General features: G+C 66.2%; 40 protein-coding genes and 3 tRNA genes. 15 read left to right on the forward strand and 28 right to left on the reverse strand.

Annotated elements, in window-relative coordinates:
- A partial coding sequence (locus tag FVW27_RS13750; RefSeq protein ID WP_341806142.1) for a sensor histidine kinase occupies nt 1–267 on the forward strand: 267 nt, incomplete at its 5' end.
- Entirely contained in the window at nt 255–965 is a 711-nt protein-coding gene (locus FVW27_RS13755) for a response regulator transcription factor (protein ID WP_167126066.1), read from the forward strand. The genes FVW27_RS13750 and FVW27_RS13755, both read left to right, overlap by 13 nt.
- A gap of 146 nt (nt 966–1111) precedes the next feature.
- On the opposite strand, the gene FVW27_RS13760 is transcribed toward FVW27_RS13755, so the two are convergent.
- From FVW27_RS13760 to FVW27_RS13830, 15 genes are all read right to left on the reverse strand, one after another.
- Nucleotides 1112–2287 carry a hypothetical protein gene (locus tag FVW27_RS13760; RefSeq protein WP_167126069.1) on the reverse strand — a complete coding sequence of 392 codons (1176 nt, stop codon included), beginning with the start codon at nt 2285–2287 and terminating at the stop codon, nt 1112–1114.
- Between the two features lie 219 nt (nt 2288–2506).
- The gene (locus FVW27_RS13765) at nt 2507–3934 is read right to left on the reverse strand and encodes a proton-conducting transporter transmembrane domain-containing protein (protein ID WP_167126072.1); all 1428 of its coding nucleotides are present in this window, start codon (nt 3932–3934) and stop codon (nt 2507–2509) included.
- Nucleotides 3931–5490 carry a complex I subunit 4 family protein gene (locus FVW27_RS13770; RefSeq protein ID WP_167126075.1) on the reverse strand — a complete coding sequence of 520 codons (1560 nt, stop codon included), beginning with the start codon at nt 5488–5490 and terminating at the stop codon, nt 3931–3933. Before FVW27_RS13770 ends, FVW27_RS13765 begins: the two co-directional genes overlap by 4 nt.
- Nucleotides 5491–5523: 33 nt before the next feature.
- Complete coding sequence (locus FVW27_RS13775; protein WP_167126078.1) at nt 5524–7308, reverse strand: Na(+)/H(+) antiporter subunit D; 1785 nt, start codon at nt 7306–7308, stop codon at nt 5524–5526.
- Complete coding sequence (locus FVW27_RS13780) at nt 7295–7552, reverse strand: hypothetical protein (RefSeq protein WP_167126081.1); 258 nt, start codon at nt 7550–7552, stop codon at nt 7295–7297. The genes FVW27_RS13775 and FVW27_RS13780 overlap by 14 nt, the downstream gene beginning before the upstream one ends.
- A gap of 9 nt (nt 7553–7561) precedes the next feature.
- Entirely contained in the window at nt 7562–9061 is a 1500-nt protein-coding gene (locus tag FVW27_RS13785; RefSeq protein WP_167126084.1) for a monovalent cation/H+ antiporter subunit D family protein, read from the reverse strand.
- Nucleotides 9061–9375, reverse strand: a complete 315-nt coding sequence (nuoK, locus tag FVW27_RS13790) for an NADH-quinone oxidoreductase subunit NuoK (RefSeq protein WP_167126089.1) — start codon at nt 9373–9375, stop codon at nt 9061–9063. Before nuoK ends, FVW27_RS13785 begins: the two co-directional genes overlap by 1 nt.
- Nucleotides 9372–9878 (reverse strand): NADH-quinone oxidoreductase subunit J family protein, encoded by a 507-nt coding sequence (locus FVW27_RS13795; protein WP_167126092.1) that lies wholly within the window; start codon nt 9876–9878, stop codon nt 9372–9374. The genes nuoK and FVW27_RS13795 overlap by 4 nt, the downstream gene beginning before the upstream one ends.
- Before the next feature lies 1 nt (nt 9879).
- Complete coding sequence (locus FVW27_RS13800) at nt 9880–10488, reverse strand: 4Fe-4S binding protein (RefSeq protein WP_167126095.1); 609 nt, start codon at nt 10486–10488, stop codon at nt 9880–9882.
- A gap of 18 nt (nt 10489–10506) precedes the next feature.
- A complete protein-coding gene (gene nuoH / locus FVW27_RS13805) occupies nt 10507–11481 on the reverse strand; it encodes an NADH-quinone oxidoreductase subunit NuoH (RefSeq protein WP_167126098.1) in 975 nt (324 codons plus the stop codon).
- A 6-nt stretch (nt 11482–11487) separates the two neighbouring features.
- Entirely contained in the window at nt 11488–12708 is a 1221-nt protein-coding gene (locus tag FVW27_RS13810) for an NADH-quinone oxidoreductase subunit D (RefSeq protein ID WP_167126101.1), read from the reverse strand.
- A complete protein-coding gene (locus tag FVW27_RS13815; protein ID WP_167126104.1) occupies nt 12701–13306 on the reverse strand; it encodes an NADH-quinone oxidoreductase subunit C in 606 nt (201 codons plus the stop codon). Before FVW27_RS13815 ends, FVW27_RS13810 begins: the two co-directional genes overlap by 8 nt.
- Nucleotides 13303–13866 (reverse strand): NADH-quinone oxidoreductase subunit B, encoded by a 564-nt coding sequence (locus tag FVW27_RS13820; RefSeq protein WP_167126107.1) that lies wholly within the window; start codon nt 13864–13866, stop codon nt 13303–13305. The genes FVW27_RS13815 and FVW27_RS13820 overlap by 4 nt, the downstream gene beginning before the upstream one ends.
- Nucleotides 13842–14222 carry an NADH-quinone oxidoreductase subunit A gene (locus FVW27_RS13825; protein WP_167126110.1) on the reverse strand — a complete coding sequence of 127 codons (381 nt, stop codon included), beginning with the start codon at nt 14220–14222 and terminating at the stop codon, nt 13842–13844. Before FVW27_RS13825 ends, FVW27_RS13820 begins: the two co-directional genes overlap by 25 nt.
- Nucleotides 14223–15234: 1012 nt before the next feature.
- Nucleotides 15235–16125 carry a sialate O-acetylesterase gene (locus FVW27_RS13830; protein WP_167126113.1) on the reverse strand — a complete coding sequence of 297 codons (891 nt, stop codon included), beginning with the start codon at nt 16123–16125 and terminating at the stop codon, nt 15235–15237.
- A 456-nt stretch (nt 16126–16581) separates the two neighbouring features.
- Between FVW27_RS13830 and FVW27_RS13835 the strand changes: the two genes are divergently transcribed.
- Nucleotides 16582–16923 carry a hypothetical protein gene (locus tag FVW27_RS13835; protein WP_167126116.1) on the forward strand — a complete coding sequence of 114 codons (342 nt, stop codon included), beginning with the start codon at nt 16582–16584 and terminating at the stop codon, nt 16921–16923.
- Between the two features lie 84 nt (nt 16924–17007).
- Here FVW27_RS13835 and FVW27_RS13840 read toward each other — a convergent pair whose 3' ends face one another.
- The 10 genes from FVW27_RS13840 to FVW27_RS13885 form a co-directional block, all read right to left on the reverse strand.
- Nucleotides 17008–17382: a hypothetical protein gene (locus tag FVW27_RS13840; protein ID WP_167126119.1), complete on the reverse strand. Its 375-nt coding sequence runs from the start codon at nt 17380–17382 to the stop codon at nt 17008–17010.
- Between the two features lie 242 nt (nt 17383–17624).
- Nucleotides 17625–19805 carry a glutamine synthetase III family protein gene (locus FVW27_RS13845; protein ID WP_167126122.1) on the reverse strand — a complete coding sequence of 727 codons (2181 nt, stop codon included), beginning with the start codon at nt 19803–19805 and terminating at the stop codon, nt 17625–17627.
- A gap of 548 nt (nt 19806–20353) precedes the next feature.
- Complete coding sequence (locus tag FVW27_RS13850) at nt 20354–21007, reverse strand: CBS and ACT domain-containing protein (RefSeq protein WP_167126125.1); 654 nt, start codon at nt 21005–21007, stop codon at nt 20354–20356.
- Between the two features lie 39 nt (nt 21008–21046).
- Entirely contained in the window at nt 21047–21751 is a 705-nt protein-coding gene (locus tag FVW27_RS13855) for an ATP-binding cassette domain-containing protein (protein WP_167126128.1), read from the reverse strand.
- On the reverse strand, nt 21744–22466 hold the full coding sequence (locus FVW27_RS13860) for an ABC transporter ATP-binding protein (protein ID WP_167126131.1): 723 nt from the start codon (nt 22464–22466) through the stop codon (nt 21744–21746). Before FVW27_RS13860 ends, FVW27_RS13855 begins: the two co-directional genes overlap by 8 nt.
- The gene (locus FVW27_RS13865; RefSeq protein ID WP_167126134.1) at nt 22463–23404 is read right to left on the reverse strand and encodes a branched-chain amino acid ABC transporter permease; all 942 of its coding nucleotides are present in this window, start codon (nt 23402–23404) and stop codon (nt 22463–22465) included. The genes FVW27_RS13860 and FVW27_RS13865 overlap by 4 nt, the downstream gene beginning before the upstream one ends.
- Nucleotides 23401–24327, reverse strand: a complete 927-nt coding sequence (locus FVW27_RS13870) for a branched-chain amino acid ABC transporter permease (RefSeq protein ID WP_012612707.1) — start codon at nt 24325–24327, stop codon at nt 23401–23403. The genes FVW27_RS13865 and FVW27_RS13870 overlap by 4 nt, the downstream gene beginning before the upstream one ends.
- A 322-nt stretch (nt 24328–24649) precedes the next feature.
- Nucleotides 24650–25834, reverse strand: coding sequence for an ABC transporter substrate-binding protein (locus tag FVW27_RS13875; protein WP_167126137.1), 1185 nt, complete (start codon nt 25832–25834; stop codon nt 24650–24652).
- A 561-nt stretch (nt 25835–26395) separates the two neighbouring features.
- Nucleotides 26396–27184, reverse strand: coding sequence for a polysaccharide deacetylase family protein (locus FVW27_RS13880; RefSeq protein WP_167126140.1), 789 nt, complete (start codon nt 27182–27184; stop codon nt 26396–26398).
- 37 nt (nt 27185–27221) lie between these two features.
- On the reverse strand, nt 27222–27422 hold the full coding sequence (locus tag FVW27_RS13885) for a hypothetical protein (RefSeq protein WP_167126142.1): 201 nt from the start codon (nt 27420–27422) through the stop codon (nt 27222–27224).
- Nucleotides 27423–27871: 449 nt separating this feature from the next.
- On the opposite strand from FVW27_RS13885, the gene FVW27_RS13890 reads away from it, so the two are divergent.
- The 3 genes from FVW27_RS13890 to FVW27_RS13900 all read left to right on the forward strand — a co-directional run bounded on the left by FVW27_RS13890 (nt 27872) and on the right by FVW27_RS13900 (nt 28206).
- Nucleotides 27872–27947: transfer RNA gene (locus FVW27_RS13890), tRNA-Val, on the forward strand.
- 6 nt (nt 27948–27953) lie between these two features.
- Nucleotides 27954–28030: transfer RNA gene (locus FVW27_RS13895), tRNA-Asp, on the forward strand.
- Nucleotides 28031–28129: 99 nt separating this feature from the next.
- Nucleotides 28130–28206: transfer RNA gene (locus tag FVW27_RS13900), tRNA-Asp, on the forward strand.
- A gap of 106 nt (nt 28207–28312) precedes the next feature.
- Here FVW27_RS13900 and FVW27_RS13905 read toward each other — a convergent pair.
- Nucleotides 28313–28777 (reverse strand): winged helix-turn-helix transcriptional regulator, encoded by a 465-nt coding sequence (locus tag FVW27_RS13905; protein ID WP_167126144.1) that lies wholly within the window; start codon nt 28775–28777, stop codon nt 28313–28315.
- 84 nt (nt 28778–28861) lie between these two features.
- Between FVW27_RS13905 and FVW27_RS13910 the strand changes: the two genes are divergently transcribed.
- The 5 genes from FVW27_RS13910 (at nt 28862) to FVW27_RS13930 (ending at nt 35487) form a co-directional block, all read left to right on the forward strand.
- Nucleotides 28862–29719 carry an SDR family oxidoreductase gene (locus FVW27_RS13910; protein WP_167126147.1) on the forward strand — a complete coding sequence of 286 codons (858 nt, stop codon included), beginning with the start codon at nt 28862–28864 and terminating at the stop codon, nt 29717–29719.
- 225 nt (nt 29720–29944) lie between these two features.
- Nucleotides 29945–30181 (forward strand): hypothetical protein, encoded by a 237-nt coding sequence (locus FVW27_RS13915; protein WP_167126150.1) that lies wholly within the window; start codon nt 29945–29947, stop codon nt 30179–30181.
- A 158-nt stretch (nt 30182–30339) separates the two neighbouring features.
- Nucleotides 30340–31692, forward strand: coding sequence for an AraC family transcriptional regulator (locus FVW27_RS13920; protein ID WP_167126153.1), 1353 nt, complete (start codon nt 30340–30342; stop codon nt 31690–31692).
- Nucleotides 31693–32454: 762 nt separating this feature from the next.
- The gene (locus FVW27_RS13925; protein WP_208294794.1) at nt 32455–34167 is read left to right on the forward strand and encodes a SulP family inorganic anion transporter; all 1713 of its coding nucleotides are present in this window, start codon (nt 32455–32457) and stop codon (nt 34165–34167) included.
- A 198-nt stretch (nt 34168–34365) separates the two neighbouring features.
- Entirely contained in the window at nt 34366–35487 is a 1122-nt protein-coding gene (locus FVW27_RS13930; RefSeq protein WP_167126156.1) for a glycosyltransferase, read from the forward strand.
- 148 nt (nt 35488–35635) lie between these two features.
- Here FVW27_RS13930 and wbaP read toward each other — a convergent pair whose 3' ends face one another.
- Nucleotides 35636–37048, reverse strand: coding sequence for an undecaprenyl-phosphate galactose phosphotransferase WbaP (wbaP, locus tag FVW27_RS13935; RefSeq protein ID WP_167126159.1), 1413 nt, complete (start codon nt 37046–37048; stop codon nt 35636–35638).
- Nucleotides 37049–37195: 147 nt separating this feature from the next.
- Complete coding sequence (locus FVW27_RS13940; protein ID WP_012612698.1) at nt 37196–37768, reverse strand: flavin reductase family protein; 573 nt, start codon at nt 37766–37768, stop codon at nt 37196–37198.
- A gap of 316 nt (nt 37769–38084) precedes the next feature.
- Between FVW27_RS13940 and FVW27_RS13945 the strand changes: the two genes are divergently transcribed.
- From FVW27_RS13945 to FVW27_RS13960, 4 genes are all read left to right on the forward strand, one after another.
- Complete coding sequence (locus FVW27_RS13945) at nt 38085–38834, forward strand: ABC transporter substrate-binding protein (RefSeq protein WP_167126162.1); 750 nt, start codon at nt 38085–38087, stop codon at nt 38832–38834.
- 207 nt (nt 38835–39041) lie between these two features.
- Nucleotides 39042–39722 (forward strand): amino acid ABC transporter permease, encoded by a 681-nt coding sequence (locus FVW27_RS13950; RefSeq protein ID WP_167126165.1) that lies wholly within the window; start codon nt 39042–39044, stop codon nt 39720–39722.
- Nucleotides 39723–39732: 10 nt separating this feature from the next.
- Nucleotides 39733–40518 (forward strand): amino acid ABC transporter ATP-binding protein, encoded by a 786-nt coding sequence (locus tag FVW27_RS13955; protein ID WP_167126168.1) that lies wholly within the window; start codon nt 39733–39735, stop codon nt 40516–40518.
- Nucleotides 40518–41192 carry an ABC transporter permease subunit gene (locus tag FVW27_RS13960; RefSeq protein ID WP_167126171.1) on the forward strand — a complete coding sequence of 225 codons (675 nt, stop codon included), beginning with the start codon at nt 40518–40520 and terminating at the stop codon, nt 41190–41192. The genes FVW27_RS13955 and FVW27_RS13960 overlap by 1 nt, the downstream gene beginning before the upstream one ends.
- The last annotated feature ends 176 nt before the right edge of the window (nt 41193–41368 follow it).

The following is a 41368-nucleotide window of genomic DNA, read 5'->3' on the forward strand; positions in this document are numbered from 1 at the left end:
CACGCCGGGGCGCGGCACATCCGGGTGGTGCTGCGGCGCGAGGGCGGCTGCCTGCGCCTGGTGGTGGCCGACGACGGGCACGGCTTCGACGTGCATGGCGAACGCCCCGGCGGCACGGGGTATCTGGGCATCGTCAACATGCGGGAACGGGTGGCCGCCTTCGGCGGGGAATTCCATATCGACAGCGGCGCTGGCGGCACCACGGTGCGGGTAAGCGTGCCGCTGGAACAGCCGGACGCGCAAGGGGGCGGGACATGCGGTTCCTGATCGTGGACGACCACGCAGTGGTCCGCAAGGGCATCATCGAGATCGTGCATGACTTCGTGCCGGACATCGCGCCGGACCTGACCTTCGACGAGGCGACCACGGCGGCGGAGGCCCTGCGCCTTGCCGCGCGCCAGCGGCACGACCTGATCCTGCTGGACATCTCGCTGCCCGATGACAGCGGGCTGGCCACCCTGGCCCGGCTGAAGGAAGAGGACCCGGAACGCCCGGTGCTGATCCTGAGCGTGCACCGCGAGGACGAGTATGTGGTCCACGCCTTCCGCAACGGGGCCGACGGCTATATCACCAAAAGCTCCGCGCCGGAGGAACTGCGCGAGGCGGTGACCCGCATTCTGGAGGGCGACGTGTACATCAGCCCCACGGTGGCGGCGGCGCTGGCCACTGCAGCCACGGGACGGATGCGCGGGGCTACCGGGCATGGGGCACAGGATGGCGGTGTGCCGCCGTACGGGGGTGGGGTGCCGAATGGCCTTGGCGGGCTGGCCGCACTGCTTTCGGCGCGGGAATACGAGGTCATCGCCCGGCTGGCGCAGGGCGCCACGGTGGCCGAGATCGCCCGGGTCATGAACCTGAGCGGCAAGACCGTGAGCACCTACAAGACCCGGGCCATGCGCAAGCTGAACATCACCAACCAGGCGGAACTGCTGCGCTTCGCCATGCGGCACGGACTGTCCATGTAGCCTGCCCGGAGGGGCGACAGGCCTGCCGTCCGTCCGGTTTCGTCCATGTAGCCTGCCGGTCGCCAGCCTTGTTCGCGGATGGCCGGGGGCGGGCGGCGCATTGCCTGCGGCACCTTTCCGCCCTCATCCTGCACGGCCAGCCGCCGTTACTCCTTCCTTTCCCGCCGCTCCAACTGTTCCAGCCGTTCCTCCAATGCACCGATGCGCACATGCTGGCGCTGGACGCACTGCATGAGCATGGTGGCCACCTCCTGCATGGTCAGTTCGCGGTCGGGCCACCATGGGGCATCCGGGTCGGGTACTTCGCGGAACAGCACGCCGTCACCCCGGTCGTGGGCGTCGGGCATGCGCAGGGCCAGCCGCCGGTTGTGCGGGGCGTAGTGGGCCAGCACCGTGGCGCGCATGCCGGGCGACAGCAGCCCCACATGGGCGAAGGGGGCAGCGGCGGCGCGGGGCAGCGCGTCGTGCAGCATTGCGTAGGGGCCGTTGTCGAACACCCCGTCGAACATTGCGCGCACCGTGCGCAGCAGCTTGATGGCCTCCGGCGTGAAGCCGTGGTTGGTGTTGAGGTTGGTGGCGGGCGGCGGGGGCAGGTGGGCGATGGAGCCCACCCCCAGCAGGCCCAGCAGGTCGGCCACCACGTCGCCGCATTGCAGGGCGAAGCGCTCGTAGGGGCGCACCACCACGTCGGCGGGGTCCATGAAGCCCCACACCTCTTCCAGCCAGGTATGCTCCAGCACGGAGACGGCGGCGCGAAAGAACACGTCGTCCAGCGCCCTGTCCATGAGGGCGCGGGCAAAGTCGTCCGGCGTGGGGTACTGGTCGTACTTCAGCCCCCACTGCTTCCAGGCATCCTCCATCCAGGTGTCCTGCCGCCGCACGTAGCACACGGCCACGGCGCGCAGGCCCGTGCGCTCCGTGTGGCGGCGCACCATGTCCGCATAGGCGGGCAGGCTGGGGGCTTCCAGGCTCAGCAGCAGGATGGGGGTATTGGTGGCGCGACAGGCGTCCACCGCGCGGTCCAGATAGTCGTCCTGCGCGTCGGGTTCCATGCCCATGATGACGGCCCCGTGGTGTGGCAGTTCGAGGTTCGGGTCGCCGGGGCTGTCGGGGGGCGTCCCGTCGGGCACGCGGTCCGGGTTCAGGGTGGGGTAGAGGATGCCGTGCTGGCGGAACAGGGCGGTGCGGTTGTGGTCGCAGAAGGCCTGGATGGCGCTGCTGCCGGTCTTGGGTCCGCCAAGGTGGGCGACGAGCAGCGGCCCCTTCGCGGGGGCTGGCGTGATGGCCGTGCCGAGCGGGGCGGATGGGGCGTGTTCGGGCATGGCGGCGTCTCCGGCTGGGTATGGCGCGGGGGAATGGAGAGGACGAAGGGGCTGCGCCCCGCGCGGATGTGACCATGCTAGGGGAAGGTTGCGGGGCCTGTCGAGCGCGCCGCGCCTTTGCACGTGAAAAACCCCCGGTCCCGTTGAGCGGGGCCGGGGGATTCGTGTGGTTTGGGTAGCGCCGGAGCCGGGGAACGGCCCCTGCGTTTTCAGGCGGGATCAGCCGAACAGGGCCATGCCCGCCTGCACCGCCTTTTCGAACAGCGGCGAGGGCACGATGCCCAGCACCAGCGTGGCGGCGGCCAGCGCCACCGCGCCGCCCAGGCTGAACGCGCTCTGGTCGGGCGCGGGCAGCGAGGTGTTTTCGTCAGGCTCGGTGTAGGCGTGGCGCACCAGCGACAGATAGTAGTAGATGGCAATGGCGCTGTTCAGGGCCAGGGCGATGACCAGCCAGTTGTAGCCGTGGTTCCACGCCGCCGTGATCAGGAACAGCTTGCCCATGAAGCCCGCCGTGGGCGGCAGGCCCACCAGCGCGAAGGCCCCCACCCCAAGGGCAAAGGCCAGCACCGGCGATCTGCGGTGCAGCCCGTTGAGGTCGGACAGGACCAGGTTGCGCCCGTCCACGGCCACGCGGGCCACCACCCAGAAGCACAGCAGGTTCATGACCACGTACACCAGCGCATAGAACGCGGCGGCGGCAAGGCCTTCCGCCGTGCCGGACACGAGGCCCACGGTCACGTAGCCCGCGTGCGCCACGGACGAGAAGCCCAGCATGCGCTTCACGTCCTTTTGCACCAGGGCGCACAGGTTGCCGAAGGTCATGGAAAGAACACCCAGCCAGGCGATGGCCGTGGTTATTTCCAGGCCGGGGTGCAGCACGGCGGCCAGGCGCACCAGAACCACCACCGCGCCCAGCTTGGGCAGGGTGGCCACGTAGGCCGCCGTCTCGTTGCTGGAGCCCTGGTACACGTCGGGGCACCAGAAGTGGAACGGGAACAGGGCCAGCTTGTAGAACATGCCGCACAGGAACAGCGACAGGCCCACAACCGCCGTGGGGCTTGCCGCCCACGACCAGTCACGCGCGGCCAGCGCCGCGATGTACGTGGTCTGGTGCGCGGCCATGATGTACGACAGCCCGTACAGCGAGATGGCCGTGGCCGCCGCGCCGAACAGGATGTACTTGACGCCCGCCTCGGCCCCCTCGCGGGTGCGCCCGCGCAGGGGAATGAGCACATACAGGCTGTAGGACGACAGTTCCAGCGCAAGGTACAGGGTCACCAGTTCTGCGGAGGATGCCAGCAGCATCAGGCCCCACGCCGATACCCCCAGGAACAGGAAGTAGTCGGCGCGCTTGCCTTCCTCCAGCGTGGGCTGGCGGGTGGCGTTGAGCACGGCGATGCAGAAGCCGCCCGCCACGCACAGCTTGAAGAACTGCGACAGGCCGTCCACCTTGTAGGCGTCCCACAGCAGCATGCCTTCGGCAGGAAGCGCCACCACGGCTGCCGCCGTCACCGCCAGCGCGCCCAGGGGCAGCCAGCGGTGCGCCGCAACCGAGGCCGGCCCGGCGGACAGCGCCTGCACGAACAGCACGGCCACCAGCAGCAGCATGGCGCATTCGGGAACAAGCAGGGCAAGGTCGAGGTTCACTGGCGCACCTCCTTGGCGATGGCGGCGGATGCGAGGATGGCGGGCGGTTCATGCCGCACCGCGTCCGCATGATTGAGGGCCAGCGGCGCTTCCTTCACCGGGGCGCGGCCACGCAGGTCGGCCAGCAGCCGGTCGATGGAAGGGTCGATCAGCCGCAGGAAGGGCGCGGGGGCAAGGCCTATCCACAGCACCAGCACGGCGGGCAGCAGCAGGTAGGCCCATTCGCGGCGGTTCAGGTCGTTCCAGGTCTTGGCCGTGGACGGGCTGCCCCAGGCCATGCGCAGGCTGACCCGGAACATGTATGCCGCCGCCAGCAGCGCGCCGGGCACGATGAGCGCGCCCACGGTCAGGCTTTGCTGGAAGGCGGCCACGAACACCAGCACTTCGCCCACGAAGCCGTTGGTACCCGGAAAGCCGAACGAGGCCAGGGCATACAGCCCCCAGAAGAACATGAATGCGGGCAGGTACTTGCCCATGCCCATGTTGTCCGCCACCTCGCGGCTGTGGCTGCGTTCGTACATGGCGCCGATCATCATGAACAGCGCGCCGGTGACGATGCCGTGGTTCAGCATCTGCAGCAGCGCGCCCTGCACGCCGCTTTTCTGGAACAGGAAGATGCCCAGCGTCACGAAGCCCATGTGGGCCACCGACGAATAGGCGACCAGCTTCTTGATGTCGGTCTGCCCCAGCGCCACCGCGCCCCCGTACAGGATGGACACCACCGAGACGCCGATCATCAGCGGGGCGAAGTGCACGCTGGCCTCGGGCGTCAGCGGCAGGCAGAAGCGCAGGAACCCGTAGGTGCCCATCTTCAGCAGCACGGCGGCAAGGATCACGCTGCCCGCCGACGGCGCCTGCACGTGGGCTGCGGGCAGCCAGGTGTGGAACGGGAACATGGGCACCTTGATGGCGAAGGCCAGGGCCATGGCCAGAAAGGCCCAGTACTGGAAGCGGAACCCGAAGGTCTGTTGCATCAGGTCGGGGATGGAGAAGGTGCCCCCGGCGATGCGGAAGGCCACGATGGCCACCAGCAGCAGGGTGGACCCGGCAAGTGTGTACAGGAAGAACTTGATGGACGCGTAGCGCCGCTCGGCCCCGCCCCATACCGCGATGAGCAGGTACATGGGGATGAGCATGGCTTCCCAGAACACGTAGAACAGCACGAGGTCCATGGAGGTGAACACGCCGATGCAGGCGGATGTCATCAGCAGCAGGCAGATGTGGAATTCCTTCACCCGCTTGCCGATGTACGTCCACGAGCACAGCACGCACAGCGGCAGGGTGAACAGGGTCAGCCACACCATCAGGATGCTGATGCCGTCCACGGCCAGGTGGTATTCAAGGCCCCAGCGGGCCACCCAGGTCATGCGTTCGACGAACTGGAAGCCGGCGTCGGGGTTGAAGGCGATGAGCGGCCACCCCGCCGCAAGCCCGATGAGCGACGCCGCCAGCGACACGCGGCGCACGGTCTCGTCGTCGCGCAGGGGCAGCAGCAGCGCCGCCGCCACCAGCGGCAGGAAGATCAGGATGCTGAGGACCGGTATGTCAGGATACACAGGCAGCTCCGTTTTTTGTGGGTCCCGTTGCGGCTAACCAAGGTACCAGACCAGGCCGAACACGCACAGCGCGAAGAAGGCGGCCAGTCCCAGATAATCCTGGAGACTGCCGTTCTGCGTGCGCGCGCCCAGCCCGCCGATGCCCCGCACCGTGCGTGCGCTGCCGTCCACCACGCCGTCGATGGCCTGCCGGTCGAACCACACGGAGCCGAGGGCAATGCCCATCAGCCCGCGCAGGCCGCCCGTGCGGTAGGCCTCGGTCCAGCGGTCATCCAGGAAGGCCAGCGGGCGGCACACGAAGCGCAGCGCCCCGGTACCCACCGCGCGGTAGGCGATGTCCACGTCCAGGTTCAGCCCCTCGTGCGGGGTGATCACCTTGCGCAGCAGGTAGAAGGCCAGACCCGAGAAGCCCAGCAGCAGCAGCGACTGCAACACGTGCCATACGGACCACGGCACGTAGGGGTGTTCCACCTCGAAGGGCAGGTAGGCGTACAGGATGGACGGGGCCACGCCCTGCAGGATGCACAGCACGGCCAGCACGGACATGCCCGCGTACATGTTCCACGGGATGGGGGCCAGCACACGGTCGTTGTCCGTGGGCTTGCCGCCCCAGAAGGCGAAGTAGGGCAGCTTGATGCCCACCGAGATGAACGTCCCCACCGCAGCGATTTCAAGGCCCAGCGCCACCAGCGTCCGGTGCGCTTCCGCCGCGCCGGTGATGGTCATGGTCTTGGAGATGAACCCGTTGAACACCGGCATGCCCGAGATGGACAGGGCCGCCACCATGTACAGCACCATGACCCACGGCAGCCGCGCGGCCAGGCCGCCCAGCTTGTCCAGCTTGGCCGTGCCCGCCGCGTACAGCAGGCAGCCGGTGCCCATGAACAGGAGGCCCTTGTACAGGATGTGCGCGTAGGCATGGGCCACCGCGCCGTTCAGGGTCATGGCCGTGCCCACGCCGATGCCCGCCACCATGTACCCCACCTGCGAGACGATGTGATACGACAGGATGCGCCGGGCGTTGTTCTCTATGCACGCGTACAGCACGCCGTACACCGCCATCACCGTGCCCGCCGCCGCCAGTATCTCCCACCCGGCAAAGCCGCGCGCCAGCACGTACACCGCCGTCTTGGTGGTGTAGGCGCACATGAACACGGAGCCGGTCACCGTCCCGCGCGGGTAGGCGTCGGGCAGCCATGCGTGCAGCGGCACCACGGCGGCGTTGACGCAGAACCCGGCCAGGATCAGCCATTCGTACAGCGGGGCGTTTGCCGACGGGGCCATGGCCGTGAATTCCCACGTGCCAAGGGCCTTGTAGCGCAGCAGCAACCCGGCCAGCAGCAGCAGGCCACCGGCGGTGTGGTAGAGAAAGTAGCGAAAGCCCGCCAGCACCGATTCACGCGTGCGGTTCAGCAGCACGAGGAAGGTGGAGCCGATGGACATCAGTTCCCAGAACACGAACAGGGTCAGGTAGTCGCCCGCGAACACGCAGCCGAACCCGCCCGACACGTACAGGGCGGCGGCAATGTGCTGCCCCCGGTCCTTTACGTGCATGGCGTACAGCATGCCCGCCACCGACATGACGGCGAACACCTGGGCGAAGACCAGCGACAGCTTGTCCACGCGGCCCAGCAGCAGGGTCTGCCCCAGCCAGTGCAGGGTCAGGTGGTCGCCGGGCGTCATGGTGAACACGGCAAACACGGCCAGCACGGCGGGCGCGGGCAACAGCCAGTTCCACCATTGGCCCCGCAGGAAGGGCAGCACCGCCGCCAGGGCCAGGAACCCTATGGCGGGGTGGATGAAGCTAGACGTCTCCATAGTGGTCCTCCCTGCGCACGATGACGGGCTGCACCATGCGCTTCATGATCACCACCATCAGCACGCCCACCACAAGGCCGAACAGCGCCCAGAAGCCGGGGTAGGCATCGAGGCCGAAGTGCGGCTCGTGCGGGCCGACGAACAGGTTCAGCAGCACGAGGGCGGCCAGCACCCCGTACAGCGCCTTCAGCCATGCGCCGCGCAGTTCGCGCTGGCGTTCAAGGAATGCTCCGAGTCCGTTCATGGTGCGCTCCTAGAAGTGGCCGAACGCCTGGATGAAGTTCAGGAACACCTGCGGATACAGGCCCAGCAGCAGCGATATGGCCCCGGTCAGGCACAGCGGTATGACCATGGTGGCGGGGGCTTCGCTGTACTGCTCTATGTTCGCGTCCGGGGCGGGCGGCAGCATGAACGCCCGGTAGAAGATGGGCACGAAGTAGCCCGCGTTGAGCAGGGTGGACAGCAGGAGCGCCACCAGCAGGGCGGTCTGCCCGGCCTGGAGCGACCCGTTGACGATGTACCACTTGGAGACGAAGCCGCACACCGGCGGCATGCCGATCATGGACAGGGACGCCAGGGCAAACGCCCCGAAGGTCCACGGCATGCGGCGGCCAAGGCCGTTCATCTGGCTGATCTTCTTGATGTGCGTGGCCACGTAGATGGCCCCGGCGCCGAAGAACAGGGTGATCTTGGAGAAGGCGTGGTGGGGGATGTGCATCAACCCGCCCTGCACGGCGGACGGCGTCAGCAGGGCCACCCCGATGATCACGTACGAAAGCTGGCTGACCGTGGAGTAGGCCAGCCGGGCCTTGATGTCGTCCTTGGTCAGGGCGATGAGCGAGGCCCCGATGATGGTGAAGGCCGCCAGCCACGCCGTGGGAATGCCAAGGCCCAGCGTGTCCATGGTCTGCACCCCGAAGCCGGAAAGGATGATCCGGCTCACGGAGAACACCCCCGCCTTGACCACGGCCACCGCGTGCAGCAGGGCCGAGACCGGCGTTGGGGCCACCATGGCCGAGGGCAGCCAGTTGTGGAACGGGGCCAGGGCCGCCTTGGCCAGACCCGCGATGTACAGCACGTAGGTAACCCGCACCAGGTTGGGGTGCGCGGCGATGACGTCGGGCGGGAACATGCCGTTCAGCACGTCGCCAAGGCGCATGTCCAGCGTGCCGGTAAGCACGTAGGTCAGGATCATGGCGGGCAGCAGGAACAGCTTGGAGGTGCCCATGAGGTACACGAGGTACTTGCGCGCCCCGGCAAAGCCCTCCGCGTCCTGATGGTGCGCGACCAGCGGGTAGGTGAAGACGGTGATCACTTCATAGAACAGGTACAGGGTGAAGACCGTGGCCGAAAAGGCCACGCCCACCGCGCCGAAGATGGCCACCGCGAAACAGGTGTAGTAGCGCGTCTGGGCGTGTTCGTTCAGCCCGCGCATGTACCCGATGTTGTAACTGGTGGCGAAGCCCCACAGGAAGGTGGCGATGAGCGCGAAGATCATGCCCAGCCCGTCGGCGCACAGGGTAAGGCTGATGCCGGGCAGGATGGTGGTGACGGTGTAGGTGTAGATGACCCCGGAAAGCACCCCCGGCGCAAGTTGCAGCACCGAGACGAAGGTGAGCGCGGCGGCGATGAACGACACGGCCTCGCGCCGGTTGGCGTTGCCGCGCGCCAGCATGATGGCGAAGGGCGCAACCAGGGTTATCAGCAGCGGAATGAGCAGGCTTGCGGATTCTACGGTGTTGGGCACGATCATCACTGCTGCTCCCTCAGGGTGGTCAGGGCGTCGGTGCGGGTGTGGCCGAAGCGGCGGAACACCACGACGATGGCGGCCAGCGCCACGGTGGCTTCAGCGGCGGCAAGGCCCATGACCAGCAGCGTGGCCAGTTGTCCGAGGGTGGCGTCGGCCCCGGTAAGCTGGGTGGCGGCCACGATGGACAGCCCCGCGCCGTTGAGCATCAGCTCCACGGCAATGAGCATGCCCACCAGCGTGCGCCGCTTGACCAGCCCCGCCAGGCCCGCGCCCAGCAGCACGAGGGAGGCCAGTTGGTAGAGCACGAGCGGTTTCACTTGTCCCTCCTTTCCCAGACGAGCAGCACGGCCCCGGCCATGGAGATGAGCAGGACCACCGAGATCAGTTCGAAGGGCAGCACGTAGTCCTCCATCAGCCTGCGGCCAAGTTCCGCCAGCGGAACCTCTGCCGGAATCAGCTTGGAGGCCGTGGGGTGCAGCATCAGGATGGGGGCCAGCAGCGCGCCGGGCAGCATGGCCGCCAGTATGCCCTTGAAGGTGCGCGGGGCCGGGGCGGGGTCCGCCTCGTCGCCATCCGCGTCGGCCCGGGCCAGCATCAGCGCGAAGAAGATCAGCACGCAGATGGCGCCCACGTAGATGAGAATCTGCATGAAGGCCATGAACGGCGCGTTGAGCAGCAGGTACATGCCCGCCACGCCCAGCAGCGTGGCGACCAGCCCCACCAGGGCGCGCACCAGGCTGGCGCAGCCCACGGCCATGAAGCAGCCGACCACGATGACCAGGAAGTAGAAGCCGAAGGCGAGGATTGCCGGTGTTTCCATGTCACGCCTCGCTTGCGGGGGTTGCGGCGGTTTCGGGCGCGGGGGCCGGGGCGGAAGCAGCCTCCGGTGCGGCCTTTTTCGGTTCCGCCTTGCGGGCGGCGGCCTTGCGGGCCAGGCGCGCCAACTGGTCGAACACGAAGTCCTCGCGCCTCGTCCCCACCATGTAGATGTCGTGCGAGAAGCCGATGGAATCCACCGGGCAGACCTCCACGCAGCTGCCGCACAGGCTGCACAGCGAGAAGTCGTAGGTCCAGGTGCCGGGCGCCTTGGGCGGCGCGGGCTTCTTGGGCTTTTCGCCGCGCGCTTCCGCCTCTGCCATGGCCTTCAGTTCCTCTGGCGTGGGCTTGGGGGTGGGAGCGCGGGTGACGGCTATGCAGTTGCTGGGGCAGGCTGACACGCAGAGCATGCAGGCGATGCACTTGGGCTTCGCCGGGTCCTTGTCCAGCCCGATGAGTTCTATGGGCCCCCGGAACGAGGCCGCCGCTTCCGGCGTTACCTCTGCCCGCGGGTAGTGCACGGTGACGCCGGGCTTGCAGAATTCCTTGCCGGTGATGCCAAGGCCCACCACAAGGCTCCACAGGTCGGCGAGGGTGCGGAAGATCGATGCCATTGCGCGATTCCCCCTTTCCTACAGCTTCATGACGAACGCGGTCGCCAGCAGGTTCAGCACGCCGAGGGGCAGCAGCCACCGCCAGTTCAGGTTCAGCAACTGGTCGAAGCGCACGCGCGGGTACGTCCAGCGGAACCACATCATGGTCAGCAGCAGTCCGTACACCTTGGCCAGGAACCACCATGCCCCGTCCAGGAACGGGCCTTTCCACCCGCCCAGGAACAGCACGGTGCACACGCTGCACGCCACGATCATGTTGGCGTACTCGGCCAGGAAGAACATGCCGAAGCCCATTCCCGAATACTCGGTGTGGAAGCCTGCGGTCAGTTCCGATTCGGCCTCGGGCAGGTCGAAGGGGGCGCGGTTGGTTTCGCCCAGCGCGCTGACGAAGAAGATCAGGAACGCCAGCGGCTGCACGGCGATGTTCCACTGCCACGGCATGCCGCCCTGCCCGCCCACGATGGCGGAAAGGCTCAGCGTGCCTTCCTGGAAGGCGATGGCCAGCACGGCCAGCAGCAGGGGAATTTCATAGGCCACGGACTGGGCCACGGCGCGGGCCGCGCCGAGCAGGCCGTACTTGTTGTTGGAACCCCACCCCGCGAGCAGCAGGGCCAGCACGTTGAACCCGGCAAAGGCAAGGATGAGCAGCAGGCCGAGGTTCACGTCCCACCCGGTGAGCAGCGGGCTGAAGGGAATGGGCAGGAACAGCAGCAGCACGGGAAAGAAGGCCAGCACCGGGGCCATCCAGAACAGCAGCGGGTCTGCCCTGTCGGGGCGCACCAGTTGCTTGCCGATCAGCTTCAGGGCGTCGGCCACGGCCTGCAATATGCCTTGCGGCCCCACTTCGTAGGGGCCGGGGCGGCGCTGGATGAAGCCCGCCACCTTGCGTTCGGCGTAGACGAGCAGAAGCCCGTTCAGCCCCACGAAGACGGCCACGCCCACCAGCGCGAGCACCACGTGCAGCACGGAATCGAAGGAGATGGTTGCATTCATGGCGGCCTACCTGTCGATTTCGGGGATGACCATGTCGAGGCTGCCAAGGATGGCAACGGCGTCGGCCAGCAGGGTGCCCCGCGCGCATTCGGCGAACAGGGCCAGGTTGGAGAAGCCCGGCGCGCGCAGCTTGACGCGGTAGGGCGTCTTGCCGCCGTCGCTGGCGATCCACACGCCGATCTTGCCGCGCGCCCCTTCCACCGCGAAGTACGATTCGCCGGCGGGCAGCTTGAAGCTGGGCTTTGGGGCCTTGGGGTGCATGTGCTCGCCCTCGGGCAGGCTTTCGATGGCCTGCTCGATGATGCGCAGGCTCTGCTCGATCTCGGCCATGCGCACCATGTACCGGGCCATGGAGCATTCCTCGTGGCGCACGGGAATCTCGTAGTCGAAGCGGTCGTACACGGAATACGGTTCCGCCCGGCGCACGTCGTAGGCAATGCCGCTGCCGCGCGCCACCGGGCCGCTGGCCCCGTAGCGGGTGACCATGTCCTGCGGGATGACGCCCACCTCTTCGATGCGGCGGCGCAGGATGATGTTTTCCGTCACCAGTGCGGTGTACATGGGCAGGCGCGAGCGCAGGTGCGGGATGAACTGGCGCACCCCCTGCACGAAGGCGGGCCCGGCGTCGGTGTACACCCCGCCGAAGCGGAACGAGCTGTACGTCAGGCGCGAGCCGGTCATGAGCTGCAACAGGTCCAGCAGCATTTCGCGGTCGTCGAAGGCGTACATGATGGGGGTGAAGGCCCCCAGGTCCAGCAGGTAGGCGCCCCACCACAAGAGGTGCGACGAGATGCGGTTCAGCTCGCAGGTGATCACCCGCAGGTATTCGGCCCGTTCGGGAATCTCTATCCCCGCCAGCTTTTCCACCGCGCCCACGTAGGCCCAGTTCCAGGCCAGGGCGTGCAGGTAGTCCACCCGGCCCATGTTGGGCATGAACTGGGCGGGGGTTTTCACCTCGGCCATCTTTTCGTGCATGCGGTGCAGGTAGCCCAGCACCGGTTCCGCCCGGACGATGTATTCGCCGTCCAGTTCCAGAAGCACGCGCAGCACGCCGTGGGTGGACGGGTGCTGCGGCCCCATGTTCAGGATGAGCGATTCCGGGCGGGCACCCTGTTCGAAGCGGCAGGTGTAGCCGTCGCCCGCGATCTGATCGTCGGTGCAGCCTCCGTCCGCCGAGGTGGCGGGACAGGCGGTGCCGTGCGACCGAAGGGTCTCGGTGCTATGCATTGTCGGCGCCCTCCTCGGTTGCGGCGGCCTTGGCCTTGGCCGGTTTGGCGGGCTTGGCGTCCTCCGCCGGATCCAGCAGGGTGAACCCCTCGGCCTTGCGCAGCACGGTGTCCTCGCGGCCTGGCACGGCCAGCAGGGCGGCCAGCGGCGCGCGGGCGGCGTCGTCCTTCAGCAGGGGGTGGCCCTGCATGCCTTCGGGCAGCAGCAGCGGCGCGGGGTTGGGATTGCCGGTGAAGACGATGCCGTAGAAGTCGGCGGTTTCGCGCTCGTGCCATTCCGCGCCCTGGTGGATGTCGGCGATGGAGGGCAGCACCGGGGCGGCGCGGTCCATCAGCACCCGGATGGCCAGGCGGCCCGGGGATGTCATGCGGTCGAAGTGGTACACCGCCGCCAGTCCTTCGCGCACGTCCAGGCCGCAGATGTCCTCCAGGTGCCAGCCTGCTTCCAGCAGCAGGGCGGCGGCGCGGGGCAGCACGTCGGCAGACAGGAAGGCGGACCAGCGCAGGCCGGTGCGGGCCGGGTTTTCCTCGGCCAGGTAGGCGGGGTCCAGCGGGGCCAGCAGCACGTCGGGGGTCACGGAAGCCGTTTCGGGCGTCATGCGCCACCCCCAAGCGAGCCGGAGATTTCGGCGGGCACCGGCCACCAGCGGCGGCCGGTGATCTTGTGCTGAATCTGGAACAGCCCTTCCAGCAGCGCTTCCGGCCGGGGCGGGCAGCCGGGCACGTACACGTCCACGGGCACCAGGTTGTCCACGCCTTCGACGATGGCGTACTGCCCCTCGAAGTTGAACGGCCCGCCCGAGATGGCGCAGTTGCCCAGCGCCATGACGTAACGCGGCGCGGGCATTTGTTCATAGAGGCGCACCAGCGCCGGAGCCATCTTGCGGGTGACGGTGCCCGCCACGATCATCAGGTCCGACTGGCGCGGCGAGGGCCGGAACACTTCCGCCCCGAAGCGCGAGATGTCGAACCGGGCCATGCCCACCGCCATCATTTCGATGGCACAGCAGGCCAGGCCGAAGGTCATGGGCCACAACGACATGGCCCGGCACACATCCAGGATTTTCTGCACCGGCGCCACGTTGACGATGGGTGCATCAACCCCGCCCGTGGCCGGTGCGATGACCGGGGGCCTTACAGGGCAATCTTGCGCGGCCATGTGAACACCCCCTTGGCGCGGAAATAGACCAGGGCAAGCACGAGGAAGAACAGGAAGACGCAGATTTCGAAGAAGGCGGTCCAGCCCACGGTGGTGTGGTAGTGGGCGGCGGCGGGGAACAGGTACAGTACGTCCACGTCGAAGGCGATGAACAGCAGGGCGTAGACGTAGTAGTTGATGCCGAAGCGGGTCCAGGCGTTACCATGGGGGCGCATGCCGCATTCGTAGGACATGCCCAGGTCGCCGCCGCGCGCCCGTGGAGCCACGAGCAGGGCGAGGATGAGCGGGCCGCCCGCGAACGCGAGCCCCGCGATGAGGAAGAGAATGATAGCAAGATGCAGGATGTCGAAAACCATCGGTCACCTCCGGAAACCAGTGAAACCGCGGCGCGGCCGCGGCATTGGATTGCCCGTTGCGTGCGCATGCCATGTCAGGAGCGCCTGACATGCGGTGCGCGCCGGCGGCGACCGTGTCCGCCGGGTTGGCGTTTGCCCGTCGATGGTGGGCGAAACGCGGAGGAAGTGGAGTCCTGGTGGGCTACCTCACCGTGTTACTTTTGTCAAATTGGTGTTACTGCTTTGGTTTTAATGCTACGCTGGTATTTGCTGCGTGCCGTGTTCCTGACCCTTGCGGAAGGCCCGGCGGCGTCGGTCTGCGGCGGTGCGGGGCCTTCCGCTGCCTGCATGCCCGAATCTGCCGCCGATGAACATGACCGGCGTCACGGACCACGTCCGGGCTCCGTCCCCCCTTCGCCTCCGCCACCCCCCGTCATCCAGACGGGAGCCGACGCCAAAAGGGCCGCCCGGCGAGGGGCGTTGGCTGGTTCGCGTGCCGAACAGACTAATGGTCTATCATCCGTATATCACCCAATGTCAGTAACCGCTACCATGTTTGGAAATTCACGTGGAAATATTTGCGCTTCGCCGAAGGGTCTTGCGGCGCGGCGGCGAAAACCGGGGCAAGCGGCGAAAACCGGGGGCATGCGCGGGAAGGGATAAAGCTGTCTGGGTAGCCAACCGAATTGGTTGAACGGCGAAAGAAGTTTTTACGGAACATTCCGCCAGTACTGAGCTTTTGAATCCAGATGCATGGGGGTGGGTGTGCCCTGCCCAGAAGGCTGCCCGGCTGGTCGGAAAAGGTCGAGAGCGGGGGTACGGAAAGTGGCGGGAGCATCAGGAGACGCCACGTGACGTTGGGGGGCGGGAGCCGGGCCAAGCCGGGGGGAGCGAAGGACGCAACGGACGGGCATGCCGCCGGGCACAATGGCGGGCGCAATGGCGGAGCCCGGCCAGGCAGGCGCGCGTGGCCGGATGGGGACGGCGGGAAAGGGGAAGTGACCGGAAAAAGGGGAGCAGGCGCTACGGGGGACTATTCGACGGCCTGCGCGGCATCGAGCATGGCGTCCATCCACAACCCGGCCACGATGTCACCGCCCTCGTCGGTGAAGTGGCAGCCGTCGCGGCGGAAGGGCAGGCCCACCTCGTCGGTATCCGGCCCCAGGGTCACGTTGGGCACCTGGTGGGCCAGTTCCTGCTGGGCCTGACGTACCGATTCGCTGCCGAAGCGGCGGCACAGCGAGGTCTGCGAGACCAGCACCGGGTTGTCGATGCCGAAGGTGCGCAACGTGCCCACCAGGTCAAGGAAGTCGTATTTGTACAGCAGGCGCGGCAGCGAGTTGAGGGCGTCCGATTCGCCGTGGAACCAGAACACGTAGTCCGGCCGGATGGGCAGTTGCTGAATGGCCTTCAGCCGTTCCTCCAGCTTGGGCCGCACCGGGCCGCCGGGCAGCCAGTAGGACAGCGGCGAACCGCCTTCGGCGATGACCGAAAGCACCACGTAGCGCCAGCGGCCCGTGGCCAGCGCCATCCGCGCGAAGCGCGACCACACGGATCCCCGTTCGCCGGTACCGCCCAGCATGGGATCCTCGGCGGGGTACAGGGTGCCGTCGTACTCGATGAACACGTTTTCCAGGTCGTCGGAGGGCAGGGGGGTATCCACCTCGTTGGCGGCGTTGGACTGCCCCATGACCAGCACGTACAGGGTGTTGCCGTCGGCCAGGCGCTCCAGGGGCACCGGCTCGCGGGCGGAGACATCGGTGATCAGGTCGGAATCGTCGAACAGGCGGTAGTCGTACAGCCGTGCCTTGGTGTAGCGGGCCAGACCCACCACGCCGTCGCGCAGTGAGGGATGGGCCAGCAGCATGGCCGCCAGCAGGACTGGCAGTGCCATGAGGCGGAACAGGCGGGAACGGCGCGACATGGGTGTTTTCTTGGCGGATATGCCGGGTTGCGGGGGGGGCGTTGCCTGACTGCGGCGGAACGTTGCCTGGCTGCGGCGGAACATTGTCGGTATGCGGGACGGACTTTGCCGAGCCGCGAAGGCGTGTTGCCGGGGCTCCGAAGAGCTTTGTGGATGCCTTCTAGAACCACCACGGGCGGATGGCAAGGGGCAAATGGTAACGGTGTGTGACAGCCCCGGCGGGGCGCCGGAGGGGGGACGAGGAGAGCGGACCTGAGGGGCAGTGTCCGTTGCGCAAGCCGGACAGGGGGCGCCGGTTTGCCAGGACTGTAGCGGGGGTGTACCGTACCGGGCAATTCCTTCCCAAGACCGTGCCAGCCCCGCAAGGGGCCGGGAACCCGCGCGGCCCGGAATCACCCCCGCAACATGTCAATCAACAGGGGGACGGCTTGCCCGCGAGCTGTTCACGGTGCCCTCATGCCCCACGTGTCTTGTGTCGGCTGCGGCTGGTGCTGCCTGTCGGACCAGTGCCTGGTCTCGCACCATCTGCACGGCTACGTGCCGCGCTGCCCGGAACTTGCCTGGGACGCCGCGCTTGGCCGGTACCTGTGCCTGCTGATGGCGGCGCAGGCATCGCACCCCGCACCATCCGCCCCGCCGCCGGAGATATCCCGGTCAGGCAGGCCCGACCGCAACATGTCCGATCCTGCGGGGTTCCATCCAGATACGTCCGGTCCTGACCTGACCGAACTGCGTCAGGGCCTTGGCTGCTGCGCACCGCTGTGCTCGTGGCGGTGCGACGTGCGCGAACGGGGGTAGCTGCGGGGGCAGCCCCATGCCAGCAACCGGGACATCAAACGGCCACGAGGGCAATGCACCCGTCGCCCTGACAGCCCGTCGCCCCTACGCTTCCCAGACGTCCAGCCGGTCCTCGGGGATGGCGTGCTCGGACAGGAAGGCCCAGGCCACGTCCTCTTCGCCTTCGGGCACGATGAGCACCAGATGGCCCTTGATGGCTTCCGCGTGGCGGGCGAAGGCCAGCAGCCGTTCCGCCAGTTCCTGCGTGGCGAACGCCTCGCGCGGGCATATCTCGAAAATGCAGGCCACGCCCTTGGCGTTGGTGGCGGTCAGGTCGGGCATGTGCCCTTCCACCGGGGCGGGTTCCGGCATGTCCTCGTAGCCGCTTACCAGAAGGCCGGTGAAGCCGCTTTCCTCCAGCGCCTCGTAGGCTGCCTCGAACAGGTAGTCGTAGCCGTCGTCTTCTTCGTGGTTGGCCATGGAACCCTCTTGTGCGCCTTGCGGCGGAAATGTGCGCGGCATCCGGCCCCTGGCACGGGGCCTGCCGGGTGGTGCCTCATGCCCTAGACGGGGGCGGGCCCGGCGTCAAGCGCAAGGCGAGCGGGCCATGCGTCCCGTTACGGCGGCGCGGCCCGGTTTGCCCTGGGGCATTGGGTACGCAAAGGGCCGCCCCGAAGGGCGGCCCGTGTCGTTGCATGTCTGCCGTCCGGCAGGGCATGGCCCTACTTGATGAACAGCATTTCCTGGTAGCTGGGCAGGGCCCACAGGTCGTCGGCCACCACGGCTTCCAGCGCGTCGGCGTATTCGCGCACCTTCAGCATGGCGGGCAGGATCACGTCGCACATGTGCTTGGCTTCGGCGTGGGTGCTGTCGGCCTCGTGCTCCAGCTTCTTCTCCAGTTCGCCCACGGCGGCCTGCATGGCGCGCAGCTTGGCGGTCACGTCTTCAAGGGTGACCACCTTGTAGTCGTGCCCGGCGGCCTTCAGGTTGGCGCAGGTGGCGGCCAGTTCGCCCTGGTAGCGCATGGCGGCGGGGAAGATGATGGTGCGGGCCATGCGGATGACCAGGTTGGCTTCGGTCTTCACGGTTTTGCAGTACTGCTCGAGGTAGATTTCCTCGCGCGACTTCACTTCCGCCTCGCTGAACACGCCGTAGGAGGTGAACAGCTTCACCACTTCGGGGGTGCTCAGCACGGGCAGGGCGTCGGGCGTGGTCTTCAGGTTGGGCAGGCCGCGCTTTTCCGCTTCCTTGTGCCATTCCTCGGAGTAGCCGTCGCCGTTGAAGATGACCTTGTCGTGCTCCTGCATGATCTTCTGGAGCAGCTTCTGCACGGCCTCGTTGAGCTTGGCGGGATCGCCCTTGGTGGCCTTTTCCAGTTCGGTGGCGATGTAGTCCAGCGATTCGGCCATCATGGTGTTCAGGGCCACCTGGGGACCGGCGATGGACATGGACGAGCCCACGGCGCGGAATTCGAAGCGGTTGCCGGTGAAGGCAAAGGGGCTGGTGCGGTTGCGGTCGCCCGGATCCATGGGCAGCGGCGGCAGCACGTCCACGCCGATGTTCATGACGCAGGCCTTCTTGCAGCCGTTGACCTTGCCGGTCTTCAGTTGCGCGAACACGTCGGCCAGCTGTTCGCCGAGGTACACGGACATGATGGCCGGCGGGGCTTCGTTGGCGCCCAGGCGGTGGTCGTTGGACGCGGACGCCACGGTGGCGCGCAGCAGGGCGCCGTACTTGTGCACGGAGCGGATGGCGGCGGCGCAGAACACCAGGAACTGGGCGTTTTCATGCGGGCTGTCGCCGGGATCGAACAGGCTGCCGAGGTCGGCGTTGCCGATGGAGTAGTTGAGGTGCTTGCCCGAGCCGTTGATGCCCGCGAAGGGCTTTTCGTGCAGCAGGCAGACCATGCCGTAACGCTTGGCCACGCTGCGCAGCACGGTCATGACCAGCTGGTTGTGGTCGGTGGCCAGGTTGCTGGTTTCGAAGATGGGGGCGATTTCGTACTGGCTGGGGGCCACTTCGTTATGGCGGGTCTTCACCGGCACGCCGAGCTTGAACAGCTCGCGCTCCACTTCCATCATGAAGGACAGCACGCGGCGGGGAATGACGCCGAAGTACTGGTCCTCGAATTCCTGGCCCTTGGCGGGCTTGGCGCCGAACAGACTGCGGCCGCAGATGTGCAGGTCGGGCCGGGCGAAGGCGAAATTGCGGTCGATGAGGAAGTATTCCTGCTCGGCCCCGGCAAACGAAACCACGGGCAGCTTGGTTTCGGTGCCGAACAGTTTCAGCACGCGCTGGGCCTGCTTGTTCAGGGCCTGGTTGGCGCGCAGCAGCGGGGTCTTCTTGTCCAGGGCCTCGCCGGTCCACGAGACGAACGCGGTGGGGATGCACAGGAAGGTGCCGTTGGGATTTTCCAGGATGTAGGCGGGGCTGCTCACGTCCCACGCGGTGTAGCCGCGCGCTTCGAAGGTGGCGCGCAGACCGCCGGAGGGGAAGCTGGAGGCGTCGGGCTCACCCTGGATCAGCAGCTTGCCGCTGAACTCGGCCAGTGCGCCGCCCTTGCCGTCGGGCACCAGGAAGGCGTCATGCTTTTCGGCGGTCAGGCCGGTGAGCGGGTAGAAGACGTGGGTGAAGTGGGTGGCGCCCTTTTCGATGGCCCAGTCCTTCATGGCGTTGGCGACCACGTCGGCGATGGAGGGGTCGAGCTTTTCGCCGAGTTCGATGGTCTTCTTCAGCGACTTGTAGACGGCCTTGGGCAGGCGGTCCTTCATGACCTTGTCGTTGAAGACGTTGCAGCCGAACAGCTCGGTGGGCTTGGTTTCGGCGAAGTTCATGGGGGCCGCGCTCGGCTTGTAGTTGGTGATGGCCGAGATCGCGTTCAGACGGGCCTGGATTCCGCTCATGGACGTTCTCCTGAAAGGGGGTTGCGGTAATCGCGATGCTTACAAATTTGTTGCATGTGTCCGGCGCGACCTGCTCGCGCCAGTGTCCCTGTTCCCGTGGTCGCCCTGCCGGGGTGCGGCGGCGTGCCGGTTCCGCCGCGTGGCACGTGGCGGGTGTCGGCGCGGTGCGACGTCAAAAGCAAAAGCAAGAAGCGGTCCACTAAAAAAAAGACCGGTGTTCCGTGCGGTTGGCAGTTCGGCCTGCGCACGGGGCCGGTAAAAAACACGCAAATTTTACAAATTCGTACAAAATATAGGGTGCTGTGCCCCTATGATTTTTGCAAACTTGTAACAGCAGCAGCTTTTGGTGGCAAGCGGGAAAGCTGGGGGGGGCGGCAGGAGAGGCGCAGATGAGGGGGCATGCGCGGGCGCGTGGCGTGGGGCAATCCTTTTTCCTGGTCCAGCCCCTCGTTGGTCTGCGCCCTGCCCGCTCATATATGTTGATGCGGCGCGCAACGCAAAAGGGCCGGGATCATCTCCCGGCCCTCGTGTCTTTCTTGGGGTGGCGCCTACAGCGCGTGCACCAGTTGGAAGGGGCTCTTTTCCATGTCTTCCATCAGCCCGGCCCAGTCGCCTTCGCCCCGGGTGCGCAACACCACATAGCGGGTGCCGGGTGCGGCCTTTTCGTTGGTGGACATGATGCTCTGCAGGCGGAAGCCGCGCGCCCGGACGAGGTCGCCCGCCTCCTTGATGGAGCCGGGCCGGTCAGGCAGCACCAGGGCCAGCCGGTGCCCGCCGCCGCGCACGCCGGTGATGTCCACCATGACCCGGAACAGGTCGTTGTCGGAAATGATGCCCGTCAACCGCTGGCCGCCGGGAACAGCCTCCGTTACCGGCAGGCAGCCGAAGTCGCGATCGTGCATGATCATGGCCGCGTCCTCGATGGGCGTTTCCGCCGGTATGGAGACCACCGGCCGGGTCATGGCCTGGCTGACCTTGGTCTTGGCCAGCAGGTAGTTGATTTCGTAGATGTCCAGCGATGTGCCCTTGGAGGGCAGGTAGGCCTTGATGTCGCGGTCGGACAGCATGCCCACCAGCAGATCGTTTTCGACCACCGGCAGGTGCTTCACGTTGCGCTCGCGCATCATGCCCGCCGCGTACGAAATGGAATCGTCGGGCGTTACCGTGTAGACGTGGGTGGTCATCCAGTCCTTGACCAGCATGGGAACCTCCGTTGGAAAATGGCGGGGCGGCGCGGCGCGCTACACCCCGAGGTAGGCGGCCTTCACGTGGGGGTCGCGCAACAGGTCGGCCCCGGCCCCCTCCTGGGTGATGCGCCCGTTTTCAAGCACGTAGGCCCTGTCGCACAGGGCCAGCGTCTGCCGCACGTTCTGCTCGACGATGAGCACGGTCATGCCTTCGTCGCGCACCGTGCGGATGACATTGAAGATATCCTGTACCAGAATGGGCGCAAGGCCCAGGGATGGCTCGTCGAACATGATCAGCCGGGGCAGGGCCATCAGTCCCCGGCCTATGGCCAGCATTTGCTGCTCGCCGCCGGACAGGGTGCCGGAAGCCTGCCTGCGCCGCTCGGACAGGCGCGGGAAGATGGAGAACACCCGCTCCTTGGTGCGTGCTCTCTCCTTGCGTGCCCTGCCGCGCAGCGATCCCATGTCCAGGTTTTCCTCCACGCTCATTTCCGGAAACAGCCGCCGCGCCTCGGGCACGTGGGCCAGGCCCTTTTCGATGAGGGTGTACGGTTCCACGGTGTGGATGGGCTCTCCCGCCAGCAGTATCTGGCCCTTGCCGGGGCGCAGCACGCCCGACACCGTGCGCATGATGGTGGACTTGCCCGCGCCGTTGGCGCCGATCATGGCCACAATCTCGCCCTGGCCCACCCGGAACGAGACGTCCCAGATCACCTGCACGTCGCCGTAGGCGACATCGATGTTGCGAACCTCAAGCACCGTGCTCCTCCCCCAGGTATGCTTCAACGACCTGCCTGTCGGCGCTGATTTCCGCGGGCGAGCCCTCGGCGATCTTCTGGCCGAAGTTCAGCACCACGATGCGGTCCGAAATGGCCATGATCACCTTCATGTGGTGCTCGATGATCATGACGGTGATGCCCTGCTGCTTGATGCCCCGGATGATGTCGATGGATACGTCCAGTTCCGCCGGGTTAAGCCCCGCGAACGATTCGTCCAGCAACAGGAATTCCGGCTGGGTGGCCAGCGCGCGGGCTATTTCCAGCCGTTTGCGCTTGCCCAGCGGCAGGCCCTTGGACAACTGGTCGCGGTCGTCCCACAGCCCGGTGAAGTGCAGCACCTCGTCGGCCACATCCTGCGCGCCCTTGCGGGTGGGGTTGCGCAGGAAGGCCGACGCCAGCACGTTGTCGAACACGCTCATGCGCGACAGCGGCTTGACCACCTGGAAGGTACGGGCAATGCCCATCTGGCAGACCTTGTGCGGCTTCAGCCCGGATATGGGCTGGCCCTTGAACAGCACCTGCCCTTCCGAGGGGTTGTAGAAGCCGTTCACGCAGTTGAACAGGGTGGTCTTGCCTGCGCCGTTGGGACCGATGAGGGCCAGGATTTCGCCCTGGCGCACGTCGAAGTTCACGTCGTGCAGGGCGGCCAAGCCGCCGAAGAACATGGACAGCTTGCGGATTTCGAGCATGCTCATGCCGTGGCCCCCCTGCGCAGCAGCTTGCGCCGGAGCACCGGCCAGTCACCCACCAGCCCGTTGGGCAGGTAGATGATGATCACGATGAGCAGCACGCCGAACATGGTCTGGTAGGCCACGCCGATGAGCGGCAGCGAGCGGATGTATTCCGCCAGGATAACCATGATGCCCGCGCCCAGCGCCGGGCCCCACTGCGTGGCAACCCCGCCCACCATGACCACCATGATGATCAGGATGGAGATTTCGCCCAGCGAGAACACCACCCCGGGATCGATGTACCCCATGTAGTTGGTGTAGAACGCCCCGGCCAGGCCGGTAAGCATGGCGCTGACCGTCAGCGCGATGGTCTTGTAGCGCGTGGTGTCTATGCCCATGGATTCCGCGGCGTCCTGGTCCTCGCGGATGGCCACGAAGTAGTATCCCCAGCGCGAATGCACGATGGCCCGGCACACCATGAAGCCCAGCAGGGCCAGCCCCAGGATGATGTAGTAGTACTGCGTCTTTTCCACCCAGGTGCGGGTGATCATGATGCCGAGGGTGCCCTTGGTGAAATCGGTAAGGTTTTCACAGGTGATGCGCAGCACTTCCCCGATGGCAAGGGTTGCCAGCACGAAGTAGGGGCCTCGCAGCCGCAGCACCACAGAGCCCATGGCCAGTGCCACCAGCGCCACCAGCGGCAGGCTGACCAGAAAGCCCCACCAGGGCGACAGGCCCAGGTGCAGGTGGATGAGGCCCGCGCTGTACGCGCCCATGCCGAAGAACGCGGCATGCCCGAACGACACCTGGCCGCAGTAGCCGCCCAGCAGGTTCCAGGCCATGCCCGCCAGGGTCCACATGATGGACAGGATGAGGATGTGCATGACGTAGCTGTTCAGGCCCAGCAGCGGCAGCCCGGCCAGCACCGCCAGCACGACCAGCGGAACGAGGTTGTTTTTCATTTCGAAAGCTTCCTGGTCTTGAGGAGCGAGGCGACGCCGCCCGGCAGGAACACCAGCGCGGCCACGAAGATGACGAAGCGCCCAACCGGCGCCCAGCCCATGCCCACGTAGGTGGCGGTCATGGATTCGAACACGCCCAGGATCAGCCCGCCCAGGATGGCGCCCAGCGTGGACCCCAGCCCGCCAAGGATGGTGATGACGAAGGCGATGAGCGTGAACTGCGACCCCAGCGCGGGGAACAGGTAGTAGATGGGGATGAACAGGCAGCCCGCGCAGGCCACCAGCGCCGAACCGAGACCGAAGGTGATGACCCGCATCAGCCCTACGTTCACGCCCATGATCAGGGCGGCGTCCTTGTCCTGGGCCGTTGCGCGGATGGACTTGCCCGTATCGGTATGGGCCAGGAAGAACCACAGCAGCACGGTGATCACCACCGAAAGCAGGAACGACACAGCCCACGGCAGCGACAGGGATATTTCAACCGGCGTGCCCGCCCACAGGTCGGACAGGTAGAAGGCAGTGGATGCGTAGTCCACCGGGGTGGACCGGTAGTCGGAGGTGAACAGGATGGTCGCCACGTTCTGCAACACCAGCCCGATGCCCACGGTAAGGATGACCTGGTTGTGCGGCAGGATGGATTCCACGCGCAGCACCGGGTTCACCAGCGCCTTCTGGATCAGCATGCCGAAGGCGAACATGAGCGGCGGCGCGATGAGCAGCGACACGTATGGGTCGATGCCGAACAGGGTGAACAGCCAGAAGGCGATGTACATGGCCACCATCATCAGCTGGCCATGGGTGAGGTTGATGATCTTCATGACGCCGAGGATCAGCGTCATGCCGATGCCGATGAGCGCGTACAGGCCGCCGAGCAGGATGCCGGCGACAAGGGTTTGCAGGAACACTTCGGCTTGCACCCACATGGGGCGTGACCTCCCTGATTTGGTTGGCCTGAGTCAGTTGGCCTGTGTTGACTGGCGGCGGGTTGTCCGTGCGGCGGCGGACGGGCATGCGCGACCCTGCGCAGGAAGGCTCGTCCAGAGTCCGGAAGGGTGGGCGTTGCGCGCGGGGCGGTCCGGCTATGGGGCCTCCGTCCTGTCGGTGCCGGGTTATGCGAACCCGGCACCGGCAGCCGTGCGGAGGGGCGGACGGGGATCAGCCACGGTGGACGGCCCGTCGGGCCGGTGTGTCGCACGGCGGCGGGAGGCACTCCGCCGCCGTGTGGTCACGACGTGGCGGATGGCGCTACTTGCGTTCACGCCACTTGGGGAGGGGGAACACCGGCTTGGCGCTGGCGTAGCGTTCGGGCCAGATGGTCTCGTGCTTGCCGTGCAGCACCTGCAAGGCAAGGGTGTCGATGAAGTTCTGGTTCTGGTAGCCGTCGCGGCTTTCGAACTTCACCGGGCCGAAGGCGGTCATCATGTCCACGCCCTTCATGGCGGCATTGATGTCCTCGGTGGTCAGGGCCTTGGCGCGCTCCACGGCGTCCTTGACCACGTACACCGAAGAATAGGCCAGCGCGCCATGGTACGAGGGGTAGTCGCCGTGGGCGGCCTTGTACTTTTCGGCAAAGTCGCGCGCGCCGGGGTAGCTTACCTGCGGGCTCCACAGGGTGGCGGTAACCACGAACTCGGCGGCGTCCTTGGCGTTGTCGATGAATTCGGGAATTGCGAATCCGGCGGCGCCGCCCGCGAACAGGCGCGCGTCGATGCGCAGTTCCTTGATCTGGCGCATCAGGAGGGCCGCGTCCATGACGTAGGAAACCATGTAGATGACGTCGGGATTCTGAGCCTTTACCTGTGAAAGCACGGGTTTGAAGTCCACCGCGCCCTTTTCGTACTTTTCCTTCATCAGCACCTTGATGCCCGCCTTTTCGGCGGACTTGGCCATCTCTTCGGCACCGGAGGTGCCGAAGTCGGACGATTCGTACAGGATGACCATGGTCTTGGGCTTGACCACCTTGTCCATGAACGAAAGCAGGCCGGAGGCGTAGTAGGCGTTGGTGGGGTTGATGCGGTAGACGTACTTGTAGTTCTGCTGGGTTATTTCATCGGCTGCGGAGGCGACCACCACGTAAGGGGTCTTGCGTTCCTCGGCCACGGCGGCCACGGCCTTGGCGCAGGCCGAGGTGTATTCGCCGAACAGCAGCGGCTGCTTCTGCACGTCGATGATCTTTTCGGCGATGGACCGGGCGATTTCGGGCTTGCCCTGCGAATCCTCGAAGCGCAGCACCAGCTTGCCGCCCTTCACGCCGCCCTTGGCGTTGATTTCCTCGGTGGCGATTTCCATGGATTTCTTGATGATCTCGCCGAACTTGGCCTGGCCGCCGGTAAGCGGCAACGGCACGCTGAGGGCAAGGTCCGCCGCAAGAGCCGTGGCGGGCAGGACGAGGCACAGGGAAAGACACAGGGCCAGCAGGATGTTGCGCATGGTTCGACCTCCGGAAAAGTGAAGGAAACGGACGCCAACCGGCCATGGGACCGGGTGGAGGGCATGCGCTCACGAGGCGGCGGCACGGCGGGAAGGGGCGTCGACATCCGCCCGCAAGGGCGGTCTGCCTGGGCGGGACGCCCGGTTCGGCCATGCCGCGAAGTGCGGCGGGCTCCTTCTCGCGAGCCGAAAGTTGTAATGGCGTTCCAATACGCGCGTTTGGACGAGAATGTAAACACGGCAAACAGTGGTGCGGGTGTCGCTGGCTGGGGGTAATGCTCCGTTTTGGCTGGATAACACTCATTATTAAAAAAATTTGCAATCAATACGGTTGGTTGTTCAATCCATTGGAGATGTGCCCGCTCCACATCGCGGAGCGGAAGGGTAGTGGCGGGTAAAAACAGGGGGAGAGAAGACGGGATGGTGCGACGAAATCGTCGCAACGGGGCTGGTGCACGCAGGCGGGGCTGGAGCGCGGAGAGTCGGAGAATCGGAGGGCCGGTGGGGCCGGAATGGGGCAGGCAGGAAGCCGAAGGCGGCGGGGCGCGGGGTGCGCCCCGATCAGTGCAGGCAGAGCGGGCCGGAAGTGTCCACGTATTCGGACATGGTCACGAAGGTACAGCCCGCCTCGATCAGGCGGTCGATGAGCGCGGGCATGGCCTCCACCGTTTCGCGGTGGTTGTCGTGGAACAGGAATACGCCGCGTACCCCGCGCACCCCGAAGGATTTGCGCGGCAACATGGCGAACAGGTCGTGCTTGCGCCAGTCGCGGCTGTCCACGGACCACAGGGCGATGGTCATGCTCTGGGCTGCGGCGGCGTCGATGGTGGCATTGTCGTAGCGGCCATAGGGCGGGCGCAGGTAGCGCGGCACGATGCCCAGCTTGGCCAGTTCCTCGTTGGTGCGGGATATCTCGCTCAGCTGTTCCACGGGCGCGCGCTGCCGCAGGCTGGTGTGGGTGAAGGTGTGGTTGCCCACTTCGTTGCCTTCGGCCACCAGCCGCTTCATGACGTCCGGGTACAGGTGCACGCGTGACCCCACCACGAAGAACGTGCCGCGTACGCCCTTGTCGCGCAAGATGTTCAGCAGTGCTTCCGTGGTTTGGCCGGGGCCGTCGTCAAAGGTGAGGGCGCACAGGTTGGCGCTGACACCGCGCTGGGCCAGGGCCAGCCCGTCGAGCACCGAGGGGTCGCGGGCCAGGGCCGGTGCCGGGTGCTGCAGCAGGAGCGCAACCAGCAGGGCGCACAGGAACGGCAGAAAACGTGCGGGCACGGGGCGCGCAGGAAAGGGGCGGCACTGGCGCGGGGCGCGTGGTGCATGCAAGGGATGCGCGGTGGTCTGGGCGAGCATGGGGGCTCCCGCTGTGGGGGTGCGGCGTGAAATGGCGTCAGTTGCTCCGGGCCAACGTGTCGGACGTCGGTGGGGGCGCGTGAGAGCGTTCATCCGCGAAGCGGGTGCGCAGCCGGTCGGCATAGGCGGTTGCGTCGCGCAGCAGCAGGGTGAGCTGCATGCTGTGGTCGATGGCCGGTTGTATGCAGGTGCGGCAGGGGAAGTCTTCTGCGGCATCGGTATCCGTGGGGTCGAACATGTGCGTACGTCGCACTCCTGAAAAGGACGTTCCGTCTCCGGCGGCGGGCGCTGCAAGAAATCGCCGCGCACGACGACGGTAAGCGAGTACCTTTGTATAGAGAGACGGTTTCGCACGCAAGGATTGTCTGTGCCTTGCGTGCGGATTGTGCGCGTATGGTGGAAGGGCGGGGCGAAGCCGCCGGGCGTGCAACGGCGGACGGGCGCACGGAAGGAGGCGCCAGACCTTGGCAGGCGCCGCGCCACGAGCGGATCGGCCTGCTCTGGCAGGCCGCCCCCGGTGATGTGGGCCGTGGGCGTATGGTCGGTTTTGGGTTGGAGAATACGGCGGCTGCAGTGAAATATCTTGTGATTCTTCTATGTTATGTGCATGGTGCAAAAAAATGCGTTGCGCCGGGAAAATTCCGTTGACAACTTCGGGGGGGTGAGGATAGACAGTCCTTCCTACGTGGGCAGTTAGCTCAGCTGGGAGAGCACCGCCTTCACACGGCGGGGGTCGCAGGTTCAAGCCCTGCACTGCCCACCACCACGCGGAGCCGTAGTTAAGACGGTTATAACGCCGGCCTGTCACGCCGGAGGCCGAGGGTTCGAGTCCCTTCGGCTCCGCCAGGATCCCAGAGGGGGGAGCGCAAGCTCCCCCTTTTTAAAGCCCGAATTTCCCGGCACGGAAGACCGCTCTGCGGTCGGCATCCGTGTCCGGGTTTCCGCGGAGCGGTAGTTAAGACGGTTATAACGCCGGCCTGTCACGCCGGAGGCCGAGGGTTCGAGTCCCTTCCGCTCCGCCATCGAATGCACGAGGGGCGAGGTAGCAATACCTCGCCCCTTTTGCGTTGTATGATGCCTGGTTTGCCTGATGCCTGTCTTGTCCGATGCAGGGTTGCCGGGCCTCGGTCATTCCATGCCCTCAACGATCTGCCCTTGCCGAATCCGCCCCAGATTCTCTTCTATCCAGTCCGTCAGTTGGCGCACCTGCTCGCTGATCTCCCGGCCCAGCGGGGTCAGACTGTATTCCACGCGGGGCGGCACCACGGGGTAGGCGGTGCGCGTCACGAAGCCGTCGGCCTCCAGCCATTGCAGGGTCTGGGACAACATCCGTTCGCTGACCCCGCCGATGCGGCGGCGCAGTTCGCTGAAGCGGTGCGTGCCCTCCAGCAGGGCCACCAGAATCAGCACGCCCCAGCGGCTGGTGACGTGGGTCAGAATCTGCCGCGACGGACATTGCTGCGCAAACAGGTTGCCGCGCAGGACCAGCCCAGTTGTGGCAGTGGGGGCCGTCGGGGCCGTTGGGGCCGTGAGGGTGGTGTTGGGAGCGGGGGCGGCGGACACCGGAACAGGATGGCTGGCAGTTTTCTTCATACTTACCTTCATGTGCGTACTTACTAAAAGTGCGTGTCAGTCATATATTGGCAACTCCAACCCTGAACGTAAAGGAGTTTGACCATGATTGCCGTAACCGGAGCATCCGGCCAACTGGGCCGATTGGTGATGGAGGGGCTGCTGGCCCGCGTGCCTGCGGAAAATATCGTGGCGGCGGTGCGCAATCCCGCCAAGGTGGCCGACCTGGCCGCCAGAGGCGTGGTGGTGCGCGCTGCCGACTATGCGAAACCGGAAACGCTGGACGCGGCCTTCGCTGGCGTGGACCGGCTGCTGCTGATTTCCTCCAGCGAGGTGGGCGGGCGCGTGCCGCAGCACCGCAATGTCATCGCGGCCGCCAAACGCGCGGGCGTGAGGCTGGTGGTGTACACCAGCATCCTGCATGCGGATGTCACACCGCTGGGTCTTGGCGCGGAGCACCGCGAAACGGAGGCCCTGCTGCGGGCGTCCGGTCTGCCGCATGTCCTTCTGCGCAACGGCTGGTACACCGAAAATTACCTTGCCAGCCTGCCCGCCGCACTGCAACACGGCGCATTCGCGGGCAGCGCAGGTGACGGGCGCATCGCCTCTGCCGCACGGGCGGACTATGCTGCCGCAGCCGTGGCCGTGCTGACCGGCGAGGGCCACGCGGGCAAGGTGTACGAACTGGCGGGCGATACCTCGTATGCTTTGGCGGAACTGGCCGTCGAGGTCAGCCGCCAGACCGGTAGGCGGATCGGCTACACCAACCTGTCGCAGGCGGAGTACCGCGCCATGCTGGTGGGCGTGGGCCTGCCGGAACCCATTGCGGACCTGCTGGCCGATTCCGATGCTGGCGCGGCCAGGGGCGGCCTGTTCGACGAAGGGCACCAGCTTTCCGCGCTGATCGGGCGGCCTACCACGCCGCTGGCTGTAATGGTGGAGGCTGCCCTGAAGAAGGCGTAGTGCGTCCTTGCGAACGGGAGAGCGGCGAGAGCCGCGCAGTCCGCGAAAACCGCAAGGGCCGCATATCCATATGATGTATCGGGGCCGTGGCAGAAATGTCGCGGCCCCGGTGTGTTGCGCGGGCGGAGAGTTCGGTGCGGGCCATTCTGACCCATCCCGTCCCATCCTGTCCCATCCCACTTGGCATGGCTGACACGTTTCGCCGCACCTGCTATCAGACGGACCATGCTTACCCTGCGCTGCGCGGCCTGCCGCCGCAAACTCTGGAAGTACCTGAAGCTCGGCAAGGGCGAGGTGCTGCGTTGCCACAAGGAGCGCATCACCCGCGTGTACGATGCCGAGGAGCGCGACGGGCGCATCTGGTGCGCCTGCGGGCAGGTCGTGGGCGTGGACAGGGGCGGGCACTGGGCCATGCTGTCCAATGCCTTCACCTATTCCGGCACCAAGGATACCAGGCTCTGACCTGCCGGGGCGCCATGCCCCGCGCCGGGGGATGGTGCCGTGCGACATCCACGGCGTGACAGATCGATCTGTGCCCTGCGCGCTCCGTTACGTGCCCTTGCCGAAATCTTTCGCGGTGTGCTTTCCGGTCGACATTTCCCTCCGCCCCGGAGACTTCCATGACGCGTTCTCCGTTCGACACATCTCCTGAAAGCATCCCCGAGGCTACAGCCGGAATCGCCCCCTCCACCGGACTTTCTGCTGGTCCCTTTGGTGTGGACATTGCCGGGCAGGGCGCATCCCCAACGCCGTCCACGGGAGTTTTCGCGGACTATGCCCCGCCCGGCACGGATACCGCCTTCGGCCTGCCCCGCCCGGAAAGCCTGCCCCTGCGCGAAGACACCCTGCGCCGCTACGAGGCGCGCATCAACCGGGTCATCGACTACATCGTGGCGGACCCTGCGCGCGACTTCACCCTGGATGAACTGGCCGGGGCCGCGCCCTTTTCGCCCTTTCATTTCCACCGCATCTTTGCCGGGCTGGTGGGCGAAACGCTGCATGCGTTCATCCGCCGCCTGCGCATGGACCGCGCGGCCAACATGCTGGCCTTTGCCCCCGCCTTGAGCGTGACCGACGTGGCCATGTACTGCGGGTTTTCCTCGTCGCAGAACTTCGCCCGCGCCTTTCGCGAACGGTTCGACATGACGCCCAGCGAGTACCGGCGCCGTCGCCATTACCAGACCGGCGCGGACCGGGAAGGGGCGCACGGCCTGCTGGCCGATCCCTTTCGCGCGCACGCCGGGAATGGCAAGGCGCGAAACGCCCCGCCCGGCGGCACGGTGTACGAATCGTCCTTGTACAACGAGGCAGCCGGGCACAACGAGGCAGCCGGGCGCGACGGGGCGACCGGTCCCGTGGCGCAGCATCCGGAATCGCCCGATACACCGGTCCTGTCCGGCACGGTGCCCCCGCACGGGGACATGCCGTGGTTTCCGGACGGTCCGCCACACGTCCGGCTGGACCCGGACAGCGCAAGGAGTGATGCCATGAACGTGGAAGTTACGGAAAAGCCCGCTTATCGCGTGGCCTACCTGCGGCACATCGGCCCCTATGCCGGCGAAACCATTGGTCCGGTGTGGGGCCGCCTGATGGCCTGGGCCGGGCAGCGCGGCCTGATGCGGCCCGGCGTGCCGGGATTTGGCGTGAGCTGGGACAACCCGGAAGTGACCCCGCCGGAAAACTGCCGCTATGACGCCTGCATCGCCATCGGGCCGGAGGTGGACGCGCTGGAACTGGCCGAGGCGGGCATCAGCGTGCAGACCCTGCCCGGCGGACTGTACGCGGAATACCGCAGCATGATTCCCTGCGACGGATTCTTTCGGGCCTGGAACGACATGTACACCCAGTGGCTGCCCGCCAGCGGCTGGCAGTGCGATGACCGCCCCGGCTACGAACTGTACCACGACATGCTGGGCTGCCCTCCGGAAGGCCCGTGGGACGTGGGTATCTGCGTGGCGGTGCGGCCGCTGTAGCCACGAGGGCTGCGCCGCCTGTCCCGCCCCCACCTTTCGGAAGGCTGCCCTTCATCGGGTGGGTGTCGGTCGTGCATCGGGCGGTGTGGCTGACGCGCCCGTACGCATCCCTTTTGCAATTTCAAAGGAACCGAGCATGGGCCGATGGCCTGTGGTCGGTTCTTCTGTTTCCGGTCCGCGTGGTGGACATGTAGGGGGGGGGGCGTGCCGCACGCCTGCCAGATTGCGTGCGCCTCGGCTTTTCGCGCACTCGGGCATCCGTGTTTTCGGATATCTCCGCCATGTGCGTCCCGACCGGCGGCAACCTCGGCGGCTCGTGTGATGCCGGTTGCCAGACACCGGAGTCCTCCCCGTGCCGCCAGGAGGCGAAGGTGCGCAACGTGCGGGCGCGATGTCTTGTATAATACATTATAAGAGGCTGAAATGGTGAACCATAACTGTCCGCTTGCCAATGCCGCGTACCGGGCGTAATGGACCGGGCTTTGGGGTGCGTGTTTTACTTACTGCTGAAAACAGCAGCGCCGCCGCAGTTCGCGGTGCGCACCCCCGCTGACCTGCGGTCCCGTCGGGACAAGGCATAGTGCGGCATGTCCGGCGGAACGTAGGCAGTTTTTGCGAGTGAGTACGCGCGTCAATCGGGGCGTGGCGCACTCTTGATCGGGGCCGGACGCGGTGGGCTGCCGCATCCGGTTCGTGAATGACGGCGCCACCGGTGCCTGGGGCGCATGCACCACCCCGGCGCGCGCAAGCAAGGGAGCGGCAATGGCTGGTACAGACAACATGGGCGACGAGGCGACATCCTTTCTGCCGCGCACCATCACCGAACTGCGCGCCGGGTATTCGACGCAGAAATTCATCCGCGACCTGCTGGCGGGCCTTACCGTTGGCGTGGTGGCCCTGCCGTTGGCCATGGCCTTCGCCATTGCCTCGGGCACCACGCCAGAACGCGGGCTGTTCACCGCCATCGTGGCCGGGTTTCTCATTTCGCTGCTGGGCGGCAGCCGCTACCAGATCGGCGGGCCCACCGGCGCCTTCGTGGTCATCATCTACAACGTCATCTACCGGCACGGGTATGACGGCCTGGTCATCACCACCCTGCTGGCCGGGGCCATGCTGCTCATCTTCGGCCTGTGCCGCATCGGCGTGCTCATCAAGTACATTCCCTATCCGGTCACCACCGGGTTCACGGCGGGCATCGCCGTGCTGATCTTCTCGTCGCAGATGAAGGACTTCTTCGGCTTGCAGATGGATGCGGTGCCGCCGGAATTCTTCGACAAATGGATGGCCTATGCCGAGCACCTGGGCACCATCAACACGACCACGTTGTGCGTTGCCGGGCTGGCCCTGGCCTGCATCCTGGCCACGCGGCGGTTCATTCCGCGCATTCCCGCGCCTGTGGTGGGTGTTGCCGTGGCCTCCCTTGCCGTGTGGGCGCTGGGGTTGCAGGTGGAAACCATCGGCAGCCGGTTCGGCGGCATCCCGCGTGAACTGCCCAGCTTCGTCTGGCCCACGTTCACCTTTGCCCGGGTGCGTGAACTGTTGCCCGACGCCATGACCATCGCCCTGCTGGCGGGCATCGAATCGCTGCTCTCGTGCGTGGTGGCCGACGGCATGACCGGCGACAAGCACAACTCCAACGTCGAGCTGACCGCGCAGGGCGTGGCCAACATCGCCTCGGTGCTGTTCGGGGGCATTCCGGCCACCGGGGCCATCGCGCGCACGGTCACCAACATCCGTTCAGGCGGGCAGACCCCGGTAGCGGGCATGGTGCACGCGGCTGTGCTGGTGGCCTTCGTGCTGTTCCTTGCGCCGCTGGCCTCGTTCATTCCGCTGGCCAGCCTGGCCGCCGTGCTGATCATGGTTTCGTGGGACATGAGCGAACTGCACAAGTTCCTGCGCCTGCTGCGCGCGCCCAAGTCCGACATAACGGTGATGTGCCTGACCTTCGTGCTGACCGTGGTCATCGACCTGACCGTGGCGGTGTACGTGGGGGTGATGCTGGCCTCGCTGCTGTTCATGCGCCGCATGAGCGAGGTGACCGCCATCTGCTCCTGCGCCATCGACGACAAGCCGGTGATCCAGGGGCGTGAAACGGCGGAACTGACCGTGCCCGACGGGGTGCAGGTGTACGAGATCGACGGACCGTTCTTCTTCGGCGTGGCGGACCGCTTCCAGAGCGTATCGCAGGCGTTGCAGAAGCAGCCGGAGGTGTTCATCCTGCGCATGCGCAAGGCCACCACGGTGGATTCCACCGGGGCCAATGCGCTGGAGGCGTTCTACCGCACCTGCCGCCGCCGGGGCACCGTGCTGCTGCTGTCCGGCGTGCGGCCCGCCGCCCGCAACATGATGCAGCGCTTCGGCACCCTGGACATGATAGGCCGCGAGAACGTGTTCGAGAACGTGGACCGGGCCATCGAGCACGCCGTGCGCCTGCTGGCCGACAAGCACGGCGTGGCGCCCACGGTGAAGAAATAATCCCCTCGGAATGGTCGGGAGGATGCATGACCACGCCCCGCCGGTGGGCACCGGCGGGGCGTTTCGCATGTGCGGAGGGGGAGTGGGGTGCGGCGCAGGCACGAGCGTCAACCCGCGCTGGACGCCCACCTGCCGGGCGCGCTACAAGGCCATGGATATGGAACATTCAGGCAATGACGGCATGTGGCCGGAGGCAGGATGAAGGTAGCCATCGTACATTACTGGCTCGTAGGCATGCGCGGCGGCGAAAAGGTGGTCGAGGCGCTGTGCCGCATGTACCCGCAGGCCGACATCTTCACCCATGTGGCCGATCGCACCCGCCTTTCGCGCGAACTGCTGGCGCACGACATCCGCACCACGTTCATCGGGCGTCTGCCCGGCGCGGTGCGCCATTACAAGAAATACCTGCCGCTCATGCCGCTGGCCCTGGAGCAGTTGGACCTGCGCGGGTACGACCTGGTCATTTCCAGCGAATCCGGCCCGGCCAAGGGGGTGCTGACCCGCGCGGACACCCCCCATGTCTGCTATTGCCACAGCCCCATGCGCTACCTGTGGGATTTCTATCATGACTATCTGGAAGAGGCCGGTTGGTTCACGCGGGGCATGATGCGTCCGTGGTTCCATTACCTGCGCATGTGGGACGCAGTGTCGGCCATGCGGGTGGACCGCTGCGTGGCCAATTCGCGGACGGTGGCGGCGCGCATCCGCAAGCACTGGCGGCGCGATGCGGTCGTCGTAACCCCTCCTGTCGAAGTGGGCGCCCTTGCGCCAGCCGAGCTTTCGCGGCCCGCGGAAGGGGCACCCTACCTGTGCCTTGGCCAGCTTGTGGGCTACAAGCGGGTGGATTTGGCCGTGCGGGCCTGTACCGCCACGGGCCGTGCGCTGGTTGTGGCGGGCGAAGGCGAGATGTGCCGCGCGCTGGAGGCCGTGGCCGGTCCCACGGTGCGCTTCGTGGGGCGGCTGGACGACAACGCCATGCGCGCCATCTACGCCCAGAGCCGCGCGCTGCTGTTCCCCGGCGAGGAGGATTTCGGCATGGTGCCGGTGGAGGCCATGGCTTCCGGGCGACCGGTCATCGCCTACGGGCGAGGCGGGGCGCTGGAGACGGTGGTGGACGGCGAGACGGGGCTGTTCTTCGACGCACAGGACGTGGATGCGCTGGTGGCCGCGCTGGATCGCTTCGAGCGCGAGGAACAGCGGTTCGACCCGCTGCACATCGCTGCGCATGCCCGGAACTTTGGCGAGGAACGGTTCCGGACGGAATTCGGCGCGGTGGTGGAAGAGGCCCTGCGGGATGTGGCGGGGCCGGGCAGGGCCTAGGCATTGAGACGTTGAGGGATGCGTTGCGTGCCGCCACGCGGGGCGCACAACCCCCGCAACGCATGAAGGCCGGGAGCACTCTCCCGGCCTTCATGCGTTTGTCTTTGGTCCGACGAAAACGGGCTGGAAAGCCATTCAGAAGCAGCCTCTAGTACGCTCCGTTGCGCTGCAACACCACGGGCACGGTCTTGGCCAGAATCCAGATGTCGAACCACACCGACCAGTTGCAGATGTAGTAGCGGTCCATTTCCACTCGTTGCTGGTAGCTTACGTCGTTACGGCCAGAAACCTGCCACAGCCCGGTGATGCCCGGCTTGACGCGGGTGTACAGGTTGAACACCTCGCCGTACTTGGCCACTTCGTCCTGCACGATGGGGCGCGGGCCCACAAGGCTCATTTCACCCTTGAACACGTTCCACAACTGGGGCAGCTCATCCAGGCTGGTCTTGCGCAGAAAGGCCCCGGCCCGGGTTACCCGGGGGTCGCACTTCAGCTTCTGGTCGCGCTCCCATTCGGCGTGCAATCCGGGATTTGCAGCCAGACAGTCGCGCAGCACGCATTCGGCGTCCTGGACCATGGTGCGGAACTTCAGGATGTGCATCTCGCGGCCATCCTGCCCGATACGCCGCTGGGTGAAGAGGGGGGCGCCGGGACTGTCCATGCGAATCCATACGGCAATGGCCAGGATCAGCGGCAGAACCAGCACGGCGGTGCCCAGCGTGAGCAGCAGGTCTATGGCCCGCTTCAGGCGCACCCGGTTGACGTCCAGCAGGTTCTGGCGCACCAGCAGGCCCAGCAGGCCGCCGATGTCCATGGCGCTGACCCACAGGCGAGCACCGCCCGTGGAGAAGGGGGGCATGATCAGCACGTTGCGGAACCGCGCCGTGGCTTCCTCGATGCGGTGGCGAGCCTCGCCGTCGGCGAAGCTGTCGAGCAGCAGCAGGGCGTAGGCACGGGGAAACCGCCGTACGGCTTCCTCATCGTTGGCGCAGCAGGCCAGGTCACACTCCTCGCCGGAAGGGGCCGGCCTGCCATCCGGCGGGACGCACGCCACGGGGCGCAGACCCAGCAGGGGGCGCTGATGCAGGGTGCGCGCCACTTCCTGGGCAGCTGCCCCGCCGCCCAGGATCGCGGCGGGAACTCCCCACCAGGCGTGCCGGGCAAGACGGGTGCGCAGCCAGTGGCGGCACAGTGGCAGGGCCACAGTGCATCCCAACCACGCCAGCAGGAAGGCCACACGCGAATAGCGTTCACCCCCCTTGGCGAAGAAGATGAACGAACCAGCGCACAAAAAGGCCATGGTGGCGCCAAGGGTGAGCTTTTTCAGTTCCTGGGGTGGGGGCAGCGTGATGGCCGCATACAACCCGAACACGGCGTTGAACAGCGGCAACAACAGCAGGAAGGGCAGCAGGCGGGGATAGAATTCCCACTGGATGCCGCTGCCCGCCAAGTCGCGCAGCAGGGTTGCCGCCAGCGTGACACAAATGATGACGGCGGTGTCCGTCAGTGCCAGCAGCAGCGTCGTGCGCCAGGGGGCGGCCTGAATCGAGCAGAGTGTCATGGGCATCCGGGGAGGGCCGGTTTGTTCTGGATGTCGTTCCGTGGTTCGTACGGCGCACTGAAGTTCTGCACCGAAATGTTTCTATAAAGGAAAGCTGCGCGGTGCCGCAACCGGTGCGGCACCGCGCAGCTTTTCTTTGCCTGATGCTCAGGAACGCAGTCCCTTGCCCGCGGAGAACGCCTTGGCCAGGAATTCTCCCACCGCGTAGTATTCGCGCGAAACCGGGGCGAAGATCACCGGGTCGACCTTGTTGATGTCGGGCAGGCCGTCATCGCGCAGGCAGGATTCGTCCACCTTCACGTCCATGATCTCGCCGATGAACTGGGTATGCAGGCCGATCTCTATCTGGTGGATCAGCTTCAGTTCGATGGCCATGGGGAATTCGCCCACGTAGGGCGCGTCCACATGTTCGCCCGGCACCGGGGTAAGCCCCAGCGAGGCGAACTTGTCTTCGTTCTCGCCGGAATAGATGCCCGCGTAATCCGCATGGCGCACGTAGGCGCGCGAGGGGATGGAGATGGTGAAGGCCCCGCGTTCGGTGATGGACCGGTAGGTATAGGTGGCCTTGCGCAGCGAAACGGCGATGCTCGGCGGCTGCGAGCAGCAGATGCCCGCCCACGCCGCCGCCATGATGTTGGGGCGGGAGTCGCGGTCGTAGGTGCCCACGAGAAAGAGCGGAGTGGGATAGGCAAGGGTGCGCGCACCCAGGGATTTCTTCATGTCCGACCTCGTTTGGGGTGATGGCGCCGCCAGCGCCGGACGGCGAGGTTCGGGTGCGGCTGGGCGCTGGGCGCAAGTTTGGCAGACTTTGCCCCTCGCTGCAAGGCAAGTGGCGACGCAATTGTCAAAATCACGCCAGCGGCGCTTGCGCGGGCATGCCGTTTCTGGTAGCGAAATGAAGAAATTTAGCTTTTCCGGCATGTTCGCATGGCGGTATGCATGGCCGGGTATGCGTGGCCGGGTATGCGTGTCGGGGACGGGCCCCGCGCGCGGGCGTGGTGAAGCAACGGTTCAACGAACGAGAGGAAGCACAAGCATGTTCAGAATGACCACCCTTGTGGCGGCCCTGGCCCTGGTCCTTGCGCTTGGCGGCGTGGCCTTTGCCGAGAAGGCCTACATCAACGGCATCGACGCCAACTATCCCCCCTTCGCCTACGTGGACAAAAGCGGCAAGCCCGCTGGCTTCGACGTGGATTCCATGGACTGGATCGCCAAGAAGATGGGCTTCAAGGTCACCCACCAGCCCATGGACTGGGACGGCATCATCCCCAACCTGCTGGCCAAGAAGATCGACATGGTCTGCTCCGGCATGTCCATCACCGAAGAACGCCGCGAGAAGGTCAATTTTTCCAACCCCTACTGGAACGTGAAGCAGGTCTTCATCGCCAAGAAGGGTTCCACCCTCAACGCCGACCAGATACTGAAGGGCAAGGTGAAGCTGGGCGTGCAGCGCGGCACCTCCGAGGCCGAAGCCTTGCAGAAGGACAAGGAAGCCAAGGGCTACGGCTATGACCTGCGCTTCTACGATTCCGCCCCGCTGGCCATCGAAGACGTGCTGAACGGCCGCATCGACGCCGCAACCATGGACAACCTGCCCGCCGACGACGCCGCCTCCAAGGGCAAGGCCATCCAGGTCGTGGGCGTGTACGGCGATCCCGAAGACTTCGGCGTGGCTACCCGCAAGGAAGACGCCGAACTGCTGAAGATGATCAACGACGGCTACAAGCTTCTCATGGCCGACCCCTACTGGGAACAGCTGAAGCAGAAGCACCTGGCCAAGAAGTAATCGGGCCGACGGCGGTCGGGTGCAGCCGCACCCGGCCCCGGTGGTGACCGTGCGGTCGGCCATGATCGGCGGTCACGGTCAGCCAGGCATGTCCGTCCGGGAGGCGCGGGAAATATCCTGTCGCCTTCCGGACCTTTTTTGGGTATGCAACCCGTTGCGCCCCGGCGCGCCACAGTAAAAAAAGGGGGGGCCGCCCGGCCCGCGTCCATGCTTGAAAGCGTTACCACCATCATAGAGGCCCTGCCGTACATTCTGGAAGGCACCCTCGTCACCGTAGCCACCGTGTTCGGGGCCATGGCGCTGGGGCTTGTGCTTGGCGTGCCCATGTCCGTGGCCCAGGTGTACGGGGCGCTGCCCGTGCGGCTTGCCGTGGGGTTCTACGTCTGGTTCTTCCGGGGCATGCCCATTCTGGTGCTGCTGCTGTTGTTCTATTTCGGTCTGTTCCAGCTCATCGGGCTGAACCTTTCCGCCTTCACCGCCTCGTGCCTGGTGCTGGGCATGACCAGCGCGGCGTACCAATCCCAGATATTTCGCGGGGCCATTCAGGGGTTGCCGCAGGGGCAACTGCGCGCCGCGCGCGCCCTGGGCATGAGCGACGGCACCGCCATCCGTTCCATCGTCCTGCCGCAGGCCCTGCGCCTGTCCATACCCGGCTGGTCCAACGAATATTCCATCCTGCTCAAGGATTCCGCGCTGGCCTTCGTGCTCGGCACGCCCGAGATCATGGCCCGCACCCACTTCGTGGCCTCGCGCACCTACGAGCACCTGCCGCTGTACATGACGGCGGGGGCGCTCTACTTCGTCATCACCCTGATCGGGCTCAAGGTGCTGCGCCGTCTCGAACACAAGTTGCACATTCCGGGCTATGCCAGCCACGGACCGCTATAAGGATATCCTCATGGCCACGCCCGAAAGCGTTACCACGTCCGGCACTCCCATCCTGCGCCTCGAGAACATCGGCAAGACCCTTGGCGGCAAGCGCATCCTGTCCGACATTTCCATGGATGTGGACAAGGGCGAACTGAAGGTGCTCATCGGGCCTTCCGGCGCGGGCAAGAGCACGCTCTTGCAGTGTATCAACTACCTGATCCCGCCGGACGAGGGGCACATTCGCCTGGAAGGGCGGGTGGTGGACGCCTCGCGCAAGTCCGAACTGTACGCCTTTCGCCAGCAGGTGGGGATGATCTTTCAGGATTTCAATCTGTTCGACCACCTGGACGCGCTGAGCAACGTGTCCATCGCCCTGCGCAAGGTGCGCGGCATGAGCCGCAAGGCCGCCGCGGAACGGGCCATGGCCGAACTGGAACGGGTGGGCCTGGCCAACCGCGCCACCCTGTACCCGGCCCAGCTTTCCGGCGGCCAGAAGCAGCGCGTGGCCATTGCCCGCGCCCTGGCCATGGACCCCAAGGTCATGCTGCTGGACGAACCTACCTCTGCCCTCGACCCCGAACTGGTGGGCGAAGTGCTGGCGGTCATTCGTGACCTTGCGCGCGGCGGCATGACCATGGTCATGGCCTCGCATCAGATGGACTTCACTCGCGCCCTGGCCCACGAAATCCTGTTCATGGAGCGGGGCAGCATCATCGAGCGCGGGTCCCCGGCGGAACTGCTGGCCCCCGGTTCCGGCACCCGCACCGCCGACTTCTGCAGCCGCCTGACCGATCTGTGCGAGGAGTGCAGCTAGTGTTCGACGTCGATTTCCTCGTCGACCGGGTGTTCCCCTCGCTGAACGCCGGGCTGTGGATGAGCGTGAAGCTCATCGTGCCTTCCGCCGTGTTCGGTCTGCTGTTCGGGGTGATCATCGGGATCGTGCGGGTGTTCGGCAAGCCGTGGATGCAGCGCGTTGCCAACGCCTACACCGCCCTTTTCCGGGGAGTGCCGCTGCTGGTGCAGTTGTTCATCCTCTATTTCGGCCTGCCCAACATCGGCATCTACCTCGAACCGTACGCCGCCTCCGTGCTGGGCTTCATTCTGTGCAGCGCGGCCTACAACTCGGAATACGTGCGCGGTGCGCTGCTCTCCATCCGCCAGGGCCAGCTCAGCGCAGCCCAGGCGCTGGGCTTCAGCACCATGCAGACGCTCATTTCCATCGTGGTGCCCCAGGCCGTGCGGCGTGCGCTGCCGGGCTGCGGCAACGAGATTGTCTATCTCATCAAGTACTCGTCCCTCGCCTACGTGATCACGTGCATCGAGCTCACGGGCGAGGCCAAGGTGCTCGCGTCCCGCACCTTCCGGTTCACAGAGGTGTTCCTGGTGGTGGGCGCGTACTACCTGTTCCTTGTCACCGTGGCTTCGTGGCTGCTCCACAAGGTGGAGGAGCGCTTCCACATTCCCGGGTTCGGCCGCCCGCGCCAGTAGCGCGCCGCGAGCCGGTTTTCCTCTCCGGCCCCGCCCGGGGACGGAGCCGGCGGCGTACGCCGCCTGACGCGCGGTCGGACCAGCGTGCCGACATGCCTGATCACAACCTGCCTCCGACCTCCGATTCCTCTCGCCGCTTCGTGCTCACCGACGCCCACCGCGCCGCCATCGTGCTT

The sequence above is a fragment of the Nitratidesulfovibrio liaohensis genome, assembly GCF_011682075.1.
Lineage (GTDB): Bacteria > Desulfobacterota > Desulfovibrionia > Desulfovibrionales > Desulfovibrionaceae > Cupidesulfovibrio > Cupidesulfovibrio liaohensis.

Bases quoted from the DNA above. Each gene is read 5' to 3' on its own strand.
- FVW27_RS13905 (WP_167126144.1), bottom strand. From the start codon at position 28,777: ATGAAGAAAACTGCCAGCCATCCTGTTCCGGTGTCCGCCGCCCCCGCT.
- nuoH (WP_167126098.1), bottom strand. From the start codon at position 11,481: ATGAATGCAACCATCTCCTTCGATTCCGTGCTGCACGTGGTGCTCGCG.
- FVW27_RS13945 (WP_167126162.1), top strand. From the start codon at position 38,085: ATGTTCAGAATGACCACCCTTGTGGCGGCCCTGGCCCTGGTCCTTGCG.
- FVW27_RS13930 (WP_167126156.1), top strand. From the start codon at position 34,366: ATGAAGGTAGCCATCGTACATTACTGGCTCGTAGGCATGCGCGGCGGC.
- FVW27_RS13870 (WP_012612707.1), bottom strand. From the start codon at position 24,327: ATGTGGGTGCAAGCCGAAGTGTTCCTGCAAACCCTTGTCGCCGGCATC.
- FVW27_RS13800 (WP_167126095.1), bottom strand. From the start codon at position 10,488: ATGGCATCGATCTTCCGCACCCTCGCCGACCTGTGGAGCCTTGTGGTG.
- FVW27_RS13940 (WP_012612698.1), bottom strand. From the start codon at position 37,768: ATGAAGAAATCCCTGGGTGCGCGCACCCTTGCCTATCCCACTCCGCTC.
- FVW27_RS13795 (WP_167126092.1), bottom strand. From the start codon at position 9,878: ATGGAAACACCGGCAATCCTCGCCTTCGGCTTCTACTTCCTGGTCATC.
- FVW27_RS13840 (WP_167126119.1), bottom strand. From the start codon at position 17,382: ATGGCCAACCACGAAGAAGACGACGGCTACGACTACCTGTTCGAGGCA.
- FVW27_RS13830 (WP_167126113.1), bottom strand. From the start codon at position 16,125: ATGTCGCGCCGTTCCCGCCTGTTCCGCCTCATGGCACTGCCAGTCCTG.
- FVW27_RS13910 (WP_167126147.1), top strand. From the start codon at position 28,862: ATGATTGCCGTAACCGGAGCATCCGGCCAACTGGGCCGATTGGTGATG.
- FVW27_RS13875 (WP_167126137.1), bottom strand. From the start codon at position 25,834: ATGCGCAACATCCTGCTGGCCCTGTGTCTTTCCCTGTGCCTCGTCCTG.
- FVW27_RS13925 (WP_208294794.1), top strand. From the start codon at position 32,455: ATGGCTGGTACAGACAACATGGGCGACGAGGCGACATCCTTTCTGCCG.
- FVW27_RS13915 (WP_167126150.1), top strand. From the start codon at position 29,945: ATGCTTACCCTGCGCTGCGCGGCCTGCCGCCGCAAACTCTGGAAGTAC.
- FVW27_RS13820 (WP_167126107.1), bottom strand. From the start codon at position 13,866: ATGGCCGCGCAAGATTGCCCTGTAAGGCCCCCGGTCATCGCACCGGCC.
- FVW27_RS13835 (WP_167126116.1), top strand. From the start codon at position 16,582: ATGCCCCACGTGTCTTGTGTCGGCTGCGGCTGGTGCTGCCTGTCGGAC.
- FVW27_RS13950 (WP_167126165.1), top strand. From the start codon at position 39,042: ATGCTTGAAAGCGTTACCACCATCATAGAGGCCCTGCCGTACATTCTG.
- wbaP (WP_167126159.1), bottom strand. From the start codon at position 37,048: ATGACACTCTGCTCGATTCAGGCCGCCCCCTGGCGCACGACGCTGCTG.
- FVW27_RS13775 (WP_167126078.1), bottom strand. From the start codon at position 7,308: ATGGAGACGTCTAGCTTCATCCACCCCGCCATAGGGTTCCTGGCCCTG.
- FVW27_RS13810 (WP_167126101.1), bottom strand. From the start codon at position 12,708: ATGCATAGCACCGAGACCCTTCGGTCGCACGGCACCGCCTGTCCCGCC.
- FVW27_RS13825 (WP_167126110.1), bottom strand. From the start codon at position 14,222: ATGGTTTTCGACATCCTGCATCTTGCTATCATTCTCTTCCTCATCGCG.
- FVW27_RS13755 (WP_167126066.1), top strand. From the start codon at position 255: ATGCGGTTCCTGATCGTGGACGACCACGCAGTGGTCCGCAAGGGCATC.
- FVW27_RS13885 (WP_167126142.1), bottom strand. From the start codon at position 27,422: ATGTTCGACCCCACGGATACCGATGCCGCAGAAGACTTCCCCTGCCGC.
- FVW27_RS13760 (WP_167126069.1), bottom strand. From the start codon at position 2,287: ATGCCCGAACACGCCCCATCCGCCCCGCTCGGCACGGCCATCACGCCA.
- FVW27_RS13860 (WP_167126131.1), bottom strand. From the start codon at position 22,466: ATGAGCATGCTCGAAATCCGCAAGCTGTCCATGTTCTTCGGCGGCTTG.
- FVW27_RS13865 (WP_167126134.1), bottom strand. From the start codon at position 23,404: ATGAAAAACAACCTCGTTCCGCTGGTCGTGCTGGCGGTGCTGGCCGGG.
- FVW27_RS13785 (WP_167126084.1), bottom strand. From the start codon at position 9,061: ATGATCGTGCCCAACACCGTAGAATCCGCAAGCCTGCTCATTCCGCTG.
- FVW27_RS13850 (WP_167126125.1), bottom strand. From the start codon at position 21,007: ATGCTGGTCAAGGACTGGATGACCACCCACGTCTACACGGTAACGCCC.
- FVW27_RS13955 (WP_167126168.1), top strand. From the start codon at position 39,733: ATGGCCACGCCCGAAAGCGTTACCACGTCCGGCACTCCCATCCTGCGC.
- FVW27_RS13920 (WP_167126153.1), top strand. From the start codon at position 30,340: ATGACGCGTTCTCCGTTCGACACATCTCCTGAAAGCATCCCCGAGGCT.
- FVW27_RS13815 (WP_167126104.1), bottom strand. From the start codon at position 13,306: ATGACGCCCGAAACGGCTTCCGTGACCCCCGACGTGCTGCTGGCCCCG.
- FVW27_RS13780 (WP_167126081.1), bottom strand. From the start codon at position 7,552: ATGAACGGACTCGGAGCATTCCTTGAACGCCAGCGCGAACTGCGCGGC.
- FVW27_RS13880 (WP_167126140.1), bottom strand. From the start codon at position 27,184: ATGCTCGCCCAGACCACCGCGCATCCCTTGCATGCACCACGCGCCCCG.
- FVW27_RS13845 (WP_167126122.1), bottom strand. From the start codon at position 19,805: ATGAGCGGAATCCAGGCCCGTCTGAACGCGATCTCGGCCATCACCAAC.